The 55,327-nt window shown below is 60.9% G+C and carries 55 protein-coding genes, 1 tRNA gene and 4 pseudogenes (2 of these 60 only partly in view); 30 read left to right on the forward strand and 30 right to left on the reverse strand.

The window, feature by feature from the left end; translation table 11 throughout:
* Both ISN39_RS08200 and ISN39_RS08205 read right to left on the reverse strand, forming a co-directional pair.
* Positions 1-1,181 carry the 5' portion of a D-alanyl-D-alanine carboxypeptidase family protein gene (locus ISN39_RS08200; RefSeq protein WP_194729714.1) on the reverse strand. The gene continues 13 nt to the left of window position 1, outside the view, so 1,181 of the gene's 1,194 nt are visible here — the first part of the coding sequence; the start codon lies at positions 1,179-1,181; its stop codon lies off the left edge, out of view.
* A 72-nt stretch (positions 1,182-1,253) separates the two neighbouring features.
* Positions 1,254-2,339: a septal ring lytic transglycosylase RlpA family protein gene (locus ISN39_RS08205; protein ID WP_194729715.1), complete on the reverse strand. Its 1,086-nt coding sequence runs from the start codon at positions 2,337-2,339 to the stop codon at positions 1,254-1,256.
* A gap of 272 nt (positions 2,340-2,611) precedes the next feature.
* On the opposite strand from ISN39_RS08205, the gene ISN39_RS08210 reads away from it, so the two are divergent.
* Together ISN39_RS08210 and ISN39_RS08215 are read left to right on the forward strand one after the other, a co-directional pair.
* Positions 2,612-2,701 (forward strand) — tRNA-Ser (locus tag ISN39_RS08210).
* Positions 2,702-2,855: 154 nt separating this feature from the next.
* A complete protein-coding gene (locus ISN39_RS08215) occupies positions 2,856-3,140 on the forward strand; it encodes a hypothetical protein (RefSeq protein WP_194729716.1) in 285 nt (94 codons plus the stop codon).
* Positions 3,141-3,245: 105 nt separating this feature from the next.
* Here ISN39_RS08215 and ISN39_RS08220 read toward each other — a convergent pair.
* A pseudogene (locus tag ISN39_RS08220) lies at positions 3,246-3,713 on the reverse strand (ATP-dependent DNA ligase); the annotation flags it as partial.
* 141 nt (positions 3,714-3,854) lie between these two features.
* Here ISN39_RS08220 and ISN39_RS08225 point away from each other — a divergent pair.
* Positions 3,855-4,325: a cupin domain-containing protein gene (locus tag ISN39_RS08225; protein WP_194729717.1), complete on the forward strand. Its 471-nt coding sequence runs from the start codon at positions 3,855-3,857 to the stop codon at positions 4,323-4,325.
* A 116-nt stretch (positions 4,326-4,441) separates the two neighbouring features.
* On the opposite strand, the gene ISN39_RS08230 is transcribed toward ISN39_RS08225, so the two are convergent.
* Complete coding sequence (locus ISN39_RS08230; RefSeq protein ID WP_074068150.1) at positions 4,442-4,729, reverse strand: DUF1236 domain-containing protein; 288 nt, start codon at positions 4,727-4,729, stop codon at positions 4,442-4,444.
* 386 nt (positions 4,730-5,115) lie between these two features.
* On the opposite strand from ISN39_RS08230, the gene ISN39_RS08235 reads away from it, so the two are divergent.
* From ISN39_RS08235 to ISN39_RS08245, 3 genes are all read left to right on the forward strand, one after another.
* Positions 5,116-5,361, forward strand: a complete 246-nt coding sequence (locus ISN39_RS08235) for a DUF982 domain-containing protein (RefSeq protein WP_194729718.1) — start codon at positions 5,116-5,118, stop codon at positions 5,359-5,361.
* Between the two features lie 719 nt (positions 5,362-6,080).
* Positions 6,081-6,608: a hypothetical protein gene (locus tag ISN39_RS08240; protein WP_194729719.1), complete on the forward strand. Its 528-nt coding sequence runs from the start codon at positions 6,081-6,083 to the stop codon at positions 6,606-6,608.
* 285 nt (positions 6,609-6,893) lie between these two features.
* Positions 6,894-7,148, forward strand: a complete 255-nt coding sequence (locus tag ISN39_RS08245) for a GlsB/YeaQ/YmgE family stress response membrane protein (RefSeq protein ID WP_074068156.1) — start codon at positions 6,894-6,896, stop codon at positions 7,146-7,148.
* Between the two features lie 66 nt (positions 7,149-7,214).
* On the opposite strand, the gene ISN39_RS08250 is transcribed toward ISN39_RS08245, so the two are convergent.
* A complete protein-coding gene (locus ISN39_RS08250; RefSeq protein ID WP_039844924.1) occupies positions 7,215-7,496 on the reverse strand; it encodes a hypothetical protein in 282 nt (93 codons plus the stop codon).
* A 218-nt stretch (positions 7,497-7,714) separates the two neighbouring features.
* Between ISN39_RS08250 and ISN39_RS08255 the strand changes: the two genes are divergently transcribed.
* The 5 genes from ISN39_RS08255 to glp are packed head-to-tail and all read left to right on the forward strand — an operon-like array spanning position 7,715 to position 13,180.
* Positions 7,715-9,607 (forward strand): peptidylprolyl isomerase, encoded by a 1,893-nt coding sequence (locus tag ISN39_RS08255; RefSeq protein ID WP_194729720.1) that lies wholly within the window; start codon positions 7,715-7,717, stop codon positions 9,605-9,607.
* 12 nt (positions 9,608-9,619) lie between these two features.
* Positions 9,620-10,636: an anthranilate phosphoribosyltransferase gene (trpD, locus tag ISN39_RS08260; RefSeq protein WP_194729721.1), complete on the forward strand. Its 1,017-nt coding sequence runs from the start codon at positions 9,620-9,622 to the stop codon at positions 10,634-10,636.
* 9 nt (positions 10,637-10,645) lie between these two features.
* Entirely contained in the window at positions 10,646-11,458 is an 813-nt protein-coding gene (gene trpC / locus ISN39_RS08265; protein WP_194729722.1) for an indole-3-glycerol phosphate synthase TrpC, read from the forward strand.
* A gap of 1 nt (position 11,459) precedes the next feature.
* A complete protein-coding gene (moaC, locus tag ISN39_RS08270) occupies positions 11,460-11,960 on the forward strand; it encodes a cyclic pyranopterin monophosphate synthase MoaC (protein WP_194729723.1) in 501 nt (166 codons plus the stop codon).
* Positions 11,957-13,180, forward strand: coding sequence for a gephyrin-like molybdotransferase Glp (glp, locus tag ISN39_RS08275; RefSeq protein WP_194729724.1), 1,224 nt, complete (start codon positions 11,957-11,959; stop codon positions 13,178-13,180). The genes moaC and glp overlap by 4 nt, the downstream gene beginning before the upstream one ends.
* A gap of 38 nt (positions 13,181-13,218) precedes the next feature.
* Here the strand turns inward: glp and ISN39_RS08280 are convergent, their stop codons facing one another.
* From ISN39_RS08280 to ISN39_RS08305, 6 genes are all read right to left on the reverse strand, one after another.
* Positions 13,219-13,869 carry a 50S ribosomal protein L11 methyltransferase gene (locus tag ISN39_RS08280; protein ID WP_194729725.1) on the reverse strand — a complete coding sequence of 217 codons (651 nt, stop codon included), beginning with the start codon at positions 13,867-13,869 and terminating at the stop codon, positions 13,219-13,221.
* Positions 13,870-13,904: 35 nt separating this feature from the next.
* Complete coding sequence (locus ISN39_RS08285) at positions 13,905-14,336, reverse strand: GNAT family N-acetyltransferase (protein ID WP_194729726.1); 432 nt, start codon at positions 14,334-14,336, stop codon at positions 13,905-13,907.
* A 55-nt stretch (positions 14,337-14,391) separates the two neighbouring features.
* The gene (locus tag ISN39_RS08290; protein ID WP_194729727.1) at positions 14,392-16,290 is read right to left on the reverse strand and encodes a DEAD/DEAH box helicase; all 1,899 of its coding nucleotides are present in this window, start codon (positions 16,288-16,290) and stop codon (positions 14,392-14,394) included.
* 109 nt (positions 16,291-16,399) lie between these two features.
* Positions 16,400-18,259, reverse strand: coding sequence for an adenylate/guanylate cyclase domain-containing protein (locus tag ISN39_RS08295; protein WP_194729728.1), 1,860 nt, complete (start codon positions 18,257-18,259; stop codon positions 16,400-16,402).
* Positions 18,260-18,266: 7 nt separating this feature from the next.
* Positions 18,267-18,794, reverse strand: coding sequence for a FecR family protein (locus tag ISN39_RS08300; protein WP_194729729.1), 528 nt, complete (start codon positions 18,792-18,794; stop codon positions 18,267-18,269).
* Positions 18,795-18,935: 141 nt separating this feature from the next.
* Positions 18,936-20,081, reverse strand: coding sequence for a citrate synthase (locus tag ISN39_RS08305; protein WP_194729730.1), 1,146 nt, complete (start codon positions 20,079-20,081; stop codon positions 18,936-18,938).
* An 83-nt stretch (positions 20,082-20,164) separates the two neighbouring features.
* On the opposite strand from ISN39_RS08305, the gene ISN39_RS08310 reads away from it, so the two are divergent.
* Positions 20,165-21,250, forward strand: coding sequence for a citrate synthase/methylcitrate synthase (locus ISN39_RS08310; protein WP_194729731.1), 1,086 nt, complete (start codon positions 20,165-20,167; stop codon positions 21,248-21,250).
* Between the two features lie 208 nt (positions 21,251-21,458).
* On the opposite strand, the gene ISN39_RS08315 is transcribed toward ISN39_RS08310, so the two are convergent.
* The 4 genes from ISN39_RS08315 to ISN39_RS08330 all read right to left on the reverse strand — a co-directional run bounded on the left by ISN39_RS08315 (position 21,459) and on the right by ISN39_RS08330 (position 25,597).
* The gene (locus tag ISN39_RS08315) at positions 21,459-23,087 is read right to left on the reverse strand and encodes a CTP synthase (RefSeq protein WP_022715652.1); all 1,629 of its coding nucleotides are present in this window, start codon (positions 23,085-23,087) and stop codon (positions 21,459-21,461) included.
* Between the two features lie 141 nt (positions 23,088-23,228).
* On the reverse strand, positions 23,229-23,702 hold the full coding sequence (secG, locus tag ISN39_RS08320) for a preprotein translocase subunit SecG (protein ID WP_194729732.1): 474 nt from the start codon (positions 23,700-23,702) through the stop codon (positions 23,229-23,231).
* 104 nt (positions 23,703-23,806) lie between these two features.
* The gene (gene tpiA, locus ISN39_RS08325; RefSeq protein WP_194729733.1) at positions 23,807-24,577 is read right to left on the reverse strand and encodes a triose-phosphate isomerase; all 771 of its coding nucleotides are present in this window, start codon (positions 24,575-24,577) and stop codon (positions 23,807-23,809) included.
* 135 nt (positions 24,578-24,712) lie between these two features.
* Positions 24,713-25,597, reverse strand: a complete 885-nt coding sequence (locus ISN39_RS08330; RefSeq protein WP_194729734.1) for an alpha/beta hydrolase — start codon at positions 25,595-25,597, stop codon at positions 24,713-24,715.
* Between the two features lie 217 nt (positions 25,598-25,814).
* Between ISN39_RS08330 and parE the strand changes: the two genes are divergently transcribed.
* Together parE and ISN39_RS08340 are read left to right on the forward strand one after the other, a co-directional pair.
* On the forward strand, positions 25,815-27,872 hold the full coding sequence (gene parE / locus ISN39_RS08335) for a DNA topoisomerase IV subunit B (protein WP_039844940.1): 2,058 nt from the start codon (positions 25,815-25,817) through the stop codon (positions 27,870-27,872).
* Between the two features lie 151 nt (positions 27,873-28,023).
* A pseudogene (locus ISN39_RS08340) lies at positions 28,024-29,162 on the forward strand (esterase-like activity of phytase family protein).
* A gap of 19 nt (positions 29,163-29,181) precedes the next feature.
* Here ISN39_RS08340 and ISN39_RS08345 read toward each other — a convergent pair.
* Positions 29,182-29,637 (reverse strand): OsmC family protein, encoded by a 456-nt coding sequence (locus ISN39_RS08345; protein WP_194729735.1) that lies wholly within the window; start codon positions 29,635-29,637, stop codon positions 29,182-29,184.
* 232 nt (positions 29,638-29,869) lie between these two features.
* Between ISN39_RS08345 and ISN39_RS08350 the strand changes: the two genes are divergently transcribed.
* On the forward strand, positions 29,870-31,063 hold the full coding sequence (locus ISN39_RS08350) for an AI-2E family transporter (RefSeq protein WP_194729736.1): 1,194 nt from the start codon (positions 29,870-29,872) through the stop codon (positions 31,061-31,063).
* Here ISN39_RS08350 and ISN39_RS08355 read toward each other — a convergent pair whose 3' ends face one another.
* A complete protein-coding gene (locus tag ISN39_RS08355) occupies positions 31,064-31,522 on the reverse strand; it encodes a GNAT family N-acetyltransferase (protein WP_194729737.1) in 459 nt (152 codons plus the stop codon).
* Between the two features lie 121 nt (positions 31,523-31,643).
* Here ISN39_RS08355 and ISN39_RS08360 point away from each other — a divergent pair.
* Positions 31,644-32,080 (forward strand): annotated as a pseudogene (locus tag ISN39_RS08360) (hypothetical protein).
* 1 nt (position 32,081) lies between these two features.
* Here the strand turns inward: ISN39_RS08360 and ISN39_RS08365 are convergent.
* From ISN39_RS08365 to ISN39_RS08375, 3 genes are all read right to left on the reverse strand, one after another.
* Complete coding sequence (locus ISN39_RS08365; protein WP_194729738.1) at positions 32,082-33,221, reverse strand: DUF2336 domain-containing protein; 1,140 nt, start codon at positions 33,219-33,221, stop codon at positions 32,082-32,084.
* A 92-nt stretch (positions 33,222-33,313) separates the two neighbouring features.
* The gene (locus ISN39_RS08370; protein ID WP_194729739.1) at positions 33,314-33,946 is read right to left on the reverse strand and encodes a flavin reductase family protein; all 633 of its coding nucleotides are present in this window, start codon (positions 33,944-33,946) and stop codon (positions 33,314-33,316) included.
* The gene (locus tag ISN39_RS08375) at positions 33,946-34,530 is read right to left on the reverse strand and encodes a nitroreductase (RefSeq protein ID WP_194729740.1); all 585 of its coding nucleotides are present in this window, start codon (positions 34,528-34,530) and stop codon (positions 33,946-33,948) included. Before ISN39_RS08375 ends, ISN39_RS08370 begins: the two co-directional genes overlap by 1 nt.
* A gap of 114 nt (positions 34,531-34,644) precedes the next feature.
* Between ISN39_RS08375 and ISN39_RS08380 the strand changes: the two genes are divergently transcribed.
* Positions 34,645-35,742 (forward strand): hypothetical protein, encoded by a 1,098-nt coding sequence (locus ISN39_RS08380; protein WP_194729741.1) that lies wholly within the window; start codon positions 34,645-34,647, stop codon positions 35,740-35,742.
* A gap of 4 nt (positions 35,743-35,746) precedes the next feature.
* Here ISN39_RS08380 and ISN39_RS08385 read toward each other — a convergent pair whose 3' ends face one another.
* From ISN39_RS08385 to ISN39_RS08405, 5 genes are all read right to left on the reverse strand, one after another.
* On the reverse strand, positions 35,747-36,574 hold the full coding sequence (locus tag ISN39_RS08385; protein ID WP_194729742.1) for a lysophospholipid acyltransferase family protein: 828 nt from the start codon (positions 36,572-36,574) through the stop codon (positions 35,747-35,749).
* A gap of 68 nt (positions 36,575-36,642) precedes the next feature.
* Positions 36,643-38,646 (reverse strand): threonine--tRNA ligase, encoded by a 2,004-nt coding sequence (thrS, locus tag ISN39_RS08390; RefSeq protein ID WP_194729743.1) that lies wholly within the window; start codon positions 38,644-38,646, stop codon positions 36,643-36,645.
* A gap of 123 nt (positions 38,647-38,769) precedes the next feature.
* Positions 38,770-39,306 carry a DUF1697 domain-containing protein gene (locus ISN39_RS08395; protein ID WP_194729744.1) on the reverse strand — a complete coding sequence of 179 codons (537 nt, stop codon included), beginning with the start codon at positions 39,304-39,306 and terminating at the stop codon, positions 38,770-38,772.
* Positions 39,307-39,316: 10 nt separating this feature from the next.
* A complete protein-coding gene (yidD, locus tag ISN39_RS08400; protein ID WP_194729745.1) occupies positions 39,317-39,760 on the reverse strand; it encodes a membrane protein insertion efficiency factor YidD in 444 nt (147 codons plus the stop codon).
* A 120-nt stretch (positions 39,761-39,880) separates the two neighbouring features.
* Positions 39,881-40,327 (reverse strand): iron-sulfur cluster assembly scaffold protein, encoded by a 447-nt coding sequence (locus ISN39_RS08405; protein WP_194729746.1) that lies wholly within the window; start codon positions 40,325-40,327, stop codon positions 39,881-39,883.
* A 306-nt stretch (positions 40,328-40,633) separates the two neighbouring features.
* Between ISN39_RS08405 and folE the strand changes: the two genes are divergently transcribed.
* The 3 genes from folE to ISN39_RS08420 all read left to right on the forward strand — a co-directional run bounded on the left by folE (position 40,634) and on the right by ISN39_RS08420 (position 42,812).
* Positions 40,634-41,248 (forward strand): GTP cyclohydrolase I FolE, encoded by a 615-nt coding sequence (gene folE / locus ISN39_RS08410; RefSeq protein ID WP_022715673.1) that lies wholly within the window; start codon positions 40,634-40,636, stop codon positions 41,246-41,248.
* Between the two features lie 23 nt (positions 41,249-41,271).
* A complete protein-coding gene (gene hisI / locus ISN39_RS08415) occupies positions 41,272-41,724 on the forward strand; it encodes a phosphoribosyl-AMP cyclohydrolase (protein WP_039844956.1) in 453 nt (150 codons plus the stop codon).
* Positions 41,725-41,840: 116 nt separating this feature from the next.
* On the forward strand, positions 41,841-42,812 hold the full coding sequence (locus tag ISN39_RS08420) for a patatin-like phospholipase family protein (protein WP_194729747.1): 972 nt from the start codon (positions 41,841-41,843) through the stop codon (positions 42,810-42,812).
* Positions 42,813-42,825: 13 nt separating this feature from the next.
* Here the strand turns inward: ISN39_RS08420 and ISN39_RS08425 are convergent, their stop codons facing one another.
* Both ISN39_RS08425 and ISN39_RS08430 read right to left on the reverse strand, forming a co-directional pair.
* Positions 42,826-43,260, reverse strand: coding sequence for a CBS domain-containing protein (locus tag ISN39_RS08425; protein ID WP_074068211.1), 435 nt, complete (start codon positions 43,258-43,260; stop codon positions 42,826-42,828).
* Between the two features lie 103 nt (positions 43,261-43,363).
* Complete coding sequence (locus ISN39_RS08430) at positions 43,364-44,134, reverse strand: rhomboid family intramembrane serine protease (protein WP_183927935.1); 771 nt, start codon at positions 44,132-44,134, stop codon at positions 43,364-43,366.
* A gap of 267 nt (positions 44,135-44,401) precedes the next feature.
* Between ISN39_RS08430 and ISN39_RS08435 the strand changes: the two genes are divergently transcribed.
* The 7 genes from ISN39_RS08435 to ISN39_RS08465 all read left to right on the forward strand — a co-directional run bounded on the left by ISN39_RS08435 (position 44,402) and on the right by ISN39_RS08465 (position 50,828).
* On the forward strand, positions 44,402-45,049 hold the full coding sequence (locus ISN39_RS08435) for a PAS domain-containing protein (RefSeq protein WP_194730131.1): 648 nt from the start codon (positions 44,402-44,404) through the stop codon (positions 45,047-45,049).
* A gap of 123 nt (positions 45,050-45,172) precedes the next feature.
* A complete protein-coding gene (locus tag ISN39_RS08440) occupies positions 45,173-45,787 on the forward strand; it encodes a PilZ domain-containing protein (protein ID WP_074068217.1) in 615 nt (204 codons plus the stop codon).
* A gap of 63 nt (positions 45,788-45,850) precedes the next feature.
* Complete coding sequence (pip, locus tag ISN39_RS08445; RefSeq protein ID WP_074070271.1) at positions 45,851-46,819, forward strand: prolyl aminopeptidase; 969 nt, start codon at positions 45,851-45,853, stop codon at positions 46,817-46,819.
* Between the two features lie 380 nt (positions 46,820-47,199).
* Positions 47,200-47,799 carry a transglutaminase-like cysteine peptidase gene (locus ISN39_RS08450; RefSeq protein ID WP_194729748.1) on the forward strand — a complete coding sequence of 200 codons (600 nt, stop codon included), beginning with the start codon at positions 47,200-47,202 and terminating at the stop codon, positions 47,797-47,799.
* 244 nt (positions 47,800-48,043) lie between these two features.
* Positions 48,044-48,796: a hypothetical protein gene (locus ISN39_RS08455; protein WP_194729749.1), complete on the forward strand. Its 753-nt coding sequence runs from the start codon at positions 48,044-48,046 to the stop codon at positions 48,794-48,796.
* Positions 48,797-48,912: 116 nt separating this feature from the next.
* Positions 48,913-50,445, forward strand: a complete 1,533-nt coding sequence (locus ISN39_RS08460) for a D-alanyl-D-alanine carboxypeptidase (protein ID WP_194729750.1) — start codon at positions 48,913-48,915, stop codon at positions 50,443-50,445.
* Between the two features lie 110 nt (positions 50,446-50,555).
* A complete protein-coding gene (locus ISN39_RS08465; RefSeq protein WP_194729751.1) occupies positions 50,556-50,828 on the forward strand; it encodes a hypothetical protein in 273 nt (90 codons plus the stop codon).
* A gap of 2 nt (positions 50,829-50,830) precedes the next feature.
* Here the strand turns inward: ISN39_RS08465 and ISN39_RS08470 are convergent, their stop codons facing one another.
* Both ISN39_RS08470 and ISN39_RS08475 read right to left on the reverse strand, forming a co-directional pair.
* The gene (locus ISN39_RS08470; RefSeq protein WP_074068223.1) at positions 50,831-51,268 is read right to left on the reverse strand and encodes a DUF1489 family protein; all 438 of its coding nucleotides are present in this window, start codon (positions 51,266-51,268) and stop codon (positions 50,831-50,833) included.
* 62 nt (positions 51,269-51,330) lie between these two features.
* Positions 51,331-52,737 carry an L-serine ammonia-lyase gene (locus ISN39_RS08475; RefSeq protein WP_194729752.1) on the reverse strand — a complete coding sequence of 469 codons (1,407 nt, stop codon included), beginning with the start codon at positions 52,735-52,737 and terminating at the stop codon, positions 51,331-51,333.
* 181 nt (positions 52,738-52,918) lie between these two features.
* On the opposite strand from ISN39_RS08475, the gene ISN39_RS08480 reads away from it, so the two are divergent.
* The 3 genes and pseudogenes from ISN39_RS08480 to ISN39_RS08490 form a co-directional block, all read left to right on the forward strand.
* Positions 52,919-53,683 (forward strand): DUF599 domain-containing protein, encoded by a 765-nt coding sequence (locus ISN39_RS08480; protein WP_074070273.1) that lies wholly within the window; start codon positions 52,919-52,921, stop codon positions 53,681-53,683.
* Positions 53,680-54,648 carry a DUF1624 domain-containing protein gene (locus ISN39_RS08485; RefSeq protein WP_194729753.1) on the forward strand — a complete coding sequence of 323 codons (969 nt, stop codon included), beginning with the start codon at positions 53,680-53,682 and terminating at the stop codon, positions 54,646-54,648. The genes ISN39_RS08480 and ISN39_RS08485 overlap by 4 nt, the downstream gene beginning before the upstream one ends.
* Before the next feature lie 4 nt (positions 54,649-54,652).
* Positions 54,653-55,111: pseudogene (locus ISN39_RS08490) on the forward strand (isoprenylcysteine carboxylmethyltransferase family protein); the annotation flags it as partial.
* Positions 55,112-55,128: 17 nt separating this feature from the next.
* Here ISN39_RS08490 and ISN39_RS08495 read toward each other — a convergent pair.
* Positions 55,129-55,327, reverse strand: the 3' portion of a protein-coding gene (locus tag ISN39_RS08495) for a MerR family DNA-binding transcriptional regulator (protein ID WP_022715690.1). It continues 194 nt past the right edge of the window; the window shows 199 of its 393 coding nt (coding positions 195-393); its start codon lies off the right edge, out of view; the stop codon is at positions 55,129-55,131.

The following is a 55,327-nucleotide window of genomic DNA, read 5'->3' on the forward strand; positions in this document are numbered from 1 at the left end:
GCCTCGTCCCAGAGCCACGAGAAGAACAGCGATTCGCCGAGTTCCAGAAGCGCGTCGACCGCCCGGCTCGTCAGCGAACCCTGCTCGACGCCATGCGCGGTGTAAAGTGGCACCTCGCGCAACACGCGGCCGCCCGCCGATATGACCAGCGTACCCGCTTCGGCATCGGCAGCAACGGGCGCCATCAGCGGCCAGCGGTAAACGATCCGCGCCGAGAGCCTGTCAGGATTGCTGACTGGAATGTAGACGCTGACAGCCCCCTTCGCGACGAGGTCCACTTTTCCGGCCTGGCCGCCATAGACGCTGGCCGCGCCGACGATTTCCTCGTCCGCGAAAAGCTGCCGGTCCTCGAAGGCCGTCTGCCCCCATTCCAGGATGCGCTTTGCCTCCTCGGTCCGTTCCTTGTCGGAAGCAATGCCGCCGAGCGCCAGGAAGAGCCGCTTTCCATCTCGCCCCGCCGAGGCGACGATCGAATATCCCTCGCCCTCTGCAAAGCCGGTCGCCAGTCCGTCCGCGCCGAGTCCAAGGCCGAGCAAAGGGTTGCGGTTGCGCTGGAAAATCCTGTTCCACTCGAAATCGGGCTGCGCGAAATAATGATAATATTCGGGATAGGATTGCTGCAGATCGATCGCAAGCGTCACCAAGTCACGCGCCGATACCTTGCTCTTACCGTCCGGCAGGCCGGTCGAGTTTCCAAAGACCGTTTTCGCCATGCCGAGCACCTCCGCCCGCCGCGTCATTGCGGCGGCGAAATTGCCCTCCGTGCCGCTCATGCCCTCCGCAAGGATGATGGATCCGTCGTTGGCACCCTGGATGGCGACGCCCTTGATCAAGTCCTCGACACGGATGCGGGATTTCAGCACGGCAAACATCGTTGCCGTCCGCGACGGAGCACCTCCCGTTCGCCAGGCATATTCGGAAACCGGATATTCGGTGTCGAGCGTGATCTCGCCCTTCTTCAACGAGCCGAAGACCAGATCCATCGTCATCAGCTTTGCGAGCGAGGCGGGTGAAAAACTCTGCTCCTCGTTCTTTGCAAGCAGCACCGTTCCGGTGGATGCCTCGATCATGTAGGCCTGTGCGGCCTTGGTTACAAAGCCGGCGGGCGCGGTTTCGGCAGCGTAGGATGGCGAAGCGAAGGGCAGAAGGCACGCACAAAGACGAAGCAGACGCTTCAACATCGAGGCTCCATAGGATCGAAGGTTCGACTCCGGACGTTAGAGGCAGCGCGCGCTGCGCGCAATCGCTTCCAATCAGGGCGCGATCTGTTTTGCCTGCTGGCGCTTGAGGGAGGCGAGGATCGAATCCTGCGTCAGCCCGTCATTGCGGACCATGACGGCGTCGAAAGCAAGCTCTACGGTCACCGTCTTCACGTCCTCGTCCTGGTAGCCCATCGCGAGCGAACCGTCCTGCCCGTAACCATATGGACGCTCATAGGGAACGGGCCCGATTTCCGGAAGCACGACCATCTGCCCGAAAGCCTGTCCTGAATTTCCGAGAACGGGAGCTGTTGTCGCCACCGGTGCCGCATTGTAGCGAGCGCTCGGCGTCGAGCCGCCATAGGCCGTCGCAGACATCGGCACCGGTACACGCGATTGATCCACGGTCAAAGTCCCAAGGCTCTGCAGCTGATCGCCGGTGATCCGCTTGCTGTTCGACGCCACCATCACCCCGGTTGCGATCTGACCTCCCGGATTGACGCCCGGAATCCGGCTTCCCTTCGGCACGTAGGACGCCATCAGGTAAGGCATGTCGTGCCCGTCCATGCGCGCCTTGCCGACATACTGCACGCGCACCTTGCCGGTGCCGCTGTGCTGCAGGTCGAGCATGTCCGCCGTCTTGTTGGAAAGATCGATGATGCGGCCTTCATGATAAGGGCCGCGGTCGTTGACGCGCACGACCACCGACGAGCCGTTTTCGAGATTTGTGACACGTGCGTAGCTCGGCAAAGGGAAAGTTGGATGCGCCGCGGAAAGATGCATCTGGTCGTAGACTTCGCCGTTTGCCGTCAACCGGCCGTGAAATGCGGAGCCATACCACGAGGCTACGCCCACCTTGTTATAGGCGAAGTCCTCCTTGGGATAATACCACTTGCCCTTGACCTCATAAGGGTTGCCGACGATGTAGCGCCCGCCCCCCTTCGGTATATTGGCGCCACTGGCAACGCGCGGGCTGGCTTTGACGCCATATTCTTTTTCGGAGAAATATTCCTTGCCGTGAGCGCGCTTCTTTGGCGCCTGCGAAGTCGTACCGCAAGCCGTGACGGTGGCGCACATCAACGCCAACGCCAGCCACCGCGTACCCGTTGCGAAAGAGGTCGCCCCGCATTCCAGTCTCATATGTCCCACGCCGCCCAAGATCGTATGGATAAGAACCTGCCCGACAACGGGCCAGTCATGCCTACGCCCACTCACCTAACGAGACTTTAACTCGGCGGCCATCCTGGCGAATTTGCGAATGATTTCGCGATGATAGAAACAATTTTAATGATCATGGTTTACAAACCCCTAACGGCGCATCGCGCAATCGTCATCCAGCCGGGTCTTCCGGCGGCAGATTTTTGCGCCCGACCCTTGCATTGGCCATATCCTTTGCGCCATAAGGCGCGCAAGGAAGAGTGTCCGAGTGGTTTAAGGAACCGGTCTTGAAAACCGGCGTGCGGGAAACCGTACCGTGGGTTCGAATCCCACCTCTTCCGCCATGAGCACTGTTTAGGCATTGCACTTGCCGGAAACGAGCGAGGCTGGATTCTCACCCGGAAATACCAACGAAACCGTTGCAAAACCGCTGGTGACGTGTCGGAACAAAAAACAAGTTATCTCATTTCTCTTCCATCATAGATGGAGAAAACTGCCATGACTCACGACCCGGAATTCCCTGATCGCAGATCAGAGCCACGCACTACTCCGGTCCGCAGTCGCTCTTCGTGGGGCGCATGGGTCGCCATCATCGCGGTGGTTCTGGTGGCTGGCGTTGTATGGTTCGAGTGGGGTGGCTCGCCCGACACCGATCCGATCTCGACATCTTCGACGACGCCCTCCACGCAGCCTGCTCCAGCACCGGCAACGCCGACTGCGCCGACCAGCAACAATGTAACCCCGGCGCCGGCTTCTCCTACTGCAGCTCCGGCGCAGCAGTAGAGCCTGTCTCTAGGCCACGCCTGCAAGACCGTTGTTATTGAGACGGATCGAGAAAGGTCGTTGCGAGTTTCGCTTGGCCTTTTTCGCCCTCTCGATCGGTGACCAGTCCTTGAGCATATGGCGCCGCGAAGAAGTTCGACTGCCTCGGGTCGCGCCCTTCGAAATAGAGGAGGTCGAAGGCCATGAAGATCGCTTCGCCGGAGGCCCGCTTGCCTTCCCGGCCGCCGAGCGATTGCTGCAGCAGTCCGAAATCGGACCGGCCCTGCTCGTCGAGCATGACCGCCTCGCCATCGAGAACCGCCGTCGCCACGCCGAGCTGCTTGGCGGGCCTGCTCGATCGCCGGAAAGCGATGCGTCCAGTCATGCCCGCCCCATTTGATTTCGTAAACCCGCTGCTCGCCCCTCGGCGGCTTGATGCTTGAAAAGCGTCAGGCATAGGTCGATGCGGTCCGGCATGGGATCGAGGGGAAGGTTCGGCTGGGCCGGATCGCGTGGTTTTGTGGCTCTGGTACGGACACTTGCGGCCTCTTTGGCGAGGAGAGACTTCGTCGGCTTCCGAGGAACTCTTGCCATCCCCTCAGTCCATTAGGCAATTCTCAACTCCATTAGGGTAGAGCTTGCTTAGACGTGGTCCGCGGACGTACTATCTACGTTTCGCGAGCCTGCCCCTGCGCTCAGCCGAGGTAAAGGCCCGGCGAGAGAGGGAGGTTTGTCATGAGAGTTGCATCGATAATCGCAGCCGGCTTCATCGGATTATGCGGGATGGCCTCCTTTGCTGCGGCAGAGGGTGGACATACAATGGTCACTCCCGATGATGTTAAGTGGGGGCCGGCCCCCAAGGTGCTTCCTGCTGGAGCAGAGGCGGCGGTCCTGTTCGGCGATCCCAGTAAGGAAGGCCTGTTTGCCCTCCGGCTCAAGGTGCCGTCGGGCTATGCGGTCCCGCCGCACACGCATCCTGTGCATGAAGTGGTCACAGTCGTATCAGGGACTCTCAAACTCGGAATGGGCGAAACCGCCGATCCGAGCGCCACGAAGGCACTGCCTGCAGGCAGTTTCATCGCGTTGCCGCCCGGCATGGCGCATTTCGCTCGCGTCGACGAACCGACAGTCATCCAAATTACGACGACTGGCCCATGGGCCATCAAGTATGTCAACCCGGCGGACGATCCTCAGAAGTCGCAATAACCAGCCGCTGCATCGATGTCTCAACAGCGGAAAGGACGACTAGTCTTTGAACTGGGAGGAAGGTGGATTGATGGAGAGGAATCGCGGGCCCGGGGGGGGCCCGCAGTGCTTTCAAGTTATTCGACGACCTCAATCACCGCGCGGGTCTTCGGATTGACGAGCACGCGCTTTTTGTTGACGACCACATAACCGTAATCGGGCTGATCGGGGATCGTGTGGATCTCGACCGTGTCAGGAAGTGCCGTACCGATTGCAACATCACCTTCAAACGTGACCGATGGCGATTGCTGCTCAAGAACATAGGTTCTGACCTCGCCGGGAACGGTGACCGTCGCTGTCTGCGCGACCGCCGCCCCCCCGAGCGTCAGAAACAGCGATACGGCAGAGATGACCACTTTCTTCATGTTATCCTCCAGGATTTTCAGTGTGCCGGTAAAACGCTGCCGGCTAAGATATAGTTCCCCCGCTGCACGGAATGGACTACTATGGCTTGAGGAAAACAGCGCGATCACGCTCTGGTATTGTCGGAAGCATCAGCCGGCGGCACCCTCCGCTGAAGGTGCGCGACGGTGAAGGCAGGGGCTATTTCCACGTTACTCCGCCCAAGGAGCATGGCTGCCCTTCGCCGCGGTCATCAGCCGTTGGTAGGCGGGTATTCCCGTTTTAGCTATCTCACTGAGATCATGCCGCGCCCTTGTCGTAAGCGCCTGTACACTTTTTCTCGGAACAGATTCTCGGAACAGACTTCATGGCTATCCGTTGACATGATCGCCAACGGAGATTGCATTACATGAGCTCGGACATCTGGGAACGCAGCATCGAGTTGATCGACGGCGACGATCATTTCCGCACCGTAAAAAATACGAGAGAAGCTGTTGAGTTTCTGATGACGTCCTGGCCCGGTCACAAGGGCCCCGCATATGCGGCAGCTCGGAAGGCCTGTCTGCGAGCCCTCGAGGGCAAAAAGCCGGACATAGATCCTCAGGCCGCTTTCATCGCAGCAGCAGCGGAATCTGGTATTCTGAGGGCCAACTGAAATATTCGCCCCCTGCTGCTCACAGGCTCCGGCGTGCAGTTCCGCGTATCGCTGGTGCATCCATTCGATTTCAGGGGATGGCGCGCAATTGTACCAACAACTGCAGAGGCGCGCCAATCGCCTCCGGGGCGGCATGGCGGAAATACTGTTTTCCGCGACATCCGGAGCCAGAGGATTATGGCGTAGACACAGGACTCATATTGACCATTGGTGGTCGGCCAGAAACGGCATTGTCCGACCCGAAGGCACGCCGTGGCGGGTATTGTCTGCTCTGGGTTTTCAGCAGACAGCAGAAACATCGATCTGCTTTGCCACGCCGCCCACATCCCTATATCTTACGATATCCGGACTCATTGACGCCCTATAAGGGTTGTATGTCCTTGAGCGCCTGGCGGGCGCTCGGATTTGGAGCGGGTCGTAGCATCGGCGGGGGCGCAAGCTTCGACCCGCTCTTTCTTTCCATCAACGGAGCGCGCCTATGTTTTGGGATTTCATCACGATCGCAGCGATCTTCGGCGCTTTCTTTTTTGTGCGAGAGGCACAAACCGTGCTCGCGAAAGCCCGCCTGTCGAACTGGCGCAGCTTCACCTTCCGGTAAACGGACAAGCAAGCGACAACTTTCCTGAAACAGGATTCTGGAGGGAGCAGGTTGCTTTTCGGCCCATGCCGCGTGCAATCTGCTTGTATTTTCCAAGCTCCTGCTGCCTTCCGGATATCCCATGATCAACCGACTTGCCGCACTGCCGGTGATTTTCCTCGTTTCACTGCCTGCGGCCGCCGGCAACTACCGGCCGGACAATGGCTGCACACTGGATTATCCGCAATCTGTGCTGAAGAATGGCAGCTTCAAGCTCAACAAGGAGAAAGGCTCCGGTTCGGAGAGCATAGCGCTCACCCCGAATATCGACTTGAGCGTCGAAAGCGGCGGCTGCGAATATTCGACGAGGACTTACCGCTTCTCGATCGTCCTGACAGCCGATGAAAATCAGACGTCAGGCATTGAATATGTGAAAGCCGTCGAGCTGCTTGCCGTGCTGGAGCGTCACAAGGAACTGGCGCTGGATTTTTCCGGCGCCCGTAAAGCGCTTCAATCCTATATGGCGCTAGTTGTAGAGCCGAAGCTGGGAGAACAGCTGTATATTCGCAACGACACCGAGAATCAGTTTTCAGAGAAAGTCTGGATCGATGCCGATCGCGGCGCAGAGCCCACGCGTATCGCGGTGACGTTATCCAGCGGTCCCTATTAGAGACAGCCGTTTTAATTCAAACTTCGCAGTTAACCGCCTGTTAATATTTAGCTTGCCCCGCAAAGCGAATGATCTATCCTCCAGAATCACAGGGCTGCGTAGAAATGTGCAACGAGAGTTCCAGAATGCCGCCGGGTTTTGCTGTTCCTGCCCTCCCCGGCCTGTTTCTTTGTTGATAACTTGTCCATTTCACATGCCGGTAACACTGCTATTACCCTGATCCGGCAAGGAACGTTTCTGCAGGTTTTGCGTTCATTTTGTTGCTTCTCTAGGAGGGAGATCACCATGGAAGGCGAAGGCGTAGGTTGGATTGCGGCGATCATCATCGGCGGTATCGCCGGCTGGCTCGCGGAAAAATTCATGCACAGCAATATGGGGCTGCTCATGAATATCGTTCTCGGCATTGTCGGCGCGATCGTTGCCAATTTCATTCTCGGCGTCCTGAACATCCATCCGCTCGTAGGCTGGCTCGGATACCTGATCACCGGTTTCGTCGGCGCCTGCATTCTTATTGCGCTCGGACGCCTTGTGCGACGCTGATTTCAATCGCGCAAAAGCCGGGACTACAGCTCCCGGCTTTTTGTTGTCTTTTGTTGCCGCGTCGCTTCAGCGGCGGCTCATCAGGCCGAAGACGTAGGCAATGCCGGCGGTTACGGCGAGTGCGAAGATCGGCTCTTCACGCACTTTCTCGCGCACACGCTCGGTCATGACAGAAGCCTCGTCGGCAACGGCGGTCTTTGCGCCCTGCCCCAAGGCAACGACGCTCTCGGAAAGCCGTGCCAAATCCTCGCGCAATGCGGTGACTTGAGCCGAAAGATCGTCGGCTGCGATTTCCGCCTTCACGCGTGCGCCCGTCGTTTGTCCGGAGGCGGTCTTGAGTTCGGCCATTGTCTGCTCCTCTTTTTGCGGATGCGGCTTCAACGACGTGAGGGCCGAAAGGTTCCCTGAACCGCTTCATTTCTTAAACGTGGTCGCCTTCCGGGACCTTCGCCGGCACCTGCTATGTTTTCGCGCGCGGACGCTTCATTTCCTTACGCGTTTGTTCTAAGGAACGTCGAAAGCTTTGCCCGTGAAAGGGCGAAATATAATGCGAGGTTTGCGTTTCGATGTTCCATTTCCTGAGAAGAGCCGCCCGGACCTGGGTCGCCAAGCTCCTGATGCTTCTCCTGGTCGCTTCATTCGGTATTTGGGGCATCTCCAGTTCGCTGCTCACTGGCAGCAGCAGCACGGCCGTCGTCACCGTCGGTGACCAGCAGGTAGACGCCACCGAATTCCGCCTTGCCTACCAGCGACAGGTCGCAAGCCTCAGCCAGCAGTTCGGCATGCGTCTGACGCCCGAGCAGGCCAAGGCCTTCGGCGTCGAGCAGCAGGTGATCGCCCAGCTCGTCGCCGGCGCCTCGCTCGACCAGCTTGCCGCCGACATGAATCTCGGCCTTTCCGAAGATCGTCTAGCCCAGCTGATCGCTGACGATCCAGCTTTCAAGGCAGTCAACGGCCAGTTTGATCGCACGCTCTTCACCTCGCGCTTGCGCAACGCCGGCATCCGTGAGGCGGACTATATCAGCGAGCGCAGCAAGGTCGCTGTGCGCAGCCAGATCGTCGATGCGGTGTCGAACGGCTTCACCGCTCCTAAGACGCTCGTCGACGCGCTGAAGCTCTACCGTCAGGAAAGCCGCGACATCGACTACTTGCTGCTGACGAACGCGAACATCGAGCCCATCAAGGCTCCGGCCGAGGATCTGCTTTCGAAGTGGTTCGACGGCGTCAAGAGCCGCTATCGCGCGCCGGAATATCGCAAGATCGCCTATCTGAAGCTCGAACCTGCCGACATTGCGGATGCCTCGACCGTCACGGACGATCAGATCCGCGAGGATTTCGACAAGCGTAAGGACAGCTATCGCACGCCGGAAACGCGCACGATCGAGCAGCTGACCTTTGCCAGCAAGGATCTGGCGACGGCTGCCGAAACGGCGCTCAAGAGCGGCACCAGCTTCGATCAGCTCGTGACCGACCAGGGCAAGACTGCAAGCGACGTGCTGCTCGGCGATTTCACCAAGGACAAGGTTCCGGACCAGGCCATCGCCGATGTCGCTTTCGCGGTCGCCAGGGACGGCGGCACGACGCCGGTCGTCGACGGTTCCTTCGGCCCAGTCATCCTCCGCGTCTCCAACATCAAGCCGGAGAGCGTCAAGAACTTCGACGAGGTGAAGGAAGACATCCGCAAGCAGTTGGCGCTCGTCAACGCGTCGCAGGAGGTAATCAACGTGCACGATCGCATCGAGGATCTGCGCGGCTCCGGCCAGACACTTGAGCAGATTGCCGAACAGCTGAAGCTGAAGGCCGTCGTGATCGACGCCGTCGATCCGAGCGGGTTGGACAAGGACGGCAACGAGGTCAAGGACATCCCCGCGAAGCCGCAGTTGATCGGTGAAGCCTTCAAGACCGAATCCGGCATTCAGGCGCCGGCGCTGTCGCTCGGCAATGACGGTTATGTCTGGTTCGACGTGCGCGAAATCACGCCGGAGCGCGACCGCCCGCTGGCCGAAGTGCGCGACAAGGCCGTGCAGGATTGGACCGCCGAACAGCAGAAGCTCGAACTTGCCAAGAAGTCCGGAGAGCTGAAGCAGGAAGCGCAGAAGGGCAAGACGCTTGCCGACATCGCAGCTCCGCTCGGAATTGCCGTCGAAAGCAAGAGCGGCATCACGCGCGGCACCGAGGATGCCGTTCTCGGCCGCGCCGGCGTGACCGCTGCCTTCACAGGCCCGGTCGATACTGTTGCAAATGCCGTTGGCGGCGATCCCGGCACGCAGATCCTGCTGAAGGTCACCAGCGTCAACACGGAGCCGACGGGTGATGTGCTGAACAATCAGGATGCGCAGATCACTGCCATGGCGACCGCTGCCGGCGACGACATTCTTGACCAGATGGTGAACCTACTGCAAACGCACTACGGTGCGTCGATCAACCAGACGCTCGCCGATCAGGCAGCCGTTCGCTAGGAGCTGTAGCGCATGACCGATCTGAAGCCGCTTCTGGCCAAGGCTGCGAGCCGCGAACCGCTGACCCGCGACGAGGCCCGCGAGGCTTTCGAAATCCTGATGTCCGGTCAGGCGACTCCTTCGCAGATCGGCGGTTTCCTGATGGCGCTACGCGTCCGCGGCGAGACGGTCGATGAAATCGTCGGTGCTGCGACGACCATGCGCTCGAAGATGCTGCGGGTGGAAGCGCCTGCCGATGCGATCGATATCGTCGGCACCGGCGGTGACGGCAGCGGCACCTACAATATCTCGACGCTGGCGGCGCTGATCGTTGCCGGCGCCGGTGTTCCGGTCGCCAAGCACGGTAACCGGGCACTGAGTTCGAAATCCGGAGCCTCTGATAGCCTGGCAGCTCTGGGCGTCAAGCTTGAGATTGCGCCTGAAGTGATCACGCGCTGCATCAATGAGGCAGGCGTCGGCTTCATGTTTGCTCAGCAGCACCATTCCGCGATGCGCCATGTCGGGCCGTCCCGGGTCGAGCTCGGCACCCGGACGATCTTCAACCTGCTCGGGCCGCTGACGAACCCGGCCGGAGTGCGCCGCCAGTTGCTCGGCGTCTTTGCGCCGCAATGGGTCGTGCCGATCGCTGAGGTCATGCGCGACCTCGGTTCGGAGAGCGTCTGGGTCGTGCATGGCGATGGTCTCGATGAGATCACCACCACCGGCAAGACCAGCGTAGCAGCGCTTGAAAACGGCAAAATCCGCACCTTCGAGCTTTCGCCGGCGGATTTCGGCGTTTCGCCCTGTGCACTTTCGGCGATCAAGGGCGGCGATGGCGTCGCCAATGCTGCTGCACTTCGCGAAGTGCTGAGCGGTGCGAAGAACGCCTATCGCGATATCGCCCTTGCCAACGCGGCTGCCTCGCTCGTCATTGCCGGCAAGGTGGAGACGATCGCCAACGGCATGAAGCTCGCGACCGAATCGCTTGATAGCGGCGCGACCGCCGTAGCCCTCGACAAACTGATCGCCGTTTCGAACGATATCGACTAGGATTGGCGGATGACCGATATCCTCAGAAAGATCGAGGCCTACAAGCGCGAGGAAGTCGCCGCCGCCAAGGCGAAGGTTTCGCTTGCCGACCTGAAGGCGATGCAGGCAGGGCAAACCGCGCCGCGCGGCTTCCACAAGGCGCTCGTTGCCAAGCGCGATGCCGGACACTACGGCCTGATCGCCGAGATCAAGAAGGCAAGCCCCTCCAAGGGCCTCATCCGCCCGGATTTCGATCCGCCGGCGCTCGCCAAAGCTTATGAAGCCGGCGGTGCCGCGTGCCTATCCGTCTTGACTGACACGCCAAGCTTTCAAGGCGCGCCGGAGTTCCTGACGGCTGCACGCGAAGCCTGCGCCCTTCCGGCGCTGCGCAAGGATTTCATGTTCGAGACCTACCAGGTGCACGAGGCACGCGCCTGGGGCGCGGATTGCATTCTGCTGATCATGGCCTCGCTTTCCGATGACGAGGCTGAACGACTGCAGGATGAAGCCTTTACGCTCGACATGGGCGTGCTGGTCGAGGTGCATGACGCCGCAGAAATGGAGCGGGCGCTGAAGCTCTCCTCACCGCTCGTCGGCATCAACAACCGCAACCTGCGTACCTTCGAGGTCAGCCTGAACGTCAGCGAAGAGCTTTCGGCGATGGTGCCGGACGATCGGCTGCTGGTCGGCGAGAGCGGCATCTTCACCCATGCCGACTGCAAGCGGCTGCGGGCGGCCGGCATCAACACCTTCCTCGTCGGAGAAAGCCTGATGCGCCAGGATGACGTGACGGCTGCGACCCGCGCTCTGCTCTTCGGCGAAGCGGCAATCGCGGCGGAATAACATGAGCGGCGAGAAGCCAGGACTTACCCATATAGCCGCCTCCGGTGAGGCCCACATGGTCGATGTCGGCGGCAAGGCCGATACGGTTCGCATTGCAACCGCAGAAGGCCATGTGAAGATGGCGGTAGAAACGCTGCGACTGATCCGTGAAGGAAACGCGAAGAAGGGCGACGTCATCGGCACGGCGCGGCTGGCCGGCATCATGGCGGCCAAGCAGACGTCCAGCCTTATCCCGCTCTGTCATCCCCTAATGCTCACGAAGGTGAGCGTCGAGATCGAGGAGGATGTCGCCCTGCCCGGCCTGCGCGTCATCGCGACCGCCAAGCTCACCGGCAAGACAGGCGTCGAGATGGAAGCGCTAACCGCCGTGTCCGTCGCCTGCCTGACGATCTACGACATGGCTAAGGCCGCCGACAAGGCGATGGAGATCGGCGGCATCCGGCTGCTCGAAAAATCGGGCGGCAAATCCGGCGACTTCCGCCATCCGGAGGCTGGCCGATGAGCCTCCTTCCGGTCGCCGAGGCGCAAGGCAGGTTGCTTGGGCGCGCCAAGCCGATTTCCGATGTCGAGACCGTTTCGCTTGCCGACGGCGATCAGCGCGTGCTCGCGGCCGACTTGACGGCGCGGCTGACGCAGCCGCCCTTCAATGCGTCTGCGATGGACGGCTACGCGCTGCGCCGCGAGGATGCACCGGAACCCGGCGCTGAACTCAAGCTCATCGGCACATCTGCGGCAGGACACGCTTTCGATGGCACTGTGGGCAAGGGCGAAACGGTCCGCATCTTCACGGGCGCGCCGGTTCCCTCCGGCGCCGACAGCGTCCTGCTGCAGGAGGACGCTGAGAAAATCGATGGAGGCATCCGAACGAAATATCCCATCCGCCAGGGCCAGCATATCCGTCTCCGGGGACAGGATTTTAATGAAAACGAGGGGGTGCTCTCCGCCGGCACCGTCATGGATTTCACGCGACTGACAGTGGCCGCCGCGATGAACCATGCCTCGATCGACGTGCTGCGCAAGCCGCTTGTGGCGATCCTTGCAACCGGCGACGAACTACTGACGCCAGGAAGCGACCTGGGGCCCTCGCAGATCGTTGCGTCGAACACGTTCGGTATCGCGGCGTTGGTGCACAAGGCCGGCGGCGACGTGCTCGATCTCGGTATCGTGCCCGACGACAAGGTTGCTATCACGGCAGCGGTCCGCAGGGCACAGGCCGAAGGTGCCGATGTCATCATAACGCTCGGCGGCGCCTCCGTCGGCGACCACGACCTCGTGCAGGCCACACTGGTTGCGGCGGGCATGACACTCGATTTCTGGAAGATTGCCATGCGGCCGGGCAAGCCGCTGATGGTCGGCAGCCTCGGAAGCACGCACGTGCTCGGTCTGCCGGGCAATCCGGTATCAAGCCTCGTCTGCGCCTTGCTGTTCCTCGAGCCGCTGGTCCGCAAGCTCGCCTGCCTGCCGCCGGTCAAGCGCGACGCCATGGTGGAGGCGGCTGTCACCCTTGCCTCCAACGATCAGCGCCAGGACTATGTGCGGGCGAAGCTCGCCAAGTCCTCCTCCGGCAAGTGGCTGGCGGAGCCGTTCGACAAGCAGGATTCGTCGATGATGAAGGTCTTCGCCCACGCCGACTGCCTGATCATCCGCCCGCCCCATGCGTCGCAGCTTCCGGCGGGATCCCCCTGCCCGGTGATGCTGCTCCGGCCGGAGCTTCTCGGCTGACTTATGGCAGAAGTGCGCTCCGTCGCGACTCCGCTGATCTAAAGGGAATACACCCCGCTCACATTCTCCATCTCCGCCCCGAAGTCTGCGACCGCGTATGTCGTCACCAGTCGAAGCCGCTCGCGGGGCAAAGGCGCCCTGCCCGGGTCGCCGATCAGGACGTCGATGCCAGCGGCGCGGCAGCGGGCGAGGAACGGCAGGACGCGGCTTGCGAGCCTTGCATCGTAGAACACGTCGCCCGCCAGGATGACATCGCAAGCGGGAGGCGAAGCGTCGAGGATATCGGCTTGCAGCGTTTCGATCTTGGTACCATTAGTAGCAGCGTTGAGGTCTATCGCGGCAATCGCATGAATATCGATGTCAATCGCGGTGACATGGGCAGCACCTGCATTCGCGGCAGCAATAGCGACCAGGCCCGAGCCTGAACCGAGATCGAGGACATGGCGGTCGCTGACGGTCTGGGGCTGCGAGAGGATATGGCGGGCGAGCACCGCTCCGCCAGCCCAATGATAAGCCCAGTACGGCGCGGTGGAACCCGCGCGGTCAAGCCTTGTCAGTCGCCCCAGCCCGCTTCCCGAATGTGCTGTATAGAGCATTATCTCGGGAACTGACGGCACAGGCTGAAGGCGGAGGTTCTTGCGAATGAAATCTGCCGCTGCAAGATATTGCGTGCTGTCTTTGCCTATCATTGGCGGCGCCCCCATGTCCACCGGCGCCCGCGGAATCAGTAGTTCTTCATGGCAAGATGCGGCATGCCCCCGTCGAGAAATTCATCGCCGAACGCAGTAAAGCCGAACTTCTCATAGAGCGCGATCTTGTCGCTTTGAGCCGTCAGGTAAAAGCGGTTGCCGCGTGCCGTGCGATGCGCCTCCATCCCAAAGCGGATCATCGCGCTTGCGATCCCATGGCCGCGCCAATGCGCTCCGACGGCCACGCGCCCGATCTTCACGTAATCGTCGAGATAGACGACCCGAAGCGTGCCCGCAACTTCGCCGGCCTGGATGGCGACGATGTGGTGGGCGCTTAAGTCGGCTTCATCGAATTCCTCATCGGCAGGCACATTCTGCTCACCGATGAAGACGGAGCGACGCAACTTGAAAGCTTCGTTGCACAAGGTGCTGAAGAGCGGAACGGATAAAATCACGATCTCTGTCATGGCTGCCTCCTCGGAGAGCATAAACGGAAGGCGCCAATTGTCAGTCCGTCTCTCCTCAACCCTGCTTCTTCTTAGCGAACTTGCCCTTCGGCGCGAAGCCACCCTTGCCTTCGAATTTAGGTTTTCCCGCTGCTTTTCCCCAAGGCTTGGCGTCGCGTTTCTCACTGTGATCGCCGGTTGCGGGAGCTGTCTTACCCTTGAAAGCCTTTTTGAAATTGCCTTTAGGGCGATCGTCATAGGATGTCTCGTCACGCCGCTCGCCGAACGTCTTCTTGCCGGCATAAGGCTTCGCAGCAACCGGACGGCTGAAATCCGGGGTGCCGTTCAGACGCGTCACGCGGATGCCGCGCTCCATCGTCTTGTTCGGCCCGATCGCTTGCAGGAAAGCTTCGGCGCTATCGGCAGAAATTTCCACATAGGTCTCTTCCGGCTGCATCTTGATCGCACCGATCTCCCGTTTCGTCAGATTGCCGTTGCGGCAGAGCATCGGGATCAGCCAGCGCGGTTCGGCATTCTGCTTGCGGCCGACGGAAACCGAGAACCAGACGCTCGGACCAAAGTCGTCACGCGGGCCCTTCTGGCTCGGCTCCCGCGGCTCAAAGGCATTATCGCGGCGCTGACGCTTGCGGTCGCCCTCGATCGAGACTTCGATCAGATCTTCCGGCGCCGATTGATTGGAGCGATAGAGGCGCACGAAGGCCGCGGCAAGCTTCTCTGCGCCGTGATTTGCAATGAGCTGGCCGACCAGTGCTTGATCTTCGTCGCGCCCGGCCTCGCTGAGGATCGGGTCGGCAAGCAGGCGCTCGTCGTCGCGGCGCATCACATCTTCGGCCGACGGCGGAAGAGCCCAGGTGGCGGCAATCCCGGCGGCATCGAGAATGCGCTCGGCCTTACGGCGGGCATTGAGAGGCACGATCAGTGCGCTGACGCCCTTGCGCCCTGCCCGGCCGGTGCGGCCGCTGCGATGCAGCAGCGTTTCCGGATTGGTCGGCAGGTCGGCATGGATGACGAGGTCGAGGCCTGGAAGGTCAATGCCGCGGGCGGCAACATCCGTTGCGATGCAGACGCGGGCGCGGCCGTCGCGCATCGCCTGCAGGGCGTGCGTCCGCTCGTTCTGCGTCAGTTCGCCGGAGAGTGCTACGACTGCGAAATTGCGGTTGTTGAAGCGGGCCGTCAGATGATTGACCGCAGCGCGCGTCGAACAGAAGACAATGGCGTTGGTCGCCTCATAATAACGCAGGACATTGATGATCGCATTTTCGCGGTCAGCCGGCGCAGCGGCAAGCGCGCGGTATTCGATATCGACATGCTGCTTCTCTTCGGTCTGCGTCGAAATACGCACGGCGTCGCGCTGGTAGCTCTTGGCGAGCTTGGCGATGGCGGAGGAAACAGTTGCCGAGAACATCAGCGTCCGGCGGTCGTCGGGTGCCGCTTCGAGGATGAACTCCAGATCTTCACGGAAGCCGAGGTCGAGCATCTCGTCCGCCTCGTCGAGCACGACGGCCTTTAATGCGGACATATCGAGAGCTTTGCGGCGGATATGGTCGCAAAGACGTCCGGGGGTGCCGACGACGATATGAGCGCCACGTTCCAGTGCACGGCGCTCGCTGCGGATATCCATACCGCCGACGCAGCTGACGATCAGCGCACCGGTCATCTCGTACAGCCACTCGAGCTCGCGCTTCACCTGCAAGGCAAGTTCGCGGGTCGGCGCGATCACAAGCGCCAGCGGTTCGGCGGCGGGTGCAAAGCGCTCCTCGCCTTCGAGCAGCGTCGGCGCGAGCGCAAGGCCGAAGGCGACGGTCTTGCCCGAGCCGGTTTGCGCCGAAACCAGCGCATCCGAAGCGACAAGTGCCGGATCGAGCATGGCTTTCTGAACGGGGGTCAGCGCTGCATAGCCGCGCTTTGCCAACGCCTTGGCGATCGCCGGGACGACGCTGTTGAGATCTGTCATCTGTCTGTCTTTCGGAATATCGGGCGCAGAAGCGCCGTGGCCGGAACCTGCCGGCAGAACGGTTGGCGCGTTCCTACCCGCTAAGACGGCAAATGTCAAAGCGGCAATGTCAGCCGGCGCAGCGCCACAGCCAGACGTCAATGCTGCCGGAGCGGCCGCGGATTTTCGTCTCCAACGGACCTTCGAGCGGACCGGCCGGCAACGGGCCGGCGCCGGCGGATGCTGCGCGGACAAGTGCCGCGCTGAAGGCGACCTCAGCGCCGCGACTGGCCGCAACTTCCATCAGGCGGCTGGCGACATTGACGGTGTCGCCGGTCGCGGTGATCTGCTGGCGATCGCCGGTGCCGAGCCGCGAGGCGACGACAGGCCCGCAATGGGCGCCGATCTTGAAGCCGATCTTCCGTCCCCCTTGGAGAGCTGTGTGCGAATCGAGCCAGGAGCGCATGCGATCTGCGAGCGCCAGCGCGCAGGCGGCGGCGTGCGAAGCGTCGTCTTCGGCCGGGTGCGGCAGCCCGAACAGGATCATCGCACCGTCCCCCATGAAGCTCGTGATCGCGCCGCCATGTGCCCGCGCCTCCTGATCGGCTATCTCGAAAAAGCCGCTCAGGACCTCGCGCACGGTTACCGCTCCGACCGCTTCACTAAGCCCGGTAAAGCCCGAGAGATCGATGAAGACCACCGCAGCATCCTGCCGGACTGGCTCGGCAAGGAAGGATGGATCGCGTGCGAGCCATTCTCCAAGGCCGGGTGCTTCGATGCGTTGCAGGAGCTCGCTTTGGGCAGCGAAATGGCGCGCCTGGCGGCGTCCGAGAAGGAGTTGCGCTGCACCGAAGATGAGAACCGGAGGCAACGCGGCGGCGATCGGCAACGCTGCGCTCAGCCAATAGCCTGCCTTGAACATGGCAAGATTGATGGTCGCCCAGACCACAAAAACGAGAGCGATCAAGATGAAACCGATCAGGCTGCGCCGCCAGGCTATCAGGCCGACGAGCGCAAGCGGCAGAAGCACCGCGACCGTGGCGTCAAGCCGGCGGATATTATGATCGCGGACGATGCTGTCTCCGGCGATCAGATGCGCGATCGCGGTCGAAATGACCTCGACCCCGGGGAGAACCGGGTCGAAAGGCGTCGGAAAAACGTCGCCACCGGCCGTGACGGTTGCGCCGATAACGACGACGCGGTTCTCGATTGCGTCTGCAGGCACCTTGCCATCGAGCGCATCCATCAGGCTGAAAGTTGGGATCGTCCGGCGCGGGCCGTAGAAGGTAAGCGGCAGGCGCTGACCAGTATCGGTCGGAATATGCCTGTCGGCAAAGGAGATGCTGCCCGGCTGGAAGGCCGGATCGCGATCGAGCGCCAGCGACGCCGCGCGTAGCGGAAACGATGGATCCACACGCCCTGCGCTGCGCGAGATCAGCGGAATGAAGCGGGGGACGCCCGTCTCATCCGTTGCGACATTAACGACGCCGGTAGCGGCGATATCGGAAAAACGCTTGAGAGGAAGGAGCAGGCTGTCGGCGACGGGAATGCCTGAAAGCGGATCGTTCGGATCGCTCGTCACCATCTGCTTGCTTTCCGGAAAGACGGCGGCAGCCGCGATGACGGAGGGCACAAGCCTGAGGGCCGATGCAAGTGCGCCATCGCCTTCCTCGGTGCCGGGATCGAGCAAGAGCAGATCAAGTGCGATCGTCTTCGGCCTCGACGCGGCAACGGCGGTGATTGCGCGGGCAAGCGTTGCGCGATCGATGGGAAAACCGTGCGAAGCTGCGGTGCGGTCGTCTATCGCAATGATCGCGACGGCAGGCGGCGGCGTCTTGCCGCCGATCAGCACGCTTCGAATATCGGTCAGCGAAGCTTCCATCCTGTCGAGGAATCCGGCGCTGCCAGTCAGATGCAGGGAGCCCAGAAAGCCTCCCCAGAGTGCGGACAGAAGAAGGGCTGCAGTGATCAGAAATCGCTGGCGCGGCATGAGGGTTCTACTGGCCGAGGCGGGCAAGCAGGGCGGCGGCGCGGGCGGGCGGCCAGCGGCGCACCTCAAGCGCGCCTGTGCCGCTCACAACATCGACGCCCTCGCCGGGGCCGAGCACCACGGGATCGCCCGCAGGACGGCGCACGGCAACGGAGCCTTGGACCACAAGCACGGAGGTCCGGCCGCCTGCAACGTCGACGGCCCATTGCGTGCCGCGCACGGCAGCGATTGCCTGCGGCGTCACCACCTGAAAGCCACCTGTGTGGCGAGCGTCGTCGACATCGACCAGGATTGCCTTGCCACGCAGCGACACAACATCGGGGCTGCCATCGCGGTTGCGGTCATTCAGCCGGAAGGCGGCACCCGCCTCGGCCGTCACCGTTACCCCGTTCGGGCAGCGGAGAACCTCGCGCCCGCCCGCTGCATTCTCGACAGTGCAGCCGCCCGTTTGGGCAAGTGCTGCGCCCGCCGGCAGCAGAAATGCCGCAAGGGCGGTTGCGGTAGAACCGCACAGGAATGCTGAGATTACGCTCATGATACGTCCCCACCTCGCGCAAGCACCCCACACCGGCATGGTGTTCGCCATGCGGTCAATTGCTTGTCCCGGCACCGTCACCATAAAACAAAACAAGGGTTTCGTATGCAGAAAAGCGCAGACTGGCAAGGCCGGCCGGCCTTATGCGCCAGAGGTTTCGATAGAGGGGCCGGTGTAACGGGCTCTTGGACGGATGAGATGGCCGCTCTCGACCTGTTCCATCGCATGCGCCAGCCATCCGCAGCTGCGGGCGAGCGCGAAGATGACGAGCGGCGCATCCCGTGGAAGCTCGAAGTGTTCCGCCATTGCCGTCAGCGCGAAATCGATGTTGACGCGCTCGCCGATCATCGCTTCGCCGGCCACTTGGATTTCGAGGAAAATCCCCGTTGGCGTGATATGCGCAAGCAGAGCTTCGGCGCGGATATCGCCGTCTGGATAGAGCGGATGACCGAAGGCCGGAAGCCGGCTGCCCTGCGCCAGGATGCGGCGGATGGCTTCCTTGGCGCCGATGCGCCTAGCCGTCTCGGAAAGCGTTGCCACGCCCTCCCAAGCGCCGCCGTGCAGCGGACCTGTCAGCGTTGCAAGTCCGGAAAGCACCGATGCGGAAAGGGTCGCGCCCGCGGAAGCCGTGACGCGTGCGGCGAAGGCCGATGCATTGAGTTCGTGATCGGCAAGCAGCACTAAGGCGCGGCGCACCGCATCGCTGGCTTCTGGCCGGCGCCAGCTTTTTGCAAGGCGCCGATGGAGAGGCTGGTCCGATGCGCCTGGCGCGAGCGCGGAAGTGATCGTCGTCATGATATCTTGTGCTTCGGCTCGCAACGCCGGGAGCGAACGGCCGAGGCTCGGCAGGTCCTGAGGCACGCGGGCGGCGAGCGCCGAGAAAACGGCAGCCACGGACGGAACGGATGACACGCTCCCGCCGGCGGCGATGTTGATAGGCGTACCTTTGTTCCAAAGCAGTGCCGCCGTTTCTTCAAGCGTTGCATATTCGGAAAGTTTGGCGGCATCAACTCCGCGATAGTAGAGATGCCCATTGACGACGGTTGAAACCGCTGACGGAAGGACCGGATCGCCCCACTGTATCGCCTCCGCTGCGACAGTCTCGATCTTCCGCCGGCCTGCATGGCGCTCGGCAAGCCGGGTGACGTCCGCGGTGTAATAGAGGCTGCGGCGCGGGTCGGATGGATCGGGTTTGGCGCGAATGCGTCCCCGGCTGACATTGGCATAAAGCGTCTGCGGCTTGGTACCGAGACGGTTCAGCGCTTCCTCTGCAGTCAACCAGGACATTGAGCCTCATATTGATCGATTTCATCAAGATTGACGTCAATCAATCTAGGACCGATCTTCTTTTCCATAAAGGAGAAATGCCTATGAAAAACGGTTTGGAAGATGTGATTGCCGCGGAGACCCGGCTTTCGGATGTCGACGGTCCGGCCGGCCGGCTGATCATCCGCGGCGTGTCGCTCGACGACCTCGTTGCGGACGGCACCTATGAAAGCGTCGCGGCGCTGCTGCTCGACGGATTGATGGAAGCGCACGTCAATGCCGAGGGTTTGAAAGACCGGCTCGGAGCGGCACGCGCAGAAGTCTACGCGCATGTCGTGGCCGACGCCACCCTCCTCGCCCTGCCACCGTTCGATGCGATGCGGGCACTGATTGCGCGACTGCCGGACGGCGAGGATTTCGAAACGGCGTTCAGGCTCCTTGCGGCCCCCGCCGTGTTCCTGCCGGCGGTTCTGCGGATGCAGCGCAGAGAAGCGCCTGTTCCGCCGGAGGCCTCAATATCGCAAGCCGCAGACATCCTACGCATGATGACGGGCAGGCTGCCGAGCGTCGAACAAACGGCTGCGCTCGACGCCTATCTGGTGACGATCTCCGATCACGGGTTGAACGCCTCGACCTTCGCATCGCGGGTGATCGCCTCGACGCATGCCGGCCTCACGTCATCAGTGCTCGCGGCGATCAGCGCGCTGAAAGGTCCGCTGCATGGCGGCGCGCCGGGACCGGTTCTCGACATGCTTGATGCGATCGGCGCCGAAAGCCATGCAAAGACCTGGCTCGCGGCTGCCCTCGGCCGCGGCGAGAGGCTGATGGGCTTCGGCCATCGCATCTATCGCGTCCGTGACCCGCGGGCCGACGCCTTGAAAAATGCGCTGAAGCCGCTTGTCGCAACCGGCCAGGTCGATCGGTCGCGGATCACTCTGGCCGAGGCGATCGAAAAGGCGGCGCTCGCAATGCTTAAGGAACGCAAGCCGGATCGTCCCTTGGACGTGAATGTCGAATTCTATACGGCGCTGCTTCTGGAATCGCTCGGCTTCCCGCGCGAGGCCTTCACCGGCGTCTTTGCGATCGGCCGCACCGTCGGCTGGATTGCGCATGCGCGCGAGCAGCTGCTCGAAGGCCGGTTGATCAGACCGAAGTCTGTCTATGTCGGGCCTTTTCCGATCGCCGCATGAACAGAGTTCCGGCGGCAGGTTCGCGCCTGTCGCCGGATCTGAAAGCTTTTACTCGGCAAAGTCGATACCGAGAAAACCGCCCGACTGCCAGGCCACCAAAGGCTGGCATAGATGCCGCCCCGCGCAAGCAGGTCCTCGTGACGACTCTCCTCCGCAATGCGTCCATCGTCGAGAACGACAATCCGCCCGTCGTGTTTCAGAGGCGAAATTAGACCAGCCGACTCTGCTCGGTTGCGGCTTCGATGAAGCTTGCGAAGAGCGGATGCGGGTCGAGCGGGCGGGACTTGAGTTCCGGGTGATACTGGACGCCGATGAACCAGGGGTGATCCGGATACTCGATCGTTTCCGGCAAGACACCGTCCGGTGACATGCCGGAGAAGACGAGGCCGCAGTTTTCCAGGCGGTCCTTGTAGTCGACGTTGACTTCGTAGCGGTGGCGATGGCGCTCGGAAATGTCTGTCGAGCCATAGATTTCGGAAATCTTCGTGCCCTTCTTAAGCGACGCCTTGTAGGCGCCGAGGCGCATCGTGCCGCCCAGATCACCGGAAGCCGTGCGCTTCTCCAGCGCATTGCCCTTGATCCACTCGGTCATCAGACCAACGACCGGCTCCTTGGTGGGGCCGAACTCGGTGGAGGAGGCATTCTCGACGTCAGCAAGGTTGCGTGCTGCTTCGATGACCGCCATCTGCATGCCGAAGCAGATGCCGAAATACGGCACCTTGCGCTCGCGGGCGAAGCGGGCCGCATGGATCTTGCCTTCCGAGCCGCGCTCGCCAAAGCCGCCGGGAACGAGAATGCCGTGGACCTTTTCGAGGTACGGCGCCGGATCTTCCTTTTCGAATATCTCCGACTCGATCCATTCGAGATTGACCTTAACGCGATTGGCGATGCCGCCGTGATGCAGCGCCTCGATCAGCGACTTATAGGCATCCTTGAGACCAGTATACTTGCCGACGATCGCGATCGTGACTTCGCCTTCCGGCGTGCGGATGCGGTTGCAGACGTCTTCCCACGGTTCAAGACGCGGCTTTGGCGCCGGCTCGATGCCGAAGGCGGCGAGCACTTCGCTATCGAGGCCTTCCTTGTGATAGGCCATCGGCACATCGTAAATGTTGGCGACGTCGAGCGCCTGGATGACGGCGGACGGACGTACGTTGCAAAAGAGCGAGAGCTTGCGGCGCTCGGCTTCCGGAATTTCGCGGTCGGCGCGCACCAGCAGGATATCCGGGTGAATGCCGAGCGCCTGCAGTTCCTTCACGGAATGCTGCGTCGGCTTGGTCTTCAACTCGCCGGCAGCCGGAATGTAGGGCATCAGCGTCAGGTGGACGTAGATCGCAGTGCCGCGCGGCAGGTCGTTGCCGAGCTGGCGGATCGCTTCCATGAAGGGCATCGCCTCGATATCGCCGACCGTGCCGCCGATCTCGCAGATGACGAAGTCGTAGTCGTCATTTCCCTCGACCACGAAATCCTTGATCTCGTTGGTGACGTGCGGAATGACCTGGACGGTCGCGCCGAGATAGTCGCCGCGGCGTTCCTTGTCGATAATGTTCTTGTAGATGCGGCCGGTGGTGATGTTGTCGGTCTTGGTCGCCGAACGCCCGGTGAAGCGCTCGTAGTGGCCGAGATCGAGGTCGGTTTCCGCGCCGTCGTCGGTCACGAAGACTTCGCCGTGCTGGGTCGGGCTCATGGTGCCCGGATCCACGTTCAGATAGGGGTCGAGTTTGCGAAGCCGCACCCGATAACCACGGGCCTGTAACAACGCTCCGAGAGCCGCAGCCGCAATTCCCTTGCCGAGAGAGGAAACCACGCCGCCAGTGATGAATACGTATCGCGCCATGGGAGTCACCGGATACCTTTTCAAAAACGATTCCACCAGCCCAAAAATTCTTTTCCAGAACTTTTGGTGCCAGCTTGGAATCTGAATAAAAGAAAACCGGCAGACCCAGGGGCCTGCCGGCGGTTTATTTGGTTGACCGGGTTATTGTCCCGTTGGGACGCCGGTTCCGTTTTGTGCCGGGGCCGGAGTCGCAGGCGTTGCCGGGGCCGGCTGCGTCGCAGGTGCGGTCGCCGTCGGCGCCTGAGCGCCGGGAGCGGCTGCGCCGCCGTTCGGAACGCCGTTGCCGGCAGGCTGGTTCGCGGGCTGCTGCGGAGTGCCGCCGCCGAGCGAATCGAGTATGCCGTTGCCCTGCCCGCTCGTTGCCGGGATGCGGTCGAGAATATCGGTCGGGCTGCCCTCATAGCGCGTCAGTATGCCGAGGCCGAGCGAGGTGATGAAGAACAGCGCTGCAAGGATCGCAGTCGTACGCGTCAGCGCATTGGCCGTTCCGCGCGCCGACATGAAGCCGGAACCGCCGCCGATGCCAAGGCCGCCGCCTTCCGAGCGCTGGATGAGCACGACGCCGACAAGCGCCAGCACGATCATGAGGTGGATGACAATCAATACTGTCTGCATGGGTCCAGTCCTGCCCGCATGCGGCGGGCATCGAATAAAATCTGGCGCTGTTTACATGAGGTGATCCGCTATTCCAAGCCCTTCGGCCCAGAATATATATGGCATCACGCGAGCAGCGCTTCGTATGCGCCGTAGATGGCGAGGAAATCGGATGCTTTCAAGCTAGCGCCGCCAATCAACGCGCCGTCGACGTTGGCGATGCCCATCAGTTCCTTGGCATTGCCGGGCTTGACCGAGCCGCCATAGAGAATACGGACTTTCCCGGCATTGGCGCCGAAACGGGCGACGAGTTCCGAACGCATGAAGGCATGCGCCTTCTCGACGTCCTGCACCGTCGGCGTGAGGCCGGTGCCGATCGCCCAGACAGGTTCGTAGGCGATCACGGTGTTTTCCGGCGTCGCGATGTCTGGAACGGAGGCGGAAAGCTGTCGCTTGAGAATGTCAAGGGTCTGCCCGGCCTTGCGCTGGTTCGCCGTCTCGCCGATGCAGATGATGGCGGTGAGATCGGCAGCGAAGGCAGCCTCGGCCTTGGCGCGGACGAGATGGTCGGTCTCGGCATGGTCCGTCCGGCGCTCCGAATGGCCGACGATCACATAGGTTCCGAAGCAATCGGCGATCATCTCGGCTGAGATATCGCCGGTATGCGCGCCCGACGGGCTCTGATGGCAATCCTGCGCACCGATCGCAAGCGGGCTGTCGGTGCAGAGCGCGGTCGCGACATAAAGCAGCGTCGCGGGCGGGCAGATGAGCGCCTCGACCTTCTTGGCGAGGGGCGAATTCACGCCTTCCGCAATCGCCTTGACCTGATCGAGGGAGGCGCGCGTGCCGTTCATTTTCCAGTTTCCCGCCACGAGCGGGCGCACGTCAGGTGTCATGCCAGCCTTCCCAAATTTTTCCGTATTGAGCGGCCTTAGCAAAAGCATTCGGCATTGAAAAGCTTTTGAACCTTCACGTAACGGAAATAAGGCCGATTTGCCGCGCAAATGCTTAAAATTTGGCGGCGCAACTGTCTAAGAAGCGAGAATCCAGTTCAAAACCCTCCGCCAATCGATCATGCGGATCGGCGTGCCGTGGTTGCCGTTTTGAAAAAGCGTGAAATGGGCAGGGTATTTCGCCTCATGAAGTTTTTCGAAGAAAGCCTGCTGTCCGGCAGCGGCATAGACCGGATCGCGGCTGCCATGGACGAACCAAAGGGGCAGCTTCGCCTTGTAGAACGCGCTCTTTGTGAAGTCCGGATCCGTGACGCCGCTCATGACGACCATGCCCTTCAGCCATTTGACACTGCCCGCATCGCGCGCAATGCCCCAGCAGACCTGGCTGCCCATGGAAGCACAGGAAAGGATCACCGGGCGGCCGCCGGATTTCTCGCTCGCATAGCGGATCAGCCCGGCGATGTCTGCCACGCCCTCGCCGTCGAACGTGCGCACTGTCGGCGAATAATAGACGCCGCCATTGGCCACGGCCAGGTTCTTGAGCCGATTAAAATTGCCGCCGAAGCTGTAGTCGTTGACGCCGAGCCGCCGGTCGCCGTCGCGCCCGTGGATAAAGATCACGGTGAATTGCGCATTGTCTGTCGGTCCCACCCTGGTGAGATCCACCCTGCGGCCATTGAGCGACAGTGTTTCGTCCTGCTGCTGCCTGCGGACAGCGAGCGACACGTATTTCTGACGCGCGCGCTTTTGCGGGATCTGGTCGCGACCGTTGATGTCGCGCATCTCGTCATATTCGACGGCTTCGAAGGCGCCGCCATCGGCGGTTTGCAACACGTTCTGCCTGGAGAAAAGTTCGTCCTTGTAAGGCGGCAGCGTGTCGGCTGCGGCGCTGCCGATTCCGGCGGACAGGAAAAAGGTCGCAATTGCGGCGATAATCATGCAATGACTTGTGGACATTCTCATGCGGGCGGTTTCCTAACACATCATGCCGCTTGCCATTCTAGGCCCGGCAACGCAAACCAATTCCATAGAATTCCGCCAAATCGGGCGGCGTCGCGTAACGAGACGCTTTCTGGCAGAATCTGCCTGATTCGCTAACGTGACATCAAATGCGGTGATTTTGGGTCTGGCCCTAAGCGTACGTGCGGCCCAAGACAGGATTGAAGATCTGAACGACTCCATGGATGACAGCAACGACCTCTTTTCCGGAATGCCCCTGATGCCGAAGCAGGAGGCGGCCGCAAAGCCTGCCGAAAGGCCTGCTGCGGCGGCCCCTGCGTTGCGCCCTGCCCCGGCAGCCTCGGGCCCGGACGACTACGGCGCGTCCTCCATCCGGGTTCTCGAAGGCTTGGAACCGGTGCGCATGCGCCCCGGCATGTATATCGGCGGCACGGACGAAAAGGCGCTGCACCACCTCTTTGCCGAAGTCATCGACAACTCGATGGATGAAGCGGTCGCCGGCCATGCAAATTTTATCGAGGTTCATCTCGACATCCAGGGCTATCTGACTGTCAGTGATAATGGCCGCGGCATCCCCGTCGAGAACCATCCCCAGGTTCCGGGCAAATCGACGCTCGAAGTCATCATGACCAAGCTCCATGCCGGCGGCAAGTTCGACGGCAAGGCTTACGAGACCTCGGGCGGTCTGCACGGCGTCGGCGTTTCGGTCGTCAACGCGCTGTCGGATTATCTCGAGGTTGAAGTGGCGCGAAACCGCAAGCTCTATCGCCAGCGTTTTTCGCGCGGCATGCCGCAGGGCGGTCTCGAGGAGCTAGGCGATGTGCATAACCGCCGCGGCACCCGCGTGCGCTTCCATCCCGATCCGCAGATTTTCGGCGACCATGCGAAATTCGATGCCGGGCGCGTCTTCCGCATGGCACGCTCGAAAGCCTATCTTTTCGGCGGCGTCGAAATCCGCTGGAGTTGCGATGAAGGCGTGCTCCCGGAAGGCTCGGAAATCCCGGATAGGGCAGTCTTCCACTTCCCCGGCGGGCTGAAAGACTACCTGCAGGCGACGATGGGCAAGGAGTTCACCGTCACCCGCGAAATCTTCGCCGGCAAGACAGAGAAAGCAAGCGGCCATGGTTCGCTCGAATGGGCGATCACCTGGTACGGCGGCGACCAGCAGATCCACTCCTATTGCAACACCATTCCGACGCCAGAGGGCGGCACGCATGAGGCAGGCCTGCGCATCGCGCTGACCAAGGGGCTGAAGGCCTATGCCGACCTGACGCAGAACAAGCGCGCAGCGCAGATCACCACCGACGATGTGATGATTTCCGCCGTCGGCATGCTGTCGGTTTTCATCCGCGAGCCGGAATTCGTCGGCCAGACCAAGGACAGGCTTGCGACCGTCGAGGCGCAGCGCATCGTCGAGAACGCGCTTCGCGATCCCTTCGATCATTACCTGGCGGACAATCCCAACGAGGCCGAAAAGCTGCTCGACTGGGTAATCGAGCGCGCCGAAGAGCGTCTGCGCCGCCGCAAGGAAAAGGAAGTCAACCGCAAGACGGCCGTGCGCAAATTGCGCCTTCCGGGCAAATTAGCCGATTGTGCGCAGAACACCGCTCAGGGCGCCGAACTCTTCATCGTCGAAGGCGACTCGGCAGGCGGTTCCGCCAAGCAGGCGCGCAACCGCGCCAATCAGGCGATCCTGCCTTTGCGCGGCAAGATCCTGAACGTTGCGAGCGCCGGCCGCGAAAAGCTCGGCGCCAACCAGCAGCTTGCGGATCTCGTTCAGGCTCTCGGCTGTGGTACCCGTTCCAAATATCGCGAGGAAGACCTGCGCTACGAGCGCATCGTCGTGATGACCGATGCCGATGTCGACGGCGCCCACATCGCGTCATTGCTGATCACTTTCTTCTATCAGGAGATGCCCGAGCTCGTGCGCGGCGGCCACCTGTTCCTTGCCGTGCCTCCGCTCTACAAGATCACCCAGGGTGCCAAGTCCGCCTATGCGCGCGACGACGCCCACCGGCAGGAGCTGATGGAAACGGAATTCAAGGGCAAGGCGAAGATCGAGATCAGCCGCTTCAAGGGTCTCGGCGAAATGCTGCCCGCGCAACTCAAGGAAACGACCATGGATCCGAGCAAGCGCACGCTCCTGCGCGTGGTGATCGATGAGGTCGATTTCGAAGGAACCCGCACCGCGGTCGACGACCTGATGGGCACGAAGCCGGATGCGCGCTTCCGCTTCATTCAGGAGCGTGCTGCCTTTGCCGAAAATCTCGATATTTGAGCTTCCGCTATTTCACGGAACTGACGAAGAACCGTAACAACTCCGTCAAATAACCGGTGCATGAGAAGCGCCGCGAGCGGCGCGCCGTTCCTTCGGGGATTGGCCGCGCGGTTCGTTCCGCTCTTCACCCCTTGCCAGCCGGATGTTTGCCATGATCAAGCGTTTTCTCGCGACTGCCGCTTTTGCGCTCCTGTCCAGCGCCGCCACTCTCCACGCGACCGATATCGGCGCGACCTTCGAGACGTCCTGCCCCTTTGGCGACTGCGCGGCCGGCATCTCCCTCTCCTATCTCGGTGAATTCGTCATCCCGACAGGCCACGTGGAAAACGGTGTCGAATTCGGCGGCATTTCCGGCCTCGATTTCGACGCGGCAACGGGCCACTACATCGCCATCAGCGACGACCGCTCGGAAAAAGGCCCGGCTCGCTTTTACGAGCTCGCAGTCGATGTCGACGGCGCCGGCCTCAAGGGCGTTGCCGTCGTCAAGCAGGTGACGCTGAAGGACAAAAACGGCGAACCCTTCGCCAGGCGCACCGTCGATCCCGAGTCGATCCGGCTCGGCCGGGATGGCATCTACTGGGGCAGCGAAGGCGACGGCAAGGCGCTGATCGCCCCCTTCGTCCGCGTCGCTTCGCAGGACGGCGCCTTCATGCGGGAGTTCAAGTTGCCGGAAGGCTTTGCTCCGACAGCCGACAAGTCGACGGGCATCCGCGACAACCTCGCCTTCGAAGACCTTGCGATCGCGCCTTCCGGCGATGTCTTCGTTGCCATCGAGGCGGCGCTCTACCAGGACGGCCCGGCAGCTTCCCTTGTGAACGGCAGCCTTGCGCGCATCATCCGCTATGATGGGACGACCGGCGAACCGAAGGCGCAGTATGTCTATCCAATCTCGCCTATCCCACAGGCGGCGGCGAAGGCTGACGGCGGCAACGACAACGGCATGTCGGAGATCATCGCACTCGACGGTCACCGGTTGCTCGCCGTCGAGCGCAGCGCTATGCCCAAGGCGTCGGCAACAACGTGAAGATCTTCATGATCGATCTCGACGGCGCTACAGACGTCTCGGCGATCGCCTCGCTTGCGAAGACCGATCAGCGTGTGGTTCCCGTCCGCAAGAGCCAAGTTCTCGATCTGCGTGCAGCCGGCCTGGTGCCGGACAATATCGAGTCCATGGCGATCGGCAAGGCGAAGGACGGGAGCGACGCGCTGATCCTCGGCTCTGACAACAACTTCTCGACCAGCCAGAAGACGCAGTTCTACGTCTTCAAAATACTGCGCCGTCCGCAATAGCAACCGAGGGATCGTGCCGCTAGTCGAGGCGTACTTCGATTTTCGTCTTCACCGAGTTGGCGAGGAAACAGAGCTCATGGGCCTCGTGATGGAGCTTTTCCTCCATTTCGCGGCTCGGCGCTTCGTCCGCATAGACCACGGCCGGCTTCAGCTCGACGCGGCTGACGAGCATTTTTCCGTCGACCTTCTCCATGATCCCGGTCGCCGTATCGAGATAGCTGTCGACGACGATGCCCTTCTTCGAGGCAAGCCACAGGTAGAACAGCATATGGCAACTGGAGAGCGCCGCGACATAGGCCTCCTCGGGATCGACGTTCTCGGCGATCGAGTACGGAAGCGGCACGTTGTGCGGCGATGCCGAAGCAGGCACCGAAAGGCCGCCATCGAAATTCCACATATGGCCGCGGCTGTACTTGCCGTCCGTGAAACTGCCCCCGCCGCGCTGCCATGATACTTCCGCTGAAAATTTCGTCATCGTCCGAACGATCCCATGAATCCTGATGCCCAACGTGCGGCCATTTTCATGGGCTAGCAAGGTTCGGAAGAAAATTCCGTCACATTCCGTACAGAGGTTTAAGATATCCCGTTGCCCTGACGGCTTGGCGCGCCTTCGATTGGAAGAGGCCGGCCCTTAGACGATCGATATGCTTGCGTCCGGGCTCCCAATGGCGCATATCCGTGATTGAGAAGAAGGAATAAAAAGCGACGTGAGCCTCTCGAACAACAAGAAACTGCCTGGCGAGCCGCGGTGGCTTGGGCCTTCTGCGCCCACACGCACGCCGCTCATTCCCTCGATTTCCGCGGCCCGCTGGCTTTTGATCCTCATCGTTGCGGCAGGCGTCTATTTCTTTTACGGCTTCGTCGTTCCGGTTCTGGCCGCACTCGTCATCGGTTTTGCGAGTTGGCCCCTCTATCGCAGACTTCTTGCGCGCGTCGGCGGCAATACGACGATCGCAGCCACGATCGCGATCATCCTCATCGTGACCTTCCTCGTTATCCCGATCGGGCTTGCGATCACCTATACGACGGGCGAGGTGCGCGAATGGGTCGCCTGGATCATTCACGCCAACCGGCAGGGCGCGCCCACACCACAGTGGATCCTCGCTTTGCCTTTTGCAGGGCCTTATCTCGACGATCTCTGGACGAAATATATCGGCAGTCCCGGCTCTTTGGGTGAAGTCATCCAGGCTGTCAGCGGTGCCAATATCGGCAATATCTACCGCGCGGTTCTCGCAGCCGGCGGCGCGTCGTTCCACCTGCTCCTGACGCTGCTTTTCATGCTGATCGCGCTGTTCTTCGTCTATCGCGACGGCGCGTCCTTCTCGCGTCAGATCGACATGCTTGGCGAACGCATCCTGCCCAATCGCTGGGAGCGGATTTCGCGCGTCGTTCCGGCAACGATCAGTTCCACCGTTATGGGTATGACGCTGATCGCGATCGGCGAAGGCATCGTACTCGGCGTCGCCTACTGGATCGCCGGCGTCCCCTCGCCTGTGACACTCGGCGTCCTGACGGGCATCATGGCATTGATACCCGGCGGCGCGCCGCTCTCGTTCACCTTGGTTTCGATCTATCTCGTCGCCAGCGGATCGCATGTCGCCGGGATCGCGCTCTTCATCTGGGGCACGGTCGAACTCTTCATCGTCGACAAGACGCTGCGTCCGAAGCTTGTCGGCGGCCCGATCAAGCTTCCCTTCCTTCCGACTTTCTTCGGCCTCGTCGGCGGCGTGAAGACCATGGGCTTCCTCGGTCTCTTCATCGGCCCGGTCTTGATGGCACTGCTCGTCGCGATCTGGCGCGAATGGATGCACGAAGTGAAGACGAACGATCAGACCGCTCTCGGCCCGGAAGTCATGATCGACGAGCAGGCGCCGCCGGTGCAGCGCGCGGCCGACGGCTGATCATGTCAGCCGCTTCTCCATGAAGAGGCTGAGCGGGTCCGGCAGGTACGAGCCGAAGGGTCCGACGTCGGCATAGCCGTATTTGCGGTAAAGACCGACCGCCTCCGGCTGATAGATGCCGGTCTCGAGCCGGATCGCATCGAGACCCAGCGCCCGGGCATGCTCCTCCAGCCGCTCCATCAGGCGGCTTGCGACCTTCAGTCCTCTCGCCTCCGGATCGACGAACATGCGCTTGATCTCCGCCGTACCGTCTCCCGCCTCCAGGAGTGCCGCACAGCCGACGATTTCTCCTGCATTCCGCGCCACGAAGAAGCTTGCGATGGACTTTTCCAGGGTCGAGAGATCGACCAGGTGATTGCTTTCGGCAGGATAAAGCGACTGCGTATAGGCATCCGAAAGGTCGAGCAAGCGGATGATCTCCGGCTGGCGCGGCGATTCAAGAGCGACGGTGACGGACATGGCATTCCCCGGTTTTGCGGGGCCTGTCGCGGCGCATGACGAAAGGTTAATGCAGCCGCCATCTTTCGGTTGGAATTGCCCCGTCTATGACAGTGGATTTCAATAACCAAAGGGTTCGATTATGCAAGCCATCCTCGTCGCCATGACCATTTTCGGGTGCAATGATTCGGTGACGCAATGCAATTATGTCGCAACGGTCGATAACACTGGGACACGGTGGCCATGTGCGATGCCGAGTCGGAAAAGCGGCTCAAGTCCTTCGCCGATGCCAACTACCCGACCGTGATCGCCGTCTGCGAAGCACCGAAGCCTGCGATCGCGCCGGAACAGCCCAAAGTCGCCGAAGCTCTCCCCGCCCCGGTGCCGTCCGTCCAGGAGACTGGCCAGGAGACTGGCCAGGAGACTGGAAAGACAGGCATTCGCGCTTTCGCGATACGCATTGCCGATCAGGTTCACACACACCTGCCAACCGGCGAAAGCGTCAAGCATACGCTGGAGAAGCCGGTGCATTTCGTTTCAGATGGCTATTCCTGGGCGGTTCAGCGCTTCAAGAATTAAATTAGGCTGCCGCGAGCGCCGTCAGCGATGCGTAGCTGCGGGCCGATTGGCGTTGCTCAGCGATATGAAGCTTCTCGACCAGATCGAGCAACTCGCTGACGGCGCCATGGATGCCGTCGTGGTGACGGAAGCGTTCGAGCAGCCTGCCGCAAACGTTGGCAAGCATTGTGCCTGCGGTCTTTTTGGAAGCTTCGCGCCAGAGAAGCGTCGCCTCGACGAACACTGTGCTGATCTCGCGGGTGAGCCCGGCCGCCTCGTAGAGGGCGCGTACCGCATGCATGCGGCCGGTGGCAAGGATGGAGCGCACGCGCTTTTCGGTGCAGCCGGTGAGATTGACAATGGCGCCGGCGAAGAAATCCACCTTGCCGGAGCAGAGGGCATGCATGAGAAAGGACGGCGTCAAATGGCCATTAAGACGCAGATGCTCGACGAGATCGGCGATCTGGCGCGGCTGGATCTCGCCGACAAGCGACACGACGGCCGCCTGCGTCGCCTCGCGGCTGATGCGCTCCAGACGATTGAGGCCGATTGCGGCCTGCGCCAAGGGCAAGGCGACCAATGCATTGCTGACATGCTGCGTCAGCAGCTGACGGGCATCGACCGGCAGATCGGCGCGATCAAGCAGAAGATTGCGGATATCGCAACAGTCGCCTAGCCGCGCCGCAATGCGCTTCAGGGATATTGGAGCAATCGCGGCTCCCTCGTTTTCGAGAAGGCAGAGAATATCCTCTTCGTCGCCGACCTCCGCAAGAGCGGCTGAAACAGCACGCGAGATCGATGCGCGTGCGGCGATCAAGATACGGGTGACGCTGCCGCCGCGGGCTGCGAGATCGACGAGATCGGCGTCCGAAAGAAGCGGGGAACACGTCACCGCATGGCAGGCGATCTCCGGCTGGTCTTCGGCGAGGGCAAGAATGAGGGCGCGCGGCGCTTCGTCAGACCAAGCGATCGCTTCGACCAGTGCCAGACGCACGCGCGGCGATGGATCGTCGAGCAGGAAGGTCATCGCCATTTCGGCGGCCCTGCGTTCCTCGGGAAGCATTTCGGATTGTAGATAGGCACGGCCAAGCGCGCTTGCGGCGCGAGCCCTGTCTCCGGCCTTGGCAGTTTCAACCCAGCGAAGAAAAGCCTCTACGATCACACTACGCCCCAACCTGCGAACGCGATTCCTTCGCGCTCTACCCTTGGAATGAGGCTACTGAGAAATGGTTTACGATTGGTTCATCATATTCATTAACCCTTGCCAGCCGCGATCAGATCGTTCGGCACTTGCGGGCGCAGCAGCTCGAAGACGTCGCTGCCTTCGCTGTAATCCATGTACCCCATGCGTGCGACAGGCCGCGCGATCGACATATCCATACGCCCCTCGCGGATGATCTGCTCGTCGATATGGATGCCGACGACCTCGCCGAGAACCATGACACTCTCCGAAGGCTCGCCCGAGAGGGTCTTGGGTTCGATCAGTTCGGTCACATTGCATTCGAGCACCGCGAAAGCCTCACCGACATAGGGCGCATCGACAAGCTCACCCCGCTTTGCCGTCAGGCCCGCCAGCTCGAACTCGTTGATGCCGTAAGGCAGCGCCGCCGATGACAGGTTCATCTGTTCGACAAGGTTGCGGCTGACGAAATTGCAGGTGAAGACCCCGGTTTCCGCTGCGTTGCGCTGGCTGTGCTTGCGGCCGCTGGAGGAAAACATCACCAACTTCGGCCGGTCGGAAACGGCGTTGAAGAAAGAATAGGGGCCGAGGTTCAGCGAGCCGTCCCTGCCCTTCGTGCCGATCCAGCCGATCGGACGCGGCGCGACGATCGCCTTGAACGGATCATGCGACAGGCCATGCCTGTTCGTTTCGGTCGGGTAGAACATCAACCGTCCCCACCAACCCAAGTGACCGTTTCCGATATTTCCGGACGCGGTCGTTCAACTGCGGGAAAATTTGTCGAGCCGATATGCACGAAGCCGGCAACCCGTTCGCCTGGCTGGACGCCAAGCAGCCGATAGGCACGCTCGTCATAGGCGAACCACTCGGTCAGCCAGTTGGCCACCCAGCCATGGGCGTTGGCCGAGAAGATAATATTGAGGCAAACGGCGCCTGCCGACATGATCTGTTCCCATTCCGGAATCTTGAAATGCGGCCCGGCTTTGCTGACGACGGCGATGACGACCGGCGCGCGGGTGAAGCGCGCACGCTCGACTTCGATCATGTCCTCGGAAAGATCGGGCTTGGCTTCGAGCGCCAGCTTCAGAAGCTCCTTTCCGATATGGACGCGCTCTTCGCCGCGATAGACGATGAAGCGCCAGGGCGCGAGCTTGCCGTGGTCGGGAACGCGAGATGCCAGACGGAGGATTTCCTCGATCTCCGCCTTTTCCGGTCCCGGTTCGCTCATCTGGAATGCGGGGATGGAGCGGCGCACGGCGAGGTAATCGATCAGCTTGATATCGGATTTCATGCGGGAGAAACTTCCATTTTCATGACAGCGGGATGGATGGGTCTTGAATTTGCCATCGCGTTGGTCTTGAAGTGGCCTCTGTGATTTCAGAAGTCAATCTTGTTCAGGAAACACATGCCCGGCATTTTGCCTTTTGCGCGTATGGCTCTTGCGCTTGTTCTGGCGGCTTGGCTGCCCTTTGGCGCAAGCGCGCAGGACGCGTTCAAGGAATTCAAGCAGCTCGATACGACGGCGAAAATGCCGAAGCTCAACGCTTTCATCGCCCCCGGCAGCGCACCGCAAGGGGCCGCGTTGCACGAGGTCGAGATCGAGGCGAAGCTGACGGCTGACGGCCAGCCGGTGGAAGACGGCCTTTCCTGGTACGTGTTCAGCCCGATCGCCGGCGCTGACGGCAAGCTGCCGCTGGTGGCGAGCGCCCGTGGCGGGTCGGCGGCTTTCCAACTGGCGCCGGGCGACTATCTGGTAAACGTGTCCTTCGGCCGCGCCGGTGTTACCCGGAAGGTGAATGTTCCCGACAGCGGCAAGCTCGACAAGCAGGTGATGGTGCTCGATGCGGGCGGCTTGCTGCTCAACGCTGTGTCCGGCTCCGACGTTCGCATCCGCCCGGATCAGTTGCGCTTCTCCATCTACTCGTCGGAAGTACGCGACGACGGCGAACGCGGATTGGTGACGGCAGACGTCTCGCCGAACACCGTCGTCAGGCTGAACGCCGGCACCTACCACATCGTTTCTGAATATGGCGACGTCAATGCCGTCATCCGCGCCGATATCCAGGTGGAAGCGGGAGGGCTCACGGAAGCGACCATTCAGCACCGTGCAGCACAGATCACCTTCAAGCTGGTTTCCGAAGCCGGCGGCGAAGCGATCGCTGATACGGCCTGGTCGATCCTGACGGCGGCGGGCGATAGCGTCGGCGAAAGCGTCAGCGCTTTTCCGACGATGGTGCTAGCCGAAGGCGAATATTCCGCCGTCGCGCGCAACAAGGACAAGATCTATCAGCGCGACTTCAAGGTCGAGGCCGGTAAGAATACCGATGTCGAAGTGCTGATGAAGAACGAGCAGCCGCAGGAACCGGCAAGCGCGGCGACGACGCTGCAGCAGGAACCGCAGCCATCAGCCGCCGGCGAGCCGCAGAGTTCCGCGCAGGCGCCGCTGCCTTCCTATGAGCAACTGCTGCCGGGCAGCGGCACGACGGGCGCCGATACCGATTGAATTTTCACATGCGCTTTCGTTTGATGTCGGAACCCAACGAAAAGACCGCATCGTAAAGCGCTGCCAGCAGGGCCTTGCGGTCGTTCCTTCTCAGCTTTTCGTAAGGCAGGACCGGACCTGCATGCGCTGTGATCGTCTTGCCTGACAGCCGGCGGAATTCGCGGATCAACAATGAGAGGCGAAGCGTCAGCGAGAAGCGGCTGACGATATGAAAGAGCCGCCCGTTCTGGCCCTCGAAATAGATGGGCAGAACGCTTGCACCGGCCGCCTGGACGAGCTTGGCAGGAAAAATCTTCCAGGGCAAATCCTCGGCGCGGCCGAAACCGTTCTTCGCGGTGGCGACGCCGCCACCCGGGAAGATGATGACGACAACGCCATCCTTCAGAAGCCGGACCGCCTCCCGGCGCGTCTCCATGTTGAGGCCGACGGCCTCTTTCGTCTCATCGAAGGATATCGGAAGCGAATAGGCCGCCATTTCCGGAACCTTGAGCAATTCGTTATGGATGAGAACGCGGAATGGCCGTCCAAGCCGTTCGGCAAGCGCCAATACGGCAATGCCGTCTCCGATACCGAACGGATGGTTGGCGACGATGACAAGCGGCCGATCCGCGGTAAGTTGCGGTGGCCAGGCACCATTGATGTCGAGGCGGACATCTAGGAGATCAAGGAGTTTGCCGAATACGCCTTCGCGCGTCGGAACGATATCGCTGCGCCAGATATCGTAGAGCTGCACGTAACGATCGCGACCGGAGAGCCCCTCGATCGAGCGGATCAGCCAGCGCTTGAGACGCGGATCGCTCTCCCTCGCATAAGATAGCTGTTTGAATCGCAAAGCCGTCCGGCCTCAGGTGGAAGACCGGACGGCTATATTTCAAAGCGATGACAATTGTCTGACAGAAATCAGGCAGCCTTCGCTTTCTTGGCTTCGATCTTGCGGCGGATATCCGGTGGCGTCGCTTCCCAGGCAAGGTTCTCGATTGCCGCCTCGAGCGGCATCGAGGTCTGCTCCGGGCTGCCTAGGCGGCGGATATTGACAGTCCGTTCCTCGGCTTCCTTCCGCCCGCAGACGACGATGACGGGAACTTTCGTAACGGAATGCTCGCGGATCTTGTAGTTGATCTTCTCATTACGGAAGTCGGTCTCGACGTTGAGTCCCGCCTCGCGCAGCGCTTCGGCAACTTCTGCGCCATAACCGTCCGCTTCCGAGGTGATCGTCGCGACCACGACCTGCAGCGGCGAGACCCAGAGCGGCAGATGACCGGCGAAGTTTTCGATCAGGATGCCGAGGAAGCGTTCCATCGAGCCGCAGATGGCGCGGTGGATCATCACCGGCTGCGTCTTCTCCGAATTGCTGTCGATATAGAAGGCCCCGAAGCGCTCCGGCAGGTTGAAGTCCACCTGGGTGGTGCCGCACTGCCATTCACGGCCGATCGCGTCTTTCAGCGTATATTCGAACTTCGGGCCGTAGAACGCGCCCTCGCCCGGCAGGATGCCGGTCTTGATGTCGTTCGACTGCTGCTGGATGGTGGTGAGCACGTCCATCATGACGCTCTCGGCGCGATCCCAGAGCTCATCCGAACCGACGCGCTTGTCCGGGCGCATGGAGAGCTTGATGGTAATCTCGTCGAAACCGAAGTCCTTGTAGACCGAGAGGATCAGGTCGTTGATCTTCAGGCACTCGGCGGCCATCTGCTCGTCGGTGCAGAAGATGTGCGCGTCGTCCTGCGTGAAGCCGCGCACCCGCATCAGGCCGTGGAGAGCGCCTGACGGCTCGTAACGATGGACCGTACCGAATTCTGCCAGGCGGATCGGCAGTTCGCGATAGGATTTCAGCCCGTGCTTGAAGATCTGCACGTGACCCGGGCAGTTCATCGGCTTCAGTGCGAAGACGCGGTTGTCGGCTTCCTTGTCATCCGGATGCGTCAGCGCATGCGCCGATTTCACCGCGAACATGTTTTCCTGGTACCAGCCCCAATGCCCCGAGGTTTCCCAAAGGGAAGTATCAAGAACCTGCGGCGCGTTGACCTCCTGATAGTCGGCAGCGAGGCGCCGCCGCATATAGGCGACAAGCGCCTGGAAGATACGCCAGCCCTTGCCGTGCCAAAAGACGACGCCCGGGCCTTCTTCCTGGAAGTGGAACAGGTCCATCTCGCGGCCGAGACGGCGATGGTCGCGCTTCTCGGCTTCGGCGAGCATGTGGAGATAGTTGTCGAGTTCGGACTGCTCTGCAAAGGCCGTGCCGTAGATACGGGACAGCATCGCATTGTTGCTATCGCCGCGCCAATAGGCGCCTGCCACCTTCAACAACTTGAAAGCCGAGCCGATCTGACCGGTCGATGCCATGTGCGGGCCGCGGCAAAGGTCGAACCAGTCGCCCTGATAGTAGATCTTCAGATCCTGGCCTTCCGGGATGGCATCGACGAGTTCGACCTTGTACTGCTCGCCCCTGGCGGCAAACACTTCCTTCGCCTTCTGACGCGACCACACTTGCTTGGTGAAAGGCGCGTTGCGGGCGATGATCTCCTTCATCTTCTTTTCGATCTTCGGCAGATCGTCGAGCGTGAAGGGTTCGTTCTTGGCGAAGTCGTAATAGAAGCCGTTCTCGATGACTGGGCCGATCGTCACCTGTGTACCGGGCCAGAGCTCCTGCACGGCTTCCGCCATGACATGCGCTGCGTCGTGCCGGATGAGTTCCAGGGCGCGCTCGTCGCTGCGAGTGATGATCTCGATTTTGCCCGCCGTCACGGGATCGGAAAGGTCGCGCACGGTGCCGTCGATCGCAATGGCGACAGCCTTCTTGGCAAGCGACTTGGAGATGGATTCGGCGACGTCGAGGCCGGTCGTGCCGGGCTCGAAGTCGCGTTGACTGCCATCGGGGAAAGTCAGGGAAACGGATTGGGACATATCGATATTCTCCTTGTCCAGTCCCGCCAACGAATGCGGGTGGTTGCAATGAAGCGCTTCGTCGGCACGAATGCGCTGCCGCCTGATACCGAGATTTGGCGTGTGAGTAAAGGCAAGGTCTGATCAGCCGATCATTTCGGCAAGGCCTCGCACCGTGTTCCAATTGCGCAGCGTGCCGACGCCCATACGCCTGGTCGTGAGCGCCGAGAGCAGCTTCCATTCACTGGGTTTGCCGGCGAAATCGATCCAGAGATCGCCATTGGTTATCGCCAAGCGCTGGTTGGCTTCGACGTACTTCTGAAGCGTGGTTAAGGCGGACCGATCGAGCGGCTTGCGCATCACGCGCACGATCACTTGGCTACCATCGCCATCCGGAAACGGATTTGAATTCGCCAGTCTCAGCCAATCCGCGCCCTTGCGGACGATGATATCGACGGGCTTGCCGAATTTCGTTTTGAAGGCAGCTTCAATCTTCGCTTCGATGTCACCGAGCGGCGCACTGCCTGCTTCAAAGACGATATTGCCGGTCGAGACCAGCGTGCGCGGGTTGCCGTATCCGAGTGCCGCGGCCATATCGCGAAGATCGGACATCACGACCCGGCGACCGGGCGCGAGCACAATGCTGTGAAGGAGCGCGACGTAGACGGTTTTGCGTGGCATGGGTTTGCCGTCAGCCCGCTTTCCGTCCGAGCGCAAAATAGCGCCACGGCGTCCACCAAAGCAAGCGCTGCTCCAGCCCTTCAGGCACGGGATCGAGACCACTCGTTCCGCCCGGCCCGCAGCGCCCGACACGAAAGAGCGTCATCCACCCGCCGGCCCACAGGCCATGGCGTGCGATCGCCTCGTAGCCATATTCTGAGCACGTCGGAATATGCCTGCATGAGTTGCCGATAAACCCGGATAAGGTCAGTTGATAAAGCCGGATCAGTCCCATGCCGAGCAGCCGGTCAGGGGTCTTGCGGAAAGGGCCGGTATAGTTTCGGGAGTATCTGGCCACCGGCCCGGAATACCCCTCTTTGTCACTTCGCGACATTTCCGGCGAGATTATCCCGGACACCCTGCGTTTCGGCAGATCTTCGTCGTCGTCGTGCTGAAGAGGGCAAAATTCGCACATGGCCTAACCTCCGCGTCTTGAGGAGGCGCCGGCAGTGCCGCACGATCCCGATCTTCCCCCTTGTGGGGGAGATGTCACGAAGTGACAGAGGGAGGTGTCACATTGCGGAGCGCTCAATGTTCACGCCTCGGCCATTTCCGCGCGCTTTGCCTCGATCTGCCCAACCGCATCGACGACAGCGTCGAAAGTCAGCATGGTGGACGCGTGGCGAGCCTTGTAATCCTTGACCGGGCGCAGGTAACGCATGTCCTCGAAGCGGCCATCTGGACCTTCTCCGTCCGCTTTTAGCATGGCGAGCATGTCTTCGCGGGCCTTGCGGAGTTCGCCGGCCGTTGCGCCGATCACGTGCCGGGCCATGATCGAGGAGGATGCCTGGCCGAGCGCGCAGGCTTTGACGTCATGGGCAAACGCGGTGACGGTATCGCCGTCCATCTTCAGCCAGATCCGCACTTTGGAACCGCAGAGTTTCGAATGCGCCTGTGCGCTTGCATCGGCATCGGCCAGGCTGCCTGTCAGCGGAATGTTGCCTGCAAATTCGAGGATTTTGCTGTTATAGATGTCGTCCATGATGAATTCCGCTCCAGATTGCCGCGGATCGGCTTATTCGGCGGTCATTGTATCATAAACAAAAAACACACCGTGTCGTGCTAGCATACTTACATGAAGACGCCGTCTTCCTATATGTATGTCGTTCGAAGACCATGAAAATGCAATGGTCCTCGGGTAAGTTTGATTGGGAAACCGTGCCGGACGGGCTATAAGTTGCCCCGAAAGCCCCGGAGCCTGCCAAAGGTGCAACATTCCTGACAAGGGATACCAGTGGCGAGTCCGAAAGACGGTCCAAAAGTTCGTGGACCAGGAGACTTGAGCAGTATGGACGCCATCGTAAAGAATTTTCCGCAGACCAGCCGTGACGCCGAACGCCCCAGCCAGAAGGAAGCCGAAGACGCAATTCGCGTTCTGCTTCGCTGGGCTGGTGACGATCCGTCGCGCGAAGGGCTGATCGATACTCCTACCCGTGTCGCCAAAGCCTATCGCGAACTTTTCGCCGGCTACGAAATGGACCCGGAAGACGTTCTGGGCCGCACCTTCGAAGAAGTCGCCGGCTACGATGATATGGTTCTCGTGAAGGATATTCCGTTCTATTCCCACTGCGAACATCACATGGTGCCGATTATCGGCAAGGCACATGTCGCCTATATGCCTGACGGCAAGGTACTTGGACTTTCCAAGATCGCCCGCGTCGTCGAGATCTATGGCCGCCGCCTTCAGACGCAGGAAACCATGACCGCACAGATCGCCAAGGCGATCGATGATACGCTGGCTCCGCGCGGCGTTGCTGTCATGCTCGAAGCCGAACACATGTGCATGGCGATGCGCGGCGTACAGAAACAGGGTTCCACGACGCTGACGACGACCTTTACCGGAATCTTCAAGGCCGAGCCCGCCGAACAGGCGCGATTCATGACCATGGTGCGGAGCCGCTGACACGGCTCCATTAAGAGAGCCGAATGATGCCTTTTGCATTCAATGCGCCGTCAGACGACAAATCCGAACTGGAAGATGCCGGCGATTTCACGCCCCGCTTCGATGATCGCGGCCTGATCACCGCGATCGTCACCGACGTGCATGACGGCGAGATCCTGATGGTTGCGCACATGAACGCGCAGGCGCTGGCGCTGACGATCCAGACGGGCAAGGCACATTACTTCAGCCGGTCTCGCGGCAAGCTCTGGATGAAGGGCGAAACCTCCGGCAACATCCAAACGGTGAAGGAAATCCGTACCGACTGCGATCAGGATGCAATCTGGCTTAAAGTAGAGGTCGCCGGTCACGACGCGACGTGCCATACTGGCCGCCGTTCCTGCTTCTACCGCACGGTGACGCTCCAGGACGGGAAACCAATGCTCGATATCGTGGATGACGAGCGGCATTTCGACCCGAAAGACGTCTACGGAAAATAGCGCGCGTGTCAGTTACCTGCTCGCTATTGAGACAGATAGCGCTGCTGTATACGATTTGGAAAGGGAACGGGGACACTATAACAAACTGAAATATTTCTGCCTGGAGGAGGCATACCATGCTGAACTGGAGTTTGCATCGTCAGAGCTCTGAAGCAGGCAGTTCAGGTTCCGGTGTCTCGACAGTTCCAGATATGACCGTTCCTCCGACGTCCGCCCTTCCCCCTAAACGAGCAAAGATTGCGCTGGCGCTTGGCGGCGGTGCGGCGCGCGGGTGGGCGCATATCGGCGTGCTGCGCGCAATGGACGAGGCCGGCATCGAAGTTGGCATGATCGCTGGAACCTCGATCGGCGCGCTGGTCGGCGGCTGCTATCTTGCCGGCAAGCTGGATGAGCTCGAGGCCTTCGCCCGTTCGCTGACGATGCGCCGCATTGCCAGCCTGCTAGATCTTACCATCGGCGGCAGCGGACTTTTCGGCGGCATGCGCCTGACGAAGCGCATGCAGGAGCATCTCGAAGATCTGAACGTGGAAGACCTCGACCGTCCCTTTGTCGCCGTGGCTGCGGAGGTGAACACCGGCCACGAGGTCTGGATTTCCAGCGGCTCGCTGATTACGGCGCTGCGTGCATCCTATGCCCTGCCCGGCATCTTCGAGCCAGTTCGCAGCAACAGCCGCACGCTGGTCGACGGCGCACTGGTCAATCCGGTGCCGGTTTCCGTTTGCCGCAGCTACGAACAGCAGCTCGTCGTGGCTGTCAATCTGAACTACGACCTCTTCGGCCGGTCCGCAGTCGTCAAGCACAATGCGACCTTGACGCTTCAAGAGATGCAGAAGCAGGAGGCGGCCCCCTATGCCCGCCTCGGAATGACCGGCGTGATGGTGCAAGCCTTCAACATCATCCAGGACAGAATTTCGCGCGCGCGCCTTGCCGGCGATCCGCCGGACATTTCGCTGCATCCGCGTCTCAGCGACATCGGCCTGTCGGAATTCCACCGGGCTGGCGAAGCGATAGAGCGCGGATACGAGGAAGCCAGAGCGCGGCTTCCCGAACTCCGGCGGATGCAGGAAGCGTTCGCCACCCAGGCGTGATGGTGCGAACGCCTCAGCCCGCGATATAGGCCTTGATTTCTTCTGTCTCGCGCTCGACTTCTGCGATGCGCGTCTTCACGACGTCGCCGATTGAGACGATGCCGACGAGCTTTCCATTTGTTTCAACCGGCAGATGGCGGAAGCGCCGGCTGGTCATCAGTTCCATCAATTCGTTGACGGTCGTGTCCTCATGGCAACGGAAGACCCTGGATGTCATCAGCGAGACAACCGGCTGATCGAGGCAGTCCTTGCCGAACTTTGCAACGGCATTGACAAGATCGCGTTCGGTGAAGATCCCGGCAATACGGCCTTCCACGCCGACAATGACAACGGCACCGATCTTGCGGCTGCTGAGCACTTTCGCCGCTTCGCCGGCGGTCGTGTTCGCGCCGGCCGTGACGACGTTGCGGCCCTTCAGGTCGAGGATGGCTTTTACGGTGTTGGACATTCGAAACCTCCCATGTCTAAAGTGAAACACTTAACTGAACAGAGGCACCTGCGAAGGGCTGTTCGTCCCAACGCGGATCAGCCCGAATGGTGCACTCCAAAGCTCAAGATTGCAATATATCCGGCTCTTCCGAAACCTCAGGCTCCGCAGGAATATTCCGGTCGAAGAGCGAGAAAAGGAAGAATCCAAAAACGAAACCACCGATATGTGCGTCCCAGGCGATCGGCTGGTTCGGGTCGCCGATCAGTGGAATGCCGACGGCGATCAGCCCGTTGCCAATCAGCCAGAAGAGCGTGAATACCACCACCGTGCGGCTGCGAAAGGACTCGGCCACCGACAGGCGCGGATTGAGATGTGCCGGACGCGTCACCTTCCGCTCCGGCGGAAACGCAAAACGGCAGGCCGCCCCCATGAGCCCGGAAACGACACCGGAAGCGCCGATGAGCAAGGTCGGATCGCCCCAGTTCAATCCGGCGTGAAGCGCTGCCGAGGCGACCGATGAGAGAATCCAGAAGATGACATAGCGCAAGCTTCCGATGCGGCGCACGACCGGTGCGCCGAAAGCCATCAGCCACAGCCCATTGAAGAGGATATGCTCCACGCTGCCGTGCAGCAGAGAATAGGTCACCGGCGACCAGAGCCATTGCAGCCCCTGCTCCGAGAACGGGATCACATAGCGTACCGGAATGAAGCCGAAAGTGATGAAAAGCCAGTCGACTGCGTTTGCGGAGAGGATGAACGACTGGACCGCATAGATCGCGCCGAGCAGACAGAGTGTCGCCAAAAGGATGCCGGGTAGATTGAAAACCGGCGTCCGGTTCTTTTCAATCGGGATTTCCTCAACCGTTTCCGGCTCCGTCCTGTGATCGTCCATATGCGTCCTCGCCGGATTGAGGTCTCAGCCTTACAGGAGCGAAGATCAAAAAAAAAGCCGCCCGGATAAACCGGACGGCTTGCCGAGCATGCCCCGAGAATGACCCCGCGCCCGATCAGTGAAGTGCTGAACTTCGTTTCCGAAGCGATACCCAACAGTTGCACGGCATGTCACCGGCGGCAATCGAAACCTTTCCTTAACCTTAACTGCCCGCAGTTGGCATGAAATCCGCTTGGTAAGCATCAGAAGAGCCGTTCGGGCTTGAACTTGAACCGAAATGAAACAGGTTGGTGTGCCGTGCGTCATCAGACGATCATCGATATTTACGATTACTGGAACCGCCTGCGCGGTGCCAGCGATGCACCGCTGAAATCGCAGATCGAACCGTCGAGCCTTGGCCACCTTCTGCCGAGCCTCTTCATCCTTGAGAAAAACGACGAACTGGGCGCCGTCACCTTCCGGCTTGCCGGCACCAGAATCTGCGATCTTTTCGGGCGGGATCTGCGTGACGAGAGCTTTGCCGAACTCTTCGGCGACGGCCATGCCGATGACATTGAGGCAACGCTTCTGGGTGCGATGCATCACGTCATCCCGACGCTGCTCAACGCGACCGGCTACAGCACGGCGGGGCATCAGGCCACCTTCGAGATCATCGTCATGCCGCTGCGCTGTGAAAACGGCTGCCGCGCGCGGCTGCTCGGCGCCATTGCGCCGTCCGCTGCGGCAAGCTGGCTGGAAATCGTGCCGCTCGATTTTCTGGCGCTCGACCGCAGCCGCCTGCTGCGCGATAAGACCGGGCAGAACGGCGGTGGGAGCAACTGGCCATACACAGCTGTCGCCGAGCCTACGCATGGCTTTAGTGTGGTCCTCGGCCGCATGATGTCTTCATTGTTTTCCGGGGTGGCACCGCGCTGACCGTCTCATTCCGGCACAGCCTTATCCTATGCTGCAAGGTGTAATCGCGCCCTTCAGGACAACCTTCTGTTAAGGGATTGCGGGTAATGATTGTCGTATAACATTTTATGAAGAAGCGCTTTCATGCACTCATTCCAGCAAGCCCAGACGCAACGGACAACAGTGCCGCGCCCTGAGCAGGGTGTCTTCCAGCGCGTGCCCATCAATATGCAGGGCCGCCTCATGCTTGCGAACTACGAGGAATACGAATGCACAGTGATCGACATGTCACCCGGCGACATGTATGTCACCTGCGCCGGCCGGCCGCGCGCCAATGAGCGCGTCGTCGCCTATATCGATCATCTCGGCCGTGTCGAAGGCAACGTTCTGACCGTCGACGTGCGTGGCTTCACGATGTCGATCAACGCCACCGAGCGCAAGCGGGAGAAGCTTGCCGCACAGCTCACCTGGCTTGCCAACAAGCATGAGCTCGGCCTGCCGGAAGACCGGCGTCATGATCGTCTGACCCCGCGTGAGACGAAGACAGAGCTAACGCTTGAGGATGGCACGCGCTACACCTGCCGCATCATGGACTTGTCGTTGTCGGGTGCTGCAGTTGACGTGGAGGTGCGCCCCGCTCTCGGCACGCCAGTCCGCCTCGGCAACATGCGCGGCCGCGTCGTGCGCCATTTCAGCGAGGGCGTCGCGCTAGAGTTCCTCTCGCTCCAGTCCCGCGAGACGTTGCGCGAATTCCTCTAAGCGGCTGCTCATTTCAACGTCATGGATATGACCGATGAAGGCCGCCCGAACAGGCGACCTTTCATGTCTTCGCTTTATCCTGAAATCGAGCCCTATGACACAGGATTCCTGGAGACCGGAGACGGCAACCGGATCTACTGGGAATGCTGCGGCAATCCCGTCGGCCAGCCTGCGCTCGTTCTCCACGGCGGTCCCGGCTCGGGATGTTCTGCAACCGCACGACGCTATTTCGATCCTTCAGTCTATCGCATCGTGCTCTTCGACCAGCGAAATTGCGGCCGCAGCCTGCCGAGTGCCGCCGAGTTCGATACGGACCTTGCGGCCAACACCACGTGGCATTTGGTTGACGACATAGAGCGGCTTCGGCTTCACGTCGATGTCGAGGCCTGGGTCATATTCGCGAACTCCTGGGGCTCGACGCTGGCGCTCGCCTATGCCGAGAGCCATCCCGATCGCGTGCGAGCCATGGCGATCGCTGGAGTGACGACCACCCGCCGTACCGAAATAGATTGGCTCTGCCACAGCATGGCACGCTTCTTTCCCGAGGAATGGGGGCGGCTGCGCGAGGCGATACCGCCCAACCTTCGCCATCTCGATATGCTTTCGGCCTTTCACCGGTTGCTGAATGCGCCTGATCAGGAAGTCCGCATAAAGGCGGCGCGCGATTGGCACGACTGGGAGGCGGCACCGATACTTCTCGCCGATCCGGATGGTTTGCCCCGCCGCTGGCGCGATCCGGACTATGTGCTGGCCAGAGCGCGGATCGTCACGCACTTTTTCTTCAACGGCGCATGGCTTGATGACGGTGTCCTGCTACGCAACGCGGGACGACTTTCAGGAATACCCGGCATCTTGGTACAGGGCCGCTTCGACCTTGAAGCGCCGCTGACGACCGCCTGGGAACTGGCCGAAGCGTGGCCCGGCAGCCGCCTTGTCGTGGTTGAAAACGCCGCGCACTCGACGTCGAACACGGCAATCTCCTCCGCCATCATCGCCGCAACCGACGAATTTCGCGAAATTTCCCAAAAATAATTTTGAGGCATCGCTGCGAAAAACGAGCCGCAACCGCGGTTCGGAGCAACCCTATTCAGAATTTCCGCGTCTTCTCCATGCCGCGCGCGCTATCTCCGCACCGGGCAGCGCGCTGCAATATTTAGCCGAATTGGTCGCTGCCGTTAACTTTTTTACGGAACGGCAGCACCTGCGGCGCCCTCAAGGCTTGCGTCGAAACATAAAAGTTTATTCGAATTTACATCGAAACTGCGACGAGTTTTACGCGTATTCGATTTTGTTTTTAATCAGGTTTTACGTGCTTTTGAATCAACTAAGCTGTTAATTTTACTGCGTAATTTTGCGCTGGATAAAAACGTCCGTGTCATTGTCATCCTCACAAAACGGGGACGACAAAGACAATGTTCAATGCACTCAAAGGCACCTTTCTGGCCGGTATCCTGATGATGGCAATGACGGGCTCGGGCCAAGCGACGCCTGCCAATATGACGCTTGCAGGCAACACAAGTCCGCCGATCGGCCACTATGAATTTTGCAAGGCAAACTCGAGCGAATGCGCCTATGACGGTGGCGACGCCGGCCCCGCGATCCTAACCCAGGAGCGTTGGAAGGCGATTCTCAAGATCAACTACGAGGTCAACTCGCAGATCCAGCCGATGACCGACAAGGAAATCTACGGCGTCGAGGAGCGCTGGGCCTACCCGCGCAGCGTTGGCGATTGCGAGGATTTCGTACTGCTGAAGCGCAAGATGCTGATAGACGCCGGCATCTCGCCATCCGATACGCTGATAACGGTTGTCATGCAGCCGAACGGCGAAGGCCATGCCGTGCTGACAGTCCGCACGGACCATGGCGACTTCATCCTCGACAACATGCGCAACAAGGTGATGCTTTGGGCGGATACCGAATACACCTTCCTGAAGCGCCAGTCCGCCGATGATCCGGCACGCTGGATGAAGCTGCAGGACGGCCGTGCCGTCGCGGTTGGTAGCGTTCGCTAAGTCAAATTGCCCCGCCGGAAATACCGGCGGGTCCACTCGGCCCGGTCAGTCCCCTACATCCCCGTCCCGACCGGCGCCCTGGAGCCGCTCCCGCTGTCCCGGGAGCGGCTCGCCCTTTTTGAGGGACGCTCGGCAATCGGGGTTAATCTTTCTTTAACTGCATCCGCCCGATGATACCGTGAGATTCATCCAGGTACCGGCGACTCCAGTCTCTTTCGCGGCGGTCAGACACTGAAGAACCGCCATGAGCCACCTCGCCCGCAGCGCCGGCACATCCGAGGAGTCGCCCCTCTTCTCGAACGGCTTCATCCTCCGTCTGACCGCAGTTGTCGCAATGCTTGCAATTCTGATGCTGGGTATCAGCATCGGCGGTCGCTGGATCGGCCGGCACATTACGCTGGCGGGCAATACCGACAATACCGCCATCGTCACGATCACCATCGGCCGCGACACGCTCAATCTACCCGAAAACGTGATCCGCTTCCCGAGCCAGAGGCATAGCGGAGCCGCCGAACGCGCCGACGTCTATCTCACCTGGCCGGAATTGCAGGGCTACACGAAGGAACACCGCGAGCGATTCGACGACGTCTCGCAGTCCGCCAATCTCATCTTTCTGCAGATCACCCAGAGCACGATGTCGCGCGACATGTCCGGTCGCGTCGAGCTCATCTATACGCATGTGATGGAAGGCGCCGCCGTGCCCTATGGCAACGGACTGACGCTTCACAATCTGAAAGCCGAGGCAGGCTATGGCGGTGAGGTTCTGCTGACTGCACCGCGCGCCAATCAGGCCACATATGCCGTTCGCTGCATCCTGCCCTCCGCGGCGGTTAGCCCAACAAGCGGGGACTGCCAGCGCGACATCAAGGTCGGCAAAGACCTTAGCGTCCTCTACCGCTTCTCAAGCCGCCATTTGCAGGACTGGGACCATATTGATGCCGCTATTCGCGGATTTGTGGAGGCCCGTCTTGTGACCCTTTCCGCAACACCCCGCTAAAATGCATCTGCACGGCGAAGCAAACGATTAATCATAAACGGATTGGTAACCCTGCTCGGCTAGATTCAAAAGACAATGGCCGAGACAACGAGGACGTGTGTAGGCCGATAGTTGAAATGCAAGCGAAGAGTGAAATAGTGTCAAGGTCAATATCCTTCGTATCATCGCCACGATCCGGCAATTTCCTGGTGAAGATGTTAGCGGCGATCGCGATCGCAACAACGGCTTTCCTCGTTGAGTCGGCCACAGCCGAAGCAGAAGCCGCAAATTCGAAATATGCGGGCATCGTCGTCGATGCGAAGTCCGGCAACGTTCTCTACAGCGAGAATGCCGATCGCCTGCAGTATCCGGCGTCGCTGACGAAGATGATGACGCTCTATATGGTCTTCGAGGCGCTTGAGCAGGGTCGCATCCGTCTCGACACGCGTGTCCCCTTCTCGGCTTACGCTTCATCTCAGGCTCCGACCAAGCTCGGCGTCAAGGCCGGCAGTTCGATCAGCGTCGAACAGGGCATCCTTGGCCTTGTGACACTCTCCGCCAATGACGCGGCAACGGCCCTTGGCGAATTGCTTGCCGGCAGCGAAAGCCGGTTCGCGCAGACGATGACCGCCAAGGCGCATGCGCTCGGCATGACCCGCACTACCTATCGCAATGCCAACGGCCTGCCGAACACGGCACAGATGACCACGGCACGCGATCAGGCCCGCCTCGGTATCGCACTTCGCCAGCATTTTCCGCAGTATTACAGCTATTTCTCCACGCGCAGCTTCAAGTTCGGCAAACGCGTCATCCGCAGCCACAATCGCCTTGTCGGTTCGGTGCGCGGCGTCGATGGCATCAAGACCGGCTATACCCGGGCTGCCGGTTTCAATCTTGTGAGCTCAGTGCAGGCCGACGGCAAGTCGATCGTTGGTGTCGTCATGGGTGGCACCTCCACGCCTGCCCGCGATGGGCAGATGCGTAAGTTGATTGCGACCTATCTTCCGAAGGCTTCCACGCGCGGCGGTTCAAACCTGATTGCGCAGACGGCGCCCACGCCGGTTCCGTCACCTGTTGCTTCTGCGACTGAAATTCCTGTCGCGGCCGCCGATGTCGACCTGCCGCGCAAAGGCCCGACGCCGGACGCGCGCTATGAGGTAGCGTCCGCTGCCGTCGCCTATACTGACGCTCCTGCTGCGAAATCCGAAAACCCGCTCGTTGCCGAACAGAAGACCGAGATTCCGGCTCCGACCAAGGTGAAGACCAAGAGCTTCAAGCAAGCCTCCGTTGCTGCCCCCTCTCCGGCCCCTGCCTACATGCCGCCGGAAGAGCCCGCCGGCAATCCCGTCGATGCTCTCACGACCGCCTCGGTGGGTCCCGCCGCCGCTGCCGCGAAACCGGCTCCGGTTGCCGACCAGGGGCCTAGCGGCTGGGTCGTTCAGATCGGCGTGTCGTCGAGCCGCGAAATGGCGATGGATCTGCTGGAGAATGCAAAGAGCAAGGGCGGCAAGGCTTTGAGCTCCGCAAAGCCCTTCGCAGTCGCCTATGCAAACGGCGGCGATCAGGTCTATCGCGCCCGCTTCGGCGGCTTCGACGACCAGCGCGAAGCCGTAAATGCCTGCAAGGCGCTCAAGCGCGCAGGCGTCAAGTGCTGGGCGGCAGCCCAATGAGAGATACGGTGCCGCCAGCATTCCTGACGGCGCCGTTCACGGCCGGAATCGGTGTTTGCGGCGCCGGCTACAGTTCATAACCTCGATTTGTAATGCGTACGGGGATGATTATGGCGACCAATGGAAATGTAACGGGTTTTCCGCCCCGCAGTTCAGGCAAGCCGGCGCGGTTCGGCCTTCAGCCGCTGCACGAGGCAGCGCTCCGGCTTGCTGAGATCGGCCTGCACCGGCCGAGAGCAAAATCGGCGAAGACCAAGGATCTCATCAATCTGCTCCTCTGCCACGGCGCGCGCGCCTGGCGCTACTCGCAGCCGGAAGCCAGCATCCACTTGCACGTCACCTGCCCGGACGGCAAATCGCCGGTGATGCTGCGGCTGCGCTGAGGCTACAGCAATCCAAGCTCCGACAGCTCGCGGCGCAAATCCGCGGGCATCTCGGCAACACCCTCTCCGAGCGTCGTGATATCCCGCGGCACGTCTTCTTCCGGATAATAGCGCCAGCCCTGGAAGGCGCGCTTCGGCTGCACGGCAGTTTCGATCACTTCCGGCCCAAGAACCAGGTGGCACCGGCCGATCCCTTCGCCGTCCGTGAAGGTCTGGATATCCAAGAGCTTCTGGCGCGCTTGCACCTGCCCCTTGATGACCCAATAGAGTGAGCCGCCGTCAAGCAGTTCGTCCACGCGTTTCGGAACCATGCGCGTTGTGTGAACGGAATGCGGCTCGAGGCCAGCCGCAATCGCCCGCAGCGAACGCTCCGCCACCCATTCGCGCAAATCGTCGATCGAGTCCGCGCCGACGCATAATTTGATCAGATGCAATGCCATGCCGTCGTTGAAATCCTTTTGACCGGCAGCGTCAAGCGACTAACGGTCGCAAGTCCACAGGCTCAGCATTCGACGACGTTGACAGCGAGACCCCCGGTCGAAGTTTCCTTGTATTTCTCGCTCATGTCGTAGCCCGTCTGGCGCATCGTCTCGATGCAGGCGTCGAGCGGCACGAAATGCTGGCCGTCGCCTTTGACGGCAAGCGAGGCGGCGGTAACGGCCTTGACGGCACCGAGCGCATTGCGTTCGATGCACGGCACCTGGACGAGACCGGCCACCGGGTCGCAGGTCATGCCGAGATGGTGCTCCAGCGCGATTTCCGCCGCATTCTCGATCTGGGCGGGCGTGCCGCCCATCACCGCCGCAAGTCCCGCAGCCGCCATCGCTGCCGCAGAACCGACCTCGCCCTGACAGCCCACTTCGGCGCCGGAAATCGAGGCGTTGTGCTTGATGATGCCGCCGACGGCAGCCGCAGTCAGGAGATAGTCGCGGATGCCGTTCTGATCCCAATCCTCGTGGAAATGCTCGTAATAACGGATCGTTGCGGGAATAACCCCCGCTGCACCGTTCGTGGGCGCGGTCACCACGCGGCCGCCGGCCGCATTCTCCTCGTTGACGGCCATGGCATAAACACTCAGCCAGTCGTTGGCGAGCAGCGGATTGATGCGGTTGCTCCTCCACTCCTCCTGCAGCTTGTCATGGATCTTCCTCGCACGGCGCCGGACGTTCAAACCGCCCGGCATGACGCCGTCGACCTTGAGGCCGCGCTCGATACAGGAGCGCATGGCTTCCCAGATACGGTCAAGACCTTCGTCGAGCTCCTCACGGCTGCGCTGGCTCTCCTCATTGGCGCGCTTCATCTGCGCGATGCTGAGGCCGGAGCGCTCCGCCATTTCCAGCATTTGCTTGGCGGTGGCGAAGGGATAGGGAACCTTGGTCGCACCCGCGATGGCTTTCTTCTTGGCGCGCATCTGCTCGAGCTCGGTATCGGTGACAACGAAACCGCCGCCAACGGAATAGTAGACGCGTTTCAGAAGCAGGCGTTCGTCCCTGTCATAGGCGCAGAAGGACATGCCGTTTGCGTGGCCCGGCAAGGGCTGCTTCTTGTTGAAGACCAGATCGTTCTTCGGCATGAAAAAATAGGCCGGGTGGCCGGGCGGCGTGATGCGGCCCGAGCGCTCCACCTGGTCGATGATGCCGTCCATCTTGTCTGGATCGACGCTGTCGGGCTTCTCGCCCATCAGGCCAAGAATGACCGCCCTGCCCGTCCCGTGGCCGATACCGGTATGCGCAAGCGAGCCGTGCAGGCTGACCTTGATCGAGGCAACCTGCGCGCCAGAGGACGGACGTGGCCATTCGCTCGAAAGGATCAGGTCGAGGAAGCGGTTGGCGGCCGACATCGGCCCCATCGTATGCGAGCTCGAGGGGCCGATACCGATCTTGAAAACGTCGAATACCGAAAGGAACATGCCAGCTTCCTGTGAAAATCTTCCGCCAGACTATCCAAAAGGCTATTCCGGCACTCGCGACGAACCGACATCGCGTTTAATTGGCGCGACACTAAAACGAAGGGCGCGTCTTGCCAATCATTGCAGCATGCAATTGCATCTGTAGAGTGGCGGCGTCGAATGCAGGATTGTAACATTGATGCTGACGGTTGCGGATTATATCGCACTGGCTTTCTTCGCCATTCTGTGGCTCGGCTATTCCTGGCTGCTGCGCGGCAGGACATTCTTCGGCCGCACGAGCCTCACCCACGCCATGACCGAACGGCGGCGCGAATGGATCTACAATTCGCTGCGCCGCGACCTCAAGATGATCGACACGCAGATCATGGCCGGGCTCCAGAACGGCACGGCCTTCTTTGCATCGACCTCAATGTTCGCGATCGGCAGCTGCTTTGCACTGCTCGGCGCGACGGACAAGGTAAATGCCATCTTCGCCGATCTGCCTTATGTATTCAGCAGCGGCACCGCGAGCTTCGAACTCAAGGTCGGCGGGCTGACGGCGCTCTTTGCATACGCCTTCTTCAAGTTTGGCTGGTCTTATAGGCTCTTCAACTACTGCAGCATCCTCTTCGGCTCGATCCCAATGGTGCGCGACAGCGAGACCGATATCATCGCCGCCGAGCGCGCCGCCGAACGGGTCATCCGCATGAATGTGATTGCCGGCGGACATTTCAATGAAGGCCTTCGCGCGATCTTCCTGTCGATCGGCTATCTCGGATGGTTCGTGAACGCTTACGTATTCATGGCGACGACGGCGATCATCGTCGTGGTGCTCACGCGCAGGCAGTTCTTCTCGGAGGCGCGGCTTGCGATCATGGATGCCAACCCGCCATCAATTCTCCACCTTTCTGCTATTCGCCGCGATATGCCGCCAGGTGGCGGAAGTGATTTGCCCGGGGGATTATGATGGCTATTTCGGCGAACGAAAACGGTGCGTCCTCCCGGCCGCCGCGCATCGGCCTGCTCGATACGGCGCGTGGCGCGGCCCTGATTGCCATGGCGACCTACCACTTCACCTGGGATATGGAGTTCATGGGCTATCTGGCGCGCGGCACAGCGGAGGCTGGGTGGCTGAAGATCTATGCCCGCGCGATCGCCTCGACATTCCTCTTCCTCGCCGGTGTCAGCTTGGTGCTTTCCGGCACACCAAGCATCAGGCGCCAAGCCTATCTCCGGCGGCTTGGCATGATCGTTTCAGCCGCGGCTCTTATCACGGCCGCGACGGCAATTGCGATGCCACAGGGCGCGATATTTTTCGGTATTCTGCACAGTATCGCAGCGGCAAGCGTCATTGGCCTGCTCTTCCTGCGCATGCCCGGGATTATAACGATCGCCGCCGGCATTACGGCCGTCATCGCCCCGCTCTATCTGCGCTCTTCATTCTTCGATACGCCATGGCTTTGGTGGGTGGGCCTATCCCAAACGGTTCCGCGATCGAACGATTATGTGCCGGTTCTACCCTGGATCGGGCCTTTTCTCATCGGAATGGGCGTTTCGAGAATAGCGCTGAAACAGGGCTGGGCGGAATGGCTGGCAAAGTTTGGCACCGGCACCACTCTGCTCGCAAAAGCTGGCCGCCACAGCCTTGCCATCTACCTGATCCACCAGCCGATCCTGATCTCGATCGCCTATGCGCTTTCGATCACCGTCCCGCCCGCAAAGCCGGATCCCGTGCAGACCTACTTGCAGCAATGCCAGTCCTCCTGCGTCGTCCAGGAAGGCGAAGCCCTTTGCCGCAGCTTCTGCCAGTGCACGCTCGAAAGATTGCAGGGTGAGAACTCGTTCACGCCACTCCAGTCTGGCGCAATCCAGGCGGATAAGGATGAAAGCGTACAGCGTATCGCATTGGAGTGCAGCACCGAAGCGCAATAGTTCGATGAATGCCTATCGTTCTAAGCCGCTGAAGTTTCCATGGCCGCCGGTTCTATACGGCCTCGCTTTTTTCTCCGCTTTCCTGCTCGGCGAAATCGCCGGGTTTCCGGTACCACGGATGCATGCCGCCTTTGGCTGGATCATAGGCGCAGCGCTCACCGTCGCAGCCGTCTCGCTCGACATATGGGCGATCAAGACCCTGCTGGAGAGCGGGACAACGATCATGCCGCATCGCGCAACAGCCCATCTCGTCACCCGCGGACCCTTTCGCTACACGCGCAATCCGATCTATCTCGGCTACACGCTTGCAACGGTCGCCTTCGGCCTCATGACGGCAAACAGCTGGTTCTACGTCGCAGCGGTCTTCGCGGCGATCGTCACCACCTTTGTCGCGATCCGGCGCGAGGAAAGACACCTGCAGGCCCGCTTCGGCTGCGATTTCGAAAGCTATTGCAGAAGAACCGACGCTGGATCTGACGCTCAGGTGCCAACGCCGATTTCGGCGAGCCGGCCGAGACAGGCCTCTTCGATATTGTCGAGCTCCGTCAGCGTGTCGTCGATATCCTTGCGCTTCTTGCGCAGGTCTTCCCGCTTTTCGTCAACACGTTTCATCAAAAGCTTGAGCTGGCCGAGTTCCCCCGGCGGGTCCTTATAGACCTGAATGATCTCGCGAATCTCC

Origin of the sequence: Rhizobium sp. 007, assembly GCF_015353075.1 — a bacterium.
GTDB lineage: Bacteria > Pseudomonadota > Alphaproteobacteria > Rhizobiales > Rhizobiaceae > Rhizobium.

Excerpts from the sequence above, each read along its gene's own strand:
- ISN39_RS08315 (WP_022715652.1), bottom strand. The coding sequence starts at position 23,087 with ATGGCGCGATACGTATTCATCACTGGCGGCGTGGTTTCCTCTCTCGGC.
- ISN39_RS08430 (WP_183927935.1), bottom strand. The coding sequence starts at position 44,134 with ATGGACGATCACAGGACGGAGCCGGAAACGGTTGAGGAAATCCCGATT.
- ISN39_RS08290 (WP_194729727.1), bottom strand. The coding sequence starts at position 16,290 with ATGACAGATCTCAACAGCGTCGTCCCGGCGATCGCCAAGGCGTTGGCA.
- ISN39_RS08475 (WP_194729752.1), bottom strand. The coding sequence starts at position 52,737 with ATGTTCCTTTCGGTATTCGACGTTTTCAAGATCGGTATCGGCCCCTCG.
- ISN39_RS08375 (WP_194729740.1), bottom strand. The coding sequence starts at position 34,530 with ATGAAATCCGATATCAAGCTGATCGATTACCTCGCCGTGCGCCGCTCC.
- ISN39_RS08310 (WP_194729731.1), top strand. The coding sequence starts at position 20,165 with ATGAAAAACGGTTTGGAAGATGTGATTGCCGCGGAGACCCGGCTTTCG.
- ISN39_RS08245 (WP_074068156.1), top strand. The coding sequence starts at position 6,894 with ATGGAAGGCGAAGGCGTAGGTTGGATTGCGGCGATCATCATCGGCGGT.
- ISN39_RS08205 (WP_194729715.1), bottom strand. The coding sequence starts at position 2,339 with ATGAGACTGGAATGCGGGGCGACCTCTTTCGCAACGGGTACGCGGTGG.
- trpD (WP_194729721.1), top strand. The coding sequence starts at position 9,620 with ATGACCGATCTGAAGCCGCTTCTGGCCAAGGCTGCGAGCCGCGAACCG.
- ISN39_RS08305 (WP_194729730.1), bottom strand. The coding sequence starts at position 20,081 with ATGTCCTGGTTGACTGCAGAGGAAGCGCTGAACCGTCTCGGTACCAAG.
- trpC (WP_194729722.1), top strand. The coding sequence starts at position 10,646 with ATGACCGATATCCTCAGAAAGATCGAGGCCTACAAGCGCGAGGAAGTC.
- ISN39_RS08255 (WP_194729720.1), top strand. The coding sequence starts at position 7,715 with ATGTTCCATTTCCTGAGAAGAGCCGCCCGGACCTGGGTCGCCAAGCTC.
- ISN39_RS08370 (WP_194729739.1), bottom strand. The coding sequence starts at position 33,946 with ATGTTCTACCCGACCGAAACGAACAGGCATGGCCTGTCGCATGATCCG.
- ISN39_RS08485 (WP_194729753.1), top strand. The coding sequence starts at position 53,680 with ATGATGGCTATTTCGGCGAACGAAAACGGTGCGTCCTCCCGGCCGCCG.
- ISN39_RS08345 (WP_194729735.1), bottom strand. The coding sequence starts at position 29,637 with ATGACGAAATTTTCAGCGGAAGTATCATGGCAGCGCGGCGGGGGCAGT.
- yidD (WP_194729745.1), bottom strand. The coding sequence starts at position 39,760 with ATGTGCGAATTTTGCCCTCTTCAGCACGACGACGACGAAGATCTGCCG.
- tpiA (WP_194729733.1), bottom strand. The coding sequence starts at position 24,577 with ATGACACCTGACGTGCGCCCGCTCGTGGCGGGAAACTGGAAAATGAAC.
- ISN39_RS08405 (WP_194729746.1), bottom strand. The coding sequence starts at position 40,327 with ATGGACGACATCTATAACAGCAAAATCCTCGAATTTGCAGGCAACATT.
- hisI (WP_039844956.1), top strand. The coding sequence starts at position 41,272 with ATGATGCCTTTTGCATTCAATGCGCCGTCAGACGACAAATCCGAACTG.
- pip (WP_074070271.1), top strand. The coding sequence starts at position 45,851 with ATGTCTTCGCTTTATCCTGAAATCGAGCCCTATGACACAGGATTCCTG.
- parE (WP_039844940.1), top strand. The coding sequence starts at position 25,815 with ATGGATGACAGCAACGACCTCTTTTCCGGAATGCCCCTGATGCCGAAG.
- ISN39_RS08225 (WP_194729717.1), top strand. The coding sequence starts at position 3,855 with ATGAGAGTTGCATCGATAATCGCAGCCGGCTTCATCGGATTATGCGGG.
- ISN39_RS08450 (WP_194729748.1), top strand. The coding sequence starts at position 47,200 with ATGTTCAATGCACTCAAAGGCACCTTTCTGGCCGGTATCCTGATGATG.
- ISN39_RS08460 (WP_194729750.1), top strand. The coding sequence starts at position 48,913 with ATGCAAGCGAAGAGTGAAATAGTGTCAAGGTCAATATCCTTCGTATCA.
- ISN39_RS08295 (WP_194729728.1), bottom strand. The coding sequence starts at position 18,259 with ATGCCGCGCCAGCGATTTCTGATCACTGCAGCCCTTCTTCTGTCCGCA.
- ISN39_RS08455 (WP_194729749.1), top strand. The coding sequence starts at position 48,044 with ATGAGCCACCTCGCCCGCAGCGCCGGCACATCCGAGGAGTCGCCCCTC.
- thrS (WP_194729743.1), bottom strand. The coding sequence starts at position 38,646 with ATGTCCCAATCCGTTTCCCTGACTTTCCCCGATGGCAGTCAACGCGAC.
- ISN39_RS08230 (WP_074068150.1), bottom strand. The coding sequence starts at position 4,729 with ATGAAGAAAGTGGTCATCTCTGCCGTATCGCTGTTTCTGACGCTCGGG.
- ISN39_RS08280 (WP_194729725.1), bottom strand. The coding sequence starts at position 13,869 with ATGATAGGCAAAGACAGCACGCAATATCTTGCAGCGGCAGATTTCATT.
- ISN39_RS08240 (WP_194729719.1), top strand. The coding sequence starts at position 6,081 with ATGATCAACCGACTTGCCGCACTGCCGGTGATTTTCCTCGTTTCACTG.
- ISN39_RS08215 (WP_194729716.1), top strand. The coding sequence starts at position 2,856 with ATGACTCACGACCCGGAATTCCCTGATCGCAGATCAGAGCCACGCACT.
- ISN39_RS08300 (WP_194729729.1), bottom strand. The coding sequence starts at position 18,794 with ATGAGCGTAATCTCAGCATTCCTGTGCGGTTCTACCGCAACCGCCCTT.
- ISN39_RS08330 (WP_194729734.1), bottom strand. The coding sequence starts at position 25,597 with ATGAGAATGTCCACAAGTCATTGCATGATTATCGCCGCAATTGCGACC.
- secG (WP_194729732.1), bottom strand. The coding sequence starts at position 23,702 with ATGCAGACAGTATTGATTGTCATCCACCTCATGATCGTGCTGGCGCTT.
- ISN39_RS08395 (WP_194729744.1), bottom strand. The coding sequence starts at position 39,306 with ATGCCACGCAAAACCGTCTACGTCGCGCTCCTTCACAGCATTGTGCTC.
- folE (WP_022715673.1), top strand. The coding sequence starts at position 40,634 with ATGGACGCCATCGTAAAGAATTTTCCGCAGACCAGCCGTGACGCCGAA.
- ISN39_RS08470 (WP_074068223.1), bottom strand. The coding sequence starts at position 51,268 with ATGGCATTGCATCTGATCAAATTATGCGTCGGCGCGGACTCGATCGAC.
- ISN39_RS08250 (WP_039844924.1), bottom strand. The coding sequence starts at position 7,496 with ATGGCCGAACTCAAGACCGCCTCCGGACAAACGACGGGCGCACGCGTG.
- ISN39_RS08440 (WP_074068217.1), top strand. The coding sequence starts at position 45,173 with ATGCACTCATTCCAGCAAGCCCAGACGCAACGGACAACAGTGCCGCGC.
- glp (WP_194729724.1), top strand. The coding sequence starts at position 11,957 with ATGAGCCTCCTTCCGGTCGCCGAGGCGCAAGGCAGGTTGCTTGGGCGC.
- ISN39_RS08235 (WP_194729718.1), top strand. The coding sequence starts at position 5,116 with ATGAGCTCGGACATCTGGGAACGCAGCATCGAGTTGATCGACGGCGAC.
- ISN39_RS08465 (WP_194729751.1), top strand. The coding sequence starts at position 50,556 with ATGGCGACCAATGGAAATGTAACGGGTTTTCCGCCCCGCAGTTCAGGC.
- moaC (WP_194729723.1), top strand. The coding sequence starts at position 11,460 with ATGAGCGGCGAGAAGCCAGGACTTACCCATATAGCCGCCTCCGGTGAG.
- ISN39_RS08425 (WP_074068211.1), bottom strand. The coding sequence starts at position 43,260 with ATGTCCAACACCGTAAAAGCCATCCTCGACCTGAAGGGCCGCAACGTC.
- ISN39_RS08355 (WP_194729737.1), bottom strand. The coding sequence starts at position 31,522 with ATGTCCGTCACCGTCGCTCTTGAATCGCCGCGCCAGCCGGAGATCATC.
- ISN39_RS08285 (WP_194729726.1), bottom strand. The coding sequence starts at position 14,336 with ATGACAGAGATCGTGATTTTATCCGTTCCGCTCTTCAGCACCTTGTGC.
- ISN39_RS08420 (WP_194729747.1), top strand. The coding sequence starts at position 41,841 with ATGCTGAACTGGAGTTTGCATCGTCAGAGCTCTGAAGCAGGCAGTTCA.
- ISN39_RS08380 (WP_194729741.1), top strand. The coding sequence starts at position 34,645 with ATGCCCGGCATTTTGCCTTTTGCGCGTATGGCTCTTGCGCTTGTTCTG.